Origin of the sequence: Hallerella porci, assembly GCF_003148885.1 — a bacterium.
GTDB classification, from domain to species: Bacteria; Fibrobacterota; Fibrobacteria; order Fibrobacterales; family Fibrobacteraceae; genus Hallerella; species Hallerella porci.
This window is the reverse complement of sequence record NZ_QGHD01000001.1, coordinates 230687-288357: the sequence shown is the minus strand read 5'-3', so window position 1 is coordinate 288357 and position 57671 is coordinate 230687. Positions and strand designations below refer to the sequence as shown.

The 57671-nt window shown below is 46.4% G+C and carries 48 protein-coding genes and 1 riboswitch (2 of these 49 running past the window's edge); of the genes, 12 read left to right on the top strand and 36 right to left on the bottom strand.

Annotation, left to right across the window (positions count from 1 at the left end; all coding sequences use genetic code 11):
• Positions 1-516, top strand: partial view of a tryptophan synthase subunit alpha gene (trpA, locus tag B0H50_RS01200; RefSeq protein ID WP_173315730.1) — the 3' portion only. 237 nt of this gene lie to the left of the window's left edge; the window shows 516 of its 753 coding nt (coding positions 238-753); its start codon lies beyond the left edge, outside the window; the stop codon is at positions 514-516.
• Positions 517-598: 82 nt separating this feature from the next.
• Here trpA and B0H50_RS01195 read toward each other — a convergent pair whose 3' ends face one another.
• Positions 599-2374 (bottom strand): AMP-dependent synthetase/ligase, encoded by a 1776-nt coding sequence (locus tag B0H50_RS01195; protein WP_106198077.1) that lies wholly within the window; start codon positions 2372-2374, stop codon positions 599-601.
• 277 nt (positions 2375-2651) lie between these two features.
• Here B0H50_RS01195 and gdhA point away from each other — a divergent pair, with 277 nt between their 5' ends.
• Positions 2652-4001 (top strand): NADP-specific glutamate dehydrogenase, encoded by a 1350-nt coding sequence (gene gdhA, locus B0H50_RS01190; protein WP_106198076.1) that lies wholly within the window; start codon positions 2652-2654, stop codon positions 3999-4001.
• Between the two features lie 296 nt (positions 4002-4297).
• On the top strand, positions 4298-6592 hold the full coding sequence (locus tag B0H50_RS01185; RefSeq protein WP_109587109.1) for an inorganic phosphate transporter: 2295 nt from the start codon (positions 4298-4300) through the stop codon (positions 6590-6592).
• A 66-nt stretch (positions 6593-6658) separates the two neighbouring features.
• On the opposite strand, the gene B0H50_RS01180 is transcribed toward B0H50_RS01185, so the two are convergent.
• The 3 genes from B0H50_RS01180 to B0H50_RS01170 form a co-directional block, all read right to left on the bottom strand.
• A complete protein-coding gene (locus tag B0H50_RS01180) occupies positions 6659-7096 on the bottom strand; it encodes a hypothetical protein (RefSeq protein WP_106198074.1) in 438 nt (145 codons plus the stop codon).
• 87 nt (positions 7097-7183) lie between these two features.
• Positions 7184-8560: a M23 family metallopeptidase gene (locus B0H50_RS01175; protein WP_109587108.1), complete on the bottom strand. Its 1377-nt coding sequence runs from the start codon at positions 8558-8560 to the stop codon at positions 7184-7186.
• A 13-nt stretch (positions 8561-8573) separates the two neighbouring features.
• A complete protein-coding gene (locus B0H50_RS01170) occupies positions 8574-9002 on the bottom strand; it encodes a hypothetical protein (protein ID WP_106198072.1) in 429 nt (142 codons plus the stop codon).
• A 427-nt stretch (positions 9003-9429) separates the two neighbouring features.
• Between B0H50_RS01170 and B0H50_RS01165 the strand changes: the two genes are divergently transcribed.
• Both B0H50_RS01165 and B0H50_RS01160 read left to right on the top strand, forming a co-directional pair.
• Positions 9430-16725, top strand: a complete 7296-nt coding sequence (locus tag B0H50_RS01165; RefSeq protein ID WP_109587107.1) for a tandem-95 repeat protein — start codon at positions 9430-9432, stop codon at positions 16723-16725.
• 82 nt (positions 16726-16807) lie between these two features.
• The gene (locus B0H50_RS01160; protein ID WP_106198070.1) at positions 16808-17344 is read left to right on the top strand and encodes a lipocalin-like domain-containing protein; all 537 of its coding nucleotides are present in this window, start codon (positions 16808-16810) and stop codon (positions 17342-17344) included.
• Between the two features lie 37 nt (positions 17345-17381).
• Here the strand turns inward: B0H50_RS01160 and B0H50_RS01155 are convergent, their stop codons facing one another.
• The 15 genes from B0H50_RS01155 to B0H50_RS01085 form a co-directional block, all read right to left on the bottom strand.
• Positions 17382-17801: a flavodoxin gene (locus tag B0H50_RS01155; protein ID WP_109587106.1), complete on the bottom strand. Its 420-nt coding sequence runs from the start codon at positions 17799-17801 to the stop codon at positions 17382-17384.
• Complete coding sequence (locus tag B0H50_RS01150; protein WP_109587105.1) at positions 17798-18382, bottom strand: DUF3793 family protein; 585 nt, start codon at positions 18380-18382, stop codon at positions 17798-17800. Before B0H50_RS01150 ends, B0H50_RS01155 begins: the two co-directional genes overlap by 4 nt.
• Before the next feature lie 148 nt (positions 18383-18530).
• Entirely contained in the window at positions 18531-19289 is a 759-nt protein-coding gene (locus tag B0H50_RS01145) for a hypothetical protein (protein WP_109587104.1), read from the bottom strand.
• Entirely contained in the window at positions 19282-20250 is a 969-nt protein-coding gene (locus tag B0H50_RS01140; RefSeq protein WP_109587103.1) for an adenosine kinase, read from the bottom strand. Before B0H50_RS01140 ends, B0H50_RS01145 begins: the two co-directional genes overlap by 8 nt.
• A gap of 10 nt (positions 20251-20260) precedes the next feature.
• Positions 20261-20995 (bottom strand): rhomboid family protein, encoded by a 735-nt coding sequence (locus B0H50_RS01135; RefSeq protein WP_158275866.1) that lies wholly within the window; start codon positions 20993-20995, stop codon positions 20261-20263.
• A 104-nt stretch (positions 20996-21099) separates the two neighbouring features.
• Positions 21100-21585 (bottom strand): pantetheine-phosphate adenylyltransferase, encoded by a 486-nt coding sequence (gene coaD / locus B0H50_RS01130; RefSeq protein WP_158256407.1) that lies wholly within the window; start codon positions 21583-21585, stop codon positions 21100-21102.
• A 10-nt stretch (positions 21586-21595) separates the two neighbouring features.
• Entirely contained in the window at positions 21596-22129 is a 534-nt protein-coding gene (gene rsmD, locus B0H50_RS01125; RefSeq protein WP_106197359.1) for a 16S rRNA (guanine(966)-N(2))-methyltransferase RsmD, read from the bottom strand.
• On the bottom strand, positions 22129-23157 hold the full coding sequence (locus B0H50_RS01120) for a hypothetical protein (RefSeq protein ID WP_106197360.1): 1029 nt from the start codon (positions 23155-23157) through the stop codon (positions 22129-22131). The genes rsmD and B0H50_RS01120 overlap by 1 nt, the downstream gene beginning before the upstream one ends.
• A complete protein-coding gene (locus B0H50_RS01115) occupies positions 23154-24059 on the bottom strand; it encodes a type IV pilus biogenesis protein PilM (protein WP_106197361.1) in 906 nt (301 codons plus the stop codon). Before B0H50_RS01115 ends, B0H50_RS01120 begins: the two co-directional genes overlap by 4 nt.
• A gap of 33 nt (positions 24060-24092) precedes the next feature.
• Positions 24093-24503, bottom strand: coding sequence for a ComEA family DNA-binding protein (locus B0H50_RS01110; RefSeq protein ID WP_158275865.1), 411 nt, complete (start codon positions 24501-24503; stop codon positions 24093-24095).
• A gap of 31 nt (positions 24504-24534) precedes the next feature.
• The gene (gene pyrG, locus B0H50_RS01105; protein ID WP_109587102.1) at positions 24535-26181 is read right to left on the bottom strand and encodes a glutamine hydrolyzing CTP synthase; all 1647 of its coding nucleotides are present in this window, start codon (positions 26179-26181) and stop codon (positions 24535-24537) included.
• Entirely contained in the window at positions 26178-26891 is a 714-nt protein-coding gene (locus tag B0H50_RS01100; RefSeq protein WP_106197364.1) for a 3-deoxy-manno-octulosonate cytidylyltransferase, read from the bottom strand. The genes pyrG and B0H50_RS01100 overlap by 4 nt, the downstream gene beginning before the upstream one ends.
• Positions 26892-26901: 10 nt before the next feature.
• Positions 26902-27186 carry an Asp-tRNA(Asn)/Glu-tRNA(Gln) amidotransferase subunit GatC gene (gatC, locus tag B0H50_RS01095; protein ID WP_106197365.1) on the bottom strand — a complete coding sequence of 95 codons (285 nt, stop codon included), beginning with the start codon at positions 27184-27186 and terminating at the stop codon, positions 26902-26904.
• Positions 27187-27262: 76 nt separating this feature from the next.
• Positions 27263-29749, bottom strand: a complete 2487-nt coding sequence (locus tag B0H50_RS01090) for an ATP-dependent helicase (RefSeq protein WP_109587101.1) — start codon at positions 29747-29749, stop codon at positions 27263-27265.
• An 11-nt stretch (positions 29750-29760) separates the two neighbouring features.
• Positions 29761-31665, bottom strand: coding sequence for a GspE/PulE family protein (locus B0H50_RS01085; RefSeq protein ID WP_233244452.1), 1905 nt, complete (start codon positions 31663-31665; stop codon positions 29761-29763).
• 191 nt (positions 31666-31856) lie between these two features.
• Positions 31857-31966: riboswitch (TPP riboswitch) on the top strand.
• On the opposite strand from B0H50_RS01085, the gene B0H50_RS01080 reads away from it, so the two are divergent.
• Together B0H50_RS01080 and thiE are read left to right on the top strand one after the other, a co-directional pair.
• The gene (locus tag B0H50_RS01080; RefSeq protein ID WP_106197367.1) at positions 31955-33538 is read left to right on the top strand and encodes a thiamine-phosphate synthase family protein; all 1584 of its coding nucleotides are present in this window, start codon (positions 31955-31957) and stop codon (positions 33536-33538) included. It overlaps the preceding riboswitch by 12 nt.
• 2 nt (positions 33539-33540) lie before the next feature.
• Positions 33541-34179 carry a thiamine phosphate synthase gene (gene thiE / locus B0H50_RS01075; protein ID WP_106197368.1) on the top strand — a complete coding sequence of 213 codons (639 nt, stop codon included), beginning with the start codon at positions 33541-33543 and terminating at the stop codon, positions 34177-34179.
• A gap of 197 nt (positions 34180-34376) precedes the next feature.
• Here the strand turns inward: thiE and B0H50_RS01070 are convergent, their stop codons facing one another.
• Together B0H50_RS01070 and B0H50_RS01065 are read right to left on the bottom strand one after the other, a co-directional pair.
• Positions 34377-36557 carry a rhamnogalacturonan lyase family protein gene (locus tag B0H50_RS01070; protein ID WP_106197369.1) on the bottom strand — a complete coding sequence of 727 codons (2181 nt, stop codon included), beginning with the start codon at positions 36555-36557 and terminating at the stop codon, positions 34377-34379.
• 8 nt (positions 36558-36565) lie between these two features.
• Positions 36566-38491 (bottom strand): family 43 glycosylhydrolase, encoded by a 1926-nt coding sequence (locus B0H50_RS01065; protein WP_109587100.1) that lies wholly within the window; start codon positions 38489-38491, stop codon positions 36566-36568.
• A 188-nt stretch (positions 38492-38679) separates the two neighbouring features.
• On the opposite strand from B0H50_RS01065, the gene B0H50_RS01060 reads away from it, so the two are divergent.
• Positions 38680-39522: a TIGR02147 family protein gene (locus B0H50_RS01060; RefSeq protein ID WP_109587099.1), complete on the top strand. Its 843-nt coding sequence runs from the start codon at positions 38680-38682 to the stop codon at positions 39520-39522.
• Between the two features lie 8 nt (positions 39523-39530).
• A complete protein-coding gene (locus B0H50_RS01055; protein ID WP_146129099.1) occupies positions 39531-40778 on the top strand; it encodes a LamG domain-containing protein in 1248 nt (415 codons plus the stop codon).
• Positions 40779-40910: 132 nt separating this feature from the next.
• On the opposite strand, the gene B0H50_RS01050 is transcribed toward B0H50_RS01055, so the two are convergent.
• The 10 genes from B0H50_RS01050 to B0H50_RS01005 all read right to left on the bottom strand — a co-directional run bounded on the left by B0H50_RS01050 (position 40911) and on the right by B0H50_RS01005 (position 50006).
• A complete protein-coding gene (locus tag B0H50_RS01050) occupies positions 40911-41384 on the bottom strand; it encodes a V-type ATP synthase subunit K (RefSeq protein WP_106197373.1) in 474 nt (157 codons plus the stop codon).
• Between the two features lie 19 nt (positions 41385-41403).
• A complete protein-coding gene (locus B0H50_RS01045; protein ID WP_106197374.1) occupies positions 41404-41859 on the bottom strand; it encodes a V-type ATP synthase subunit K in 456 nt (151 codons plus the stop codon).
• Positions 41860-41902: 43 nt separating this feature from the next.
• Entirely contained in the window at positions 41903-43819 is a 1917-nt protein-coding gene (locus B0H50_RS01040; protein ID WP_109587098.1) for a V-type ATP synthase subunit I, read from the bottom strand.
• Positions 43816-44436: a V-type ATP synthase subunit D gene (locus B0H50_RS01035; protein ID WP_106197376.1), complete on the bottom strand. Its 621-nt coding sequence runs from the start codon at positions 44434-44436 to the stop codon at positions 43816-43818. Before B0H50_RS01035 ends, B0H50_RS01040 begins: the two co-directional genes overlap by 4 nt.
• A 1-nt stretch (position 44437) precedes the next feature.
• Complete coding sequence (locus tag B0H50_RS01030) at positions 44438-45736, bottom strand: V-type ATP synthase subunit B (protein WP_106197377.1); 1299 nt, start codon at positions 45734-45736, stop codon at positions 44438-44440.
• On the bottom strand, positions 45729-47462 hold the full coding sequence (locus B0H50_RS01025; protein ID WP_106197378.1) for a V-type ATP synthase subunit A: 1734 nt from the start codon (positions 47460-47462) through the stop codon (positions 45729-45731). Before B0H50_RS01025 ends, B0H50_RS01030 begins: the two co-directional genes overlap by 8 nt.
• A gap of 6 nt (positions 47463-47468) precedes the next feature.
• Entirely contained in the window at positions 47469-48014 is a 546-nt protein-coding gene (locus tag B0H50_RS01020; protein ID WP_106197379.1) for a hypothetical protein, read from the bottom strand.
• 3 nt (positions 48015-48017) lie between these two features.
• Positions 48018-48623 (bottom strand): ATPase, encoded by a 606-nt coding sequence (locus B0H50_RS01015; protein WP_106197500.1) that lies wholly within the window; start codon positions 48621-48623, stop codon positions 48018-48020.
• A gap of 145 nt (positions 48624-48768) precedes the next feature.
• Complete coding sequence (locus tag B0H50_RS01010) at positions 48769-49146, bottom strand: c-type cytochrome (protein ID WP_106197380.1); 378 nt, start codon at positions 49144-49146, stop codon at positions 48769-48771.
• A gap of 65 nt (positions 49147-49211) precedes the next feature.
• Positions 49212-50006, bottom strand: coding sequence for an SDR family NAD(P)-dependent oxidoreductase (locus tag B0H50_RS01005; protein WP_106197381.1), 795 nt, complete (start codon positions 50004-50006; stop codon positions 49212-49214).
• 67 nt (positions 50007-50073) lie between these two features.
• On the opposite strand from B0H50_RS01005, the gene B0H50_RS01000 reads away from it, so the two are divergent.
• Positions 50074-50631, top strand: a complete 558-nt coding sequence (locus tag B0H50_RS01000) for a manganese efflux pump MntP (RefSeq protein WP_106197382.1) — start codon at positions 50074-50076, stop codon at positions 50629-50631.
• Between the two features lie 97 nt (positions 50632-50728).
• Positions 50729-51235 carry a flavin reductase gene (locus tag B0H50_RS00995; RefSeq protein ID WP_106197383.1) on the top strand — a complete coding sequence of 169 codons (507 nt, stop codon included), beginning with the start codon at positions 50729-50731 and terminating at the stop codon, positions 51233-51235.
• A 26-nt stretch (positions 51236-51261) separates the two neighbouring features.
• Here the strand turns inward: B0H50_RS00995 and B0H50_RS00990 are convergent, their stop codons facing one another.
• Both B0H50_RS00990 and B0H50_RS00985 read right to left on the bottom strand, forming a co-directional pair.
• The gene (locus B0H50_RS00990; protein WP_106197384.1) at positions 51262-51804 is read right to left on the bottom strand and encodes a DUF4416 family protein; all 543 of its coding nucleotides are present in this window, start codon (positions 51802-51804) and stop codon (positions 51262-51264) included.
• Positions 51805-51821: 17 nt separating this feature from the next.
• Positions 51822-53111 (bottom strand): zinc metalloprotease, encoded by a 1290-nt coding sequence (locus B0H50_RS00985; RefSeq protein WP_109587097.1) that lies wholly within the window; start codon positions 53109-53111, stop codon positions 51822-51824.
• Positions 53112-53176: 65 nt separating this feature from the next.
• Here B0H50_RS00985 and B0H50_RS00980 point away from each other — a divergent pair, with 65 nt between their 5' ends.
• Positions 53177-55534 (top strand): DNA internalization-related competence protein ComEC/Rec2, encoded by a 2358-nt coding sequence (locus tag B0H50_RS00980; protein WP_109587096.1) that lies wholly within the window; start codon positions 53177-53179, stop codon positions 55532-55534.
• A 5-nt stretch (positions 55535-55539) separates the two neighbouring features.
• Here the strand turns inward: B0H50_RS00980 and B0H50_RS00975 are convergent, their stop codons facing one another.
• From B0H50_RS00975 to ilvC, 3 genes are all read right to left on the bottom strand, one after another.
• Positions 55540-56337, bottom strand: a complete 798-nt coding sequence (locus B0H50_RS00975; protein WP_109587095.1) for an inositol monophosphatase family protein — start codon at positions 56335-56337, stop codon at positions 55540-55542.
• Positions 56319-57422 (bottom strand): histidinol-phosphate transaminase, encoded by a 1104-nt coding sequence (hisC, locus tag B0H50_RS00970; RefSeq protein WP_106197388.1) that lies wholly within the window; start codon positions 57420-57422, stop codon positions 56319-56321. Before hisC ends, B0H50_RS00975 begins: the two co-directional genes overlap by 19 nt.
• Positions 57423-57549: 127 nt before the next feature.
• Positions 57550-57671 carry the 3' portion of a ketol-acid reductoisomerase gene (gene ilvC / locus B0H50_RS00965; protein WP_106197389.1) on the bottom strand. It continues 1363 nt past the right edge of the window, so 122 of the gene's 1485 nt are visible here — the last part of the coding sequence; its start codon lies off the right edge, out of view; its stop codon occupies positions 57550-57552.

Sequence of the window (57671 nt, the reverse complement as noted above, 5' to 3'; positions counted from 1 at the left end):
CCGCAGACGACGATTTATTTGATGAGCTACGGCTCTCTCGTTTACACGCCTGGCGTCGAAGCTTTCTGCAAAATGGCGAGCGAAGCGGGAGTGAACGGTCTCATTATTCCCGATTTACCGTTTGATTGCGACGAAGGTTTAACCGCAGCCTGCAAAAAATACGGTATGGAAAATATTCCGGTAGCAAGTCCGAGCATGAGCGATGAACGCTTATCGAAAATGGCACACGCTGGATTCAAATACATCTACGGTTCTCTCCGCGTAGGCATTACCGGCACGCAGACAGACATCGATCAAGCGACTCTCACCTTCCTTTCGAAAGTCGGCGCGGGCGGTTCCAAAGTTTACGGTGGTTTCGGGATTTCTCGTGGCGAACAATCGAAAGCTATTGCGGACCACGTAGACGCTGTCATCGCGGGCTCTGTCTTTGTTCGTCTCATCAACGAATATGCAAAAGATCCGCAGGCGTTATCGCAGGCGATCGAAGCAAAAGCCAAAGAACTCAGTAATCAGTAAACGTAATGCGCGCCCGCAGGGCGCGCATTTTTCATTTCCGGCGGCTTCGCCGCCACATTCTCTCCAGATTTTCCCGAAAGCGTTAACGTTTTTCTTCGTACATTTTTTCAATTTCTCGCACAAATTCCGCTTCGACAATTTGCCGTCGCAATTTTAATGTCGGCGTTAACCTTCCCGATTCGACCGAAAGTTGCGAACTCACCAAAGTCCATTTTCGAATTTGTTCCCAATGATTGAGTTTGCGATTAACGGTATCGACGTGAGACTGCACCACCGCCAAAACCCGCGGATCTAAAATCGCTTCTTCCGGATGAAAATCGCGCCGCGATTTTTCCGTAATTCGCATCGCCGCATCATAACCCAAAAAGAGAATTGCCGAAACAAATTTGCGATTATTCGCAATGACAATTGCCCCATCGATAATCGGATGACGACTTAATTCCAATTCAATCGGAACGGGTGAAACATATTTTCCCGTGCTCGTCTTAAAAATTTCCTTAATGCGCCCGATTAAAAATAAGAATCCTTCGCTATCGATTAAGCCCTGATCGCCTGTGCGGAAAAATCCATCCGAAGTCCACGCAGCGCGATTCATCTCGGGCATATTGCGGTAACCGTGAAAAACGCTCGGACCTTTCACCAAAATTTCATTTTGCTCGCCTATTTTGACTTGCAAACTCGCAATCGGCTTCCCCACCGAGCCCGCTTTATTGGCATCGGGCATATTCGCGCTAATCACCGGCGAACATTCCGTTAAACCGTAGCCTTCGAAAACCGGAAAACCGACATTGATTAAAAAACGATAAACGGTTTTATTGAGAGCGCTGCTCCCCGAAATAATCCATTTGAATTTTCCGCCGAGCGCTTCGCGAATTTTTTGATAAACGAGTTTATCGTAAATTTTCCGACGAATTTTTCCGTTGCCCGGAATATTTTTCTTTGCAAAACGAATCGCTTGATGCATTAACAAGCGTTTTAGTCCGCTTAATTTATATTCGCGCTGCGAAACCGCATCCGCTAATTTTTCAAGAATCCGTGGGACAAAAGTCCCGATTGCCGGACGCACTTCGTGCGCAATCACGCCGACGTTTTGGGGCGAATCCGCAAAGTAAACTTTCAAATGTTTGCTCGCATAAAATGTAATCGCCATCCGTTCAAAAACATGCGCCACCGGCAAAATACTAATCGCCGAATCCGTTGCGACATCCGGATGAATCATCGGATCCAAAGCCGTAATCATCGCAATCATATTTTTATGCGAAAGTTCTGCGCCCTTCGGAAGTCCCGTCGAACCGCTCGTATAAATTACCGAAAATAAATCTTCTTCGCGGATTCCGTTTAAGCGATAACGAAACCAATCGACTGTACCTTCTTCTTTAGAAAGAATTTCGCCTTCGTCGAGTAAATTTTTCCAATAAATTCCGTTGAGCGGAAGCTTTGAATTTTCATCAAAGCAAATCACATAACGAAAACGCGCCAAATGTTTTTTAATTCCCGGGTCCAAATCATCAATGGAATCGACCGCCAAAAATCCGATTTCCGAATCGTCGCATTGAAATTCAAAATGTTCTTCGCTAATGTTTGGGAAAAGCGGAACCGTCGGCGCATGGCAAATTTCGCAAGCTAAATCGGCGACAATCCAATTCGGCGAAGTCGCAGCGATAATTCCCAAACTTTTTCCTTCGCCAACGCCGTATTTTGCAAAAGCAAGAGTCGCATAAAAAAGCATTTTTTGTAGGCGCAAGCCCGAATATTCTTCCCAAGATCCATTCACCCGCTTAAACCACCCGGGGAAATCCTTCGCCTGGCACATGTCTAAGAAGACTTCAGGAATCGAATTAAAATGTCTTTTTTCCATAAAATTCTTGCCTTTTCTCTATCAAAATAACCGAAAACGGGAAAAATGTCGCAGGATTGAAAAAATTTTTTATCGACGAATTACAAAAATGTCATTTTTTAGAAATTCCATTTTTTGCGGTTTTTTCCATTTTTTCGGCAAAAAACAAATTTGCAAAAACTCATTTCCAAAATCTACAAAATTGTAACATTTTATTTTAAAATGCCCAAATTTATTCAGTTTCGCCTTTATTATATTTCAATTTGCAAAAACAATTTTCTTTCATTGGAGAAACAACATGGCGATCAAAAACGCATACTTGCAGAAGGTCTACGACAAAGTTGTCGCACGTGACCCAGATCAGGCACTCTTCCATCAGGCTGTTCGTGAATTCCTCGAATCGCTCGATCCAGTCCTCGAAAAGGATAAATCTTACGAAACCAACGGCGTGATTGACCGCCTTGTAGAACCGGAACGCGTTGTGATGTTCCGCGTCCCTTGGGTGGATGACAAGGGCAATGTTCAAGTGAACCGCGGCTACCGCGTTCAATTCAACTCGGCTATCGGACCTTACAAGGGCGGTATCCGTCTCCGTAACGAAGTGACTCTTTCAATGCTCAAGTTCCTCGGCTTCGAACAGGTCTTTAAAAACAGCCTCACCACTCTTCCGATGGGCGGTGGCAAGGGCGGTTCGGACTTCGATCCGAAAGGCAAGAGCGACAACGAAGTGATGCGCTTCTGCCAGTCCTTTATGACTGAACTTTGCAAGCACATCGGTGCAGATACCGACGTTCCGGCTGGTGACCAAGGCACTGGCGCTCGCGAAATCGGTTATATGTTTGGTCAATACAAGCGTATCCGCAACGAATTTGTGGGCGTTCTCACCGGTAAAGGTCTCTCTTACGGTGGATCTCTCGCCCGTACAGAAGCAACCGGTTACGGTCTCTGCTACTTCACCCGCGAAATGCTCAAGGATCTCGCAAACGATTCCTTCCAAGGCAAGACGGTTGTGATTTCCGGTTCGGGTAACGTTGCCATTTATGCTTGCCAAAAGGCTCAATCCTTCGGTGCTAAGGTCGTGACTGTTTCTGACTCGAACGGTTACATCTATGACCCGAACGGCATTCAGCTCGATGTCGTCCGCGACATTAAGGAAGCTCACCGTGGCCGTATCAAGGAATACGCTGATCGCGTGAAGGGCGCAGAATACCACGAAGGTTCGAAGGGTGTTTGGACGGTTAAGTGCGACATCGCTCTTCCGTGCGCAACTCAGAACGAAATTGACCTCGAAAGCGCTCAAGCTTTGATCAAAAACGGCGTGAAGGCTGTCGCCGAAGGCGCAAACATGCCGTCTACTCCGGAAGCTATCGAAGCGTTCCAGAAGGCTGGCGTGATGTTTGGACCGGCTAAGGCTGCAAACGCTGGTGGCGTTGCTACCTCGGGCCTCGAAATGAGCCAGAACTCCGAACGTCTTTCTTGGACATTCGAAGAAGTCGATGCAAAGCTCGAAGGCATCATGAAGAGCATTTACAAGGCTGCTTCTTCTGCTGCTGTGGAATACGGTCAGAAGGGCAACCTCGTGATGGGCGCAAACATCGCAGGCTTCAAGAAAGTTGCTGACGCTATGAAGTGGCAAGGCGCTGTCTAATTTTTGCCTTTGCAAAAGAAAAACGCTTCCCAAAACGGGAAGCGTTTTTTTTTAATGAGAAATTAGGAATATTGAGACGCCTGCGGAGGGATGTTTTAAGAACTTAGAACGGAGAACTTAGAACTTAGAAATTAGAAATTCTAAGCTCTAAGCGCACATTCCCTTATTTGTAAAGCTCTTGTAAAGTCCTTGGAAAATCATTGAAAAACTTGATTTTCCCCCATTGCTCCGATTCTTTGCGGTAAATAACTTTGCTGTAGTTCAAAATCCAGAAAACCAAAACAAAGGATAACAGCATGGATTCAGTCTCAATCTACTACGTTCTCATCGCAATGCTTTTTGCGCTTGCGGTATTCGATCTCATCGTCGGCGTGAGTAACGATGCGGTGAACTTTCTCAATTCGGGAATCGGCGCGAAAGCGGTTTCCTTCAAAGTTCTTTTAACGATTGCGGGCGCGGGAGTTTTTATCGGAGCCGCCTTCTCAAACGGCATGATGGATGTCGCGCGACACGGCATTTTCCAACCGCAGTATTATTACTTCAGCGAAATTCTAACGATTCTCGTCGCGGTGATGCTAACCGATGTTATTCTTCTCGATATTTTTAATACTCTCGGGATGCCGACATCGACGACAGTTTCCATGGTCTTTGAACTCTTGGGCGCATCCGTTGCGATTTCCGTCTTGAAAATGGCGAATGATCCAACGGGCGCTTTGAACTTTGCAAATCTCATCAACACGAGCAAAGCTCTCGAAGTCATCCTCGGCATTTTCGTCTCCGTTGCGATTGCATTTACCGTCGGTGCGCTCGTGCAATACATCGCCCGCTTACTCTTTACCTTTGGCTACAAGAAAAATCTCAAATATTTCGTCGGTATTTTCAGCGCAATTTCTCTGACCTCGATTTTCTACTTCATCCTCATCAAAGGTTTAAAGAACGCTTCTTTCATTTCCAAAGATTTTCAATCGGCGTTGCACAGCAATGAAATGCTGATTCTTCTCGGCATGTTCGCGGGATTTTTCATTCTTTCTCATCTCTTGCATGCGATTGGCGTAAACATGCTCAAAGTCGTAATTGGCTGCGGCACCTTTGCGCTCGCCCTCGCCTTTGCCGGAAACGACTTGGTGAACTTTGTCGGCGTTCCTCTTACCGGACTTTCTTCGCTTCAACATTTAATCGCAGACGGCGGAAATCCCGACACGTATTTGATGAGCGCTCTCCTCGATAAAGAAGCAGGACAATGGTATCTGTTAATGATTGCGGGCGCAGTCATGGTGATTACTCTCGTCACTTCGAAAAAAGCACACCGCGTTGTCCAAACTTCTGTTTCGCTCTCTTCACAAGGGGAAACCGACGAAGTCTTCGGCACCAATCCCGTCGCCCGCGCACTCGTCCGCTTCAGCTATGGCGCAATTAAAAAGATAAATGCGATTTGCCCGCGCACGGTCAGCGCTTGGATTGCAAAGCGTTTCGATACGAATAAACTCACCCTCGAAGAAGATTCTGCAGCGTTCGATTTGATTCGTGCCGGCGTCAATTTAATGCTCGCGAGTTCTCTCATCGCGATTGGAACTTCCCTTAAACTTCCGCTTTCGACGACTTACGTCACCTTCATGGTCGCCATGGGAACTTCTCTCGCCGACCATGCGTGGAGCCGCGAAAGTGCGGTCTACCGCATCACCGGCGTCCTCTCGGTCATCGGCGGCTGGTTCATCACCGCATTCGCCGCGTTCAGCGCTTGCTTCATCGTCGCCATTCTTCTTCGCTTCGGCGGAATGCCCGCACGAATTATCCTCTTCGCCATCGTGATTTTCCTTCTCATCCGCTCCAATCTCAAATTCAAAAAAACAGAAAAATCCATCAAGAAATCCGAAGAAATTTTCTCGCACATTCTCAAAGCTTCGCCCGAAACCGACGTGCTTCCGCTCGTCCAAAAATTTAGCCAAGATGAATGGAGCTCGGTTCTCCGCATTACCGCCGAAAATTACGGTCAAATTATCGAAGAATTCATTAACGATAATTTAAGCGAACTGCGGACGAGTAAAAAGCGCATCAAAATTCTCAAGCGTTACATCGAACGGCTGCGTAGACAAGGAACTCTTTGCAGCAAGAAGATGAAGCAAGAAGATATTCTCGTGAAAAACTTCTTCCTTTACCAGGCAAATGATTTCTTGGGCGATGGCGTCTTTGACATCGAACAAATCTGCATCCCATGCGTGCAACACTTAGACAATAACTTCACCGAAGTAAACGAAAAGCAAAAAGAAAAACTCGAAATCATCGCCCATAAAATTTCGATGCTCACGAAAAAGAGCGCAGCGATGATCGAAAGCGGAGATTTTTCTGCCTACGATGCACTCGTCCGCAATTTACACGAAACGAGTGAAATGATTGTCGAAGAACGCAAAGCGAACATGGTCCACGAAAAAGTGAGCAGTTCTCTTATCCGCACCGAAATTCTCTACTTGACAATTCTCTACGAAACGCGTTCTTACTTAGACGCAGTCGCCAATTTGCTCAAAGCTTCCCGCAAATTCTTAACGGAAAAGCCCGAAGCCGACGAGCCCGCACTCGCGCCGAGCTTCGCTTAATTTCATCTCCCTCCACAAGAAAAACTCCCCCGAAATTTCGAGGGAGTTTTTTGATTGCAATTTTTTTTAATTCGTCGAAACGAATGCGTATTTTTCGCGGTAATAGCTCAACATATCGTCTGCATTGCGGAAAGTTCCTTCGCGGACAGCGCGACGCACTTCAGGATCTGTCCGCACCATTTTGCGGAGACGCGCATCGACATCGCGGAAGAAAAGTTCATTCGACGCTTGATCGATATTTTTCTGCGAATAATTCATGTGATAACGGCGTTCGAGCATTTGGAATAATTCCGTCTGGCATTGATTTTCGGGCGGATTTTTGTCCAAAATCGGCGCGTAGCACTGCGAAATGTAAGACTTTTTGAGGCTCACAATCATATTGTCGATTTGGGGAATATTGCGGGAACTGTCTTCGTGAGTTGCGAGTTCCGCTTTGGGGAGGGTCGCAGAACATGCGGCAAGAAATGTCGCAAATCCGACAGAAACTACCAAACGAGTAAACATACAAAAACTCCTCTAAAAGTCTATTTACCCAACCCGCCCCAAAGTTACCAAATTCCGCTCGATTTGTAAGGGTATTTTTATCATATTTCACTTACCAGAAAGGAACCACGTGACCGGATTCACAACGGTATAGCGAACATTACCTAAACGTTTTTCCCCATTTTTGCTCACGATTCCCGTGACCAAATGCACATGCGGTCCTGTCGTGTGTCCCGTCGTCCCCACAGTTGCCACCGGATCGCCTTGCATCACATTTTGTCCGTCTAAATACAAAAGCTGATTACAATGCATAAAAAGTATCACGCGTTCTTTGTCTGCGATACCGATAACGATTCCGCCGCGTTCATCCGAAAACGTCCACGCTTTCCCGCTGAAAGGGGCGAGAATTCTTGCGCCAGCGCGACTCGCCACATCCCACGCCGGATGCAAACGATTTTTTGCAGTTGCCTTCGGGTAATAAGTTTCCGTCACATACGCAATCGAATCGGCGATAAGCCCCGTGAAATAATTCCAGGCGGGAGCGATCAAATCGTATTCGGAATTGATTAATTTTTCAGGAAATTCAAAGCGAAGAGAAATTCCTTCTGGCGGGATATGCAACCGCTCCTTTTTCCAAGAATCTTTTGCAAATCCATTTTTTTCCAAAGTTTCTGCGACGTAATCGCCGAGAGTTTTTTCATTGGTCACGAGCGCAACAAAACGCCCCACCGCATAACGCCCGATGCGTTCGAGCGATTCTTTTCCATCGAAAGTGTAATCGAAATAAGGCGCTTCGGCGTAAATTTGCATTTCCGCTTTCATGTTCCGCGTCATCGACGGATTCGAGACAATTTTTGTCGGATAAAGAAACGGGCAAATCAAAGCGAGAAGACAAAACGGGATGAAAAATCGCCGAAATATCCGCGGCCAACCTTCCAAACCATTTTCTCCCAAAATTCGAATTTTCAAAAGATTGCGGAAAATTTCAGCCGCCTTTTCCGCTTGATTTTGTAGTGCTTCGACCGAATTAAATGGCTGAATCATCGCCCCTTTGACTGCGGGTGCTAGATGGCGGAATCGTTTTTTTAAAGGCTTCGGTGCGCACCACCAAAAAAAATCCCGCGGGAAATTAGAAAGCGCATCCAATTCAAAAAGCAGCTCGTCATCGAGAAAATTTCCCTTTTCTACGAGCACAATCGTCATCCGCATCGAGAAGAGAAGCTTTTTCGATTCTTCGTCCAATTCGCGATTAAAAATCACGAAGACATTTTTCGCTTCGCCCACTTCTTGCGCCTTCCGCCATTTTTTGAGAAATTCTTTTGCCGAAATTTCCCGCGAAGAATATTCTACAAAAGAAAAAGGCGCACTCCCCGACAGGGAATGCGCAAAATTTTGCAACGCTGCAGCGACATCAAGAGTTTTTGGTGCGATGATTCCGACGAAAGAACCGCGGGCAATCAACGAATCAAGAACTTTGCGCTGCATGAGCGAACGCGAATTAGCCCACTTTCTTGGTGAACATCTTGCAAGCACCACGCGGATACGAATGAATCTGCGGAGGAGCTGCGACGAACTTTTCGATTGCGGAGTAAAGTTCTTCGGAAGAAGCGTTCGGAGAAATAATCATTTCTTGTCCGCGAAGAGAGCTGCGACCCTTGAGCGGTTCAATGCGACGGTTACGGCTCACGATAGCAAGCGGAACGGTTTCGAGAATCGGAAGAAGTCCGAAATAGCGGAAAAGGCTAAAGTTCTTTTGCCAAGTGAAACGTTCAACGAGAAGTCCAAACGTATTCTCGGGGAAGCCTTGCGCTTGGAGGAACGCTTCACCCGACATCGTGACGAGTTCATGATTAGTCGGAAAGTTATTGACGAAAGCGGCCAAATCGCCCTTCAGGTAGATATCGTCGCAGAGGAGAACAAATTTCATAGAAAAGTCCCATTGTTGAACAAATTGCAAGCCAAAAATAGAAAAAAATAATGGTAAAGTGAAATTTCAAAAAAATTGACTCCATTTTAACGAATCATTCTCTTTTCCTAAAAATTATTTTGCATTTCAAATCCCGCGGAGGACATTTCCGTAACTGATTGATAGTCAATGACTTAGCACATAAAATTGCCGAATTTTTGCAAATTTTGCCACTTTTCGTTCCATTTTTTTGTAAACATTTTCTTAAAAAACTCAAAAAAATCACGCGCGGAAGGATTCAAAAACTTTATATTTGGTGATGTTCATCACCTTTGAGGTTTTGTGTCTTCAAAGCGATGAAAAACAGGATGAGATGTGGTTTTCACGGGTCAAACTGCGCAATGTGGTTCGACTTGCGAAAAACCATAAGGTCTATTGGAGATCGTAAATGATACGTAAGAAATCGATGTCGCTACTGCTTGCCGCAGGTCTTTTGTCCTCGGTCGCATTCGCACAAGATACAGCGCAGCCGCAAGAAGCAGAACAGCCGGCCGCAGCCGAAAACAATCCCCCATCGCTCAACGGCATTCCGGGTGAATCTATCCAAGAAGGCGGAAAATTTGCTCCGATTAAATTGGACGATTACGTCAGCGATCCCGAAGACGCGCCAGCAAAACTGCGCTGGACAATCACCGGCAACAAGCAGCTCCAGGTCAAGGAATCCAATCATGTGGTGACGATTGCGACTCCGGATGAATACTGGAACGGCTCCGAAGATTTGACATTTACTGTCACAGACCCGAAGGGCGCTTCGAGCTCGGAAACTGTGACCTTTACCGTCGAATCGGTGAACAATCCGCCGGTCGTTTCGAAAATTCCCGACCAGACAATTGACGAAGGCAAAAAATTTACGCCGATTAAACTCGACGACTATGTGAAAGATCCGGATCATCCGAAAGATCAAATCACATGGGAATACGAGATGACGCAGACCGCAAAAGATCAAGCGGAAGGCGAACTCACCGTTGAAATTTCCAAAGACCGCATCGCCAATGTCGTCGTTCCGGATGCTCATTGGTACGGCGCTTATAAGATTACATTCATCGCTACCGACGCCGAATACGCTTCGGATAAGACCTCTGCGAATTTCACCGTTCGCCCGGTCAACGATCCGCCTATCGTTCAGAAGGCTCCGGATCAGACGATTAACGAAAAAGAACAATTTGAACCGATTAACCTTTCCGATCTCGTAAGCGATGTCGATGACGACGTGGCCAAAATCAAGTGGTCTGTCTCCGGCGGCAAGGATTTGAAGGTTAAAATCGACAAGTACAATGTCGCAGAAATCGTCATTCCGAACGAATATTGGAATGGCCCGACCGAAACATTTACCTTTACCGCAACGGATCCGCACGGAGCAAGCGCAAGCTTTAAGACTTCGTTCACGGTCAAATCCGTCAACGATCCTCCTGAATTTGTGGATCAAATCCCCGATCAAAATATCATGGAAAAGGCGCAGTTCAAGGCGATTGAACTCGACAAGTACGTGAAAGATCCGGATCACAAGTTTGAACAACTCAAGTGGGAATTCTCGGGCAATAAGGATTTGAAAGTCCAGCTGAACGGCAAAGTGGCGAAGATTCTCATCCCGAACGCGTTCTGGAACGGCTCGGAAACGATTACCTTCAAGGTGACCGACCCCGAAGGCGCAAGCGCCGAAACGCAAGCTTCGTTCACCGTTGAATCTGTCAACGATGTGCCAAAATTTGTCAAGCAGATTCCGGCTCAAACCATCGACGAAAAGAAACAATTTGCGCCGATTAATCTCGATGAATTTGTCAAAGACGACGATAACAAAAACGCTGAACTTTCTTGGGAAGTCGAAGTCAAGAGCGTTGGCAAAGAACCGGAATCCGGTCCGCTGAATATTAACATCGACGAAAAGCATGTCGCCAAAGTGGAAATTCCGGATACTTATTGGAATGGTGCAGCGATTGCAACTTTCAAAGTCACCGACCCCGAAGGCGCAGAAGCCAAGCAAGAAGTGAAGTTTACCGTTCGATCGGTGAACGATCTTCCGGTCTTCAAGAAAATTCCGGATCAAACCATCGAAGAAAAAGCCGAATTTGATAGCTTCGTCTTGGACGATTATCTCTCGGATCCGGACCACGATATTTCTCAGTTGAAGATTACCGTTTCAGGGAATAAAGATTTGAAGGTGAACATCGACAACAACCGCAACGTCACCGTCAAACAGCCGACTTTGATTTGGAACGGCACCGAAAATATCACATTCACCGCAACCGATCCGGAAAACGGAAAGGCTTCGACGACTGTGAAATTTACTGTGACCTCGGTAAATGATCCTCCGGTCATGACCGATATTCCGAACCAAACCATTAAAGAAAAAGAACAATTTAAGCCGATTGAACTCGACAAGTATGTGTCGGATCTCGACCATCCGAAGGAAAAGCTTAAGTGGACGATTACGGGCAACAAGGATATCCAAGTTAAGCTCGATAATAACCGCAAGGCAACATTCACCCTTCCGAGCAAATATTGGAATGGTTCTGAAGCGATTACTTTCAAGGTCACCGACCCCGAAGGCGCTTCGGACGAACGCACCGTGCAGATGACCGTAGAATCGGTCAACGATGCTCCTGAATTTGTGAAGGATATTCCGGATCAAAAGATTAAGGAAAAAGGTCAATTTAAGCCGTTCAATTTGGGCGAAATCATCAAGGATCCAGATCACAAGCTGACCGATTTGACCTTGGATGTTTCCGTGAAGCCGGCTCCGGGCGCTCCGAAGGGTTCCGAGGCAGAACTTCAAGTAAATGTGGATGCGAAGATGCTCGCCTCTGTCGTCATCCCGAACAAATATTGGAACGGCTCGAATGTGATTACCTTTACCGTGACCGACCCAGAAGGTGCCAAGGCTTCGAAGTCTGCAACCTTTACCGTCGAATCGGTAAACGATGCGCCGACTCTCCAAGAAATCAAGTCGCAAACCATTATGGAAAAGGCGCAGTTCGCTCCGATTAACCTCGCCGAACTCACAAACGACCCGGATCATTCTTTCGATAAGCTCAAATGGACGATCACCGGCAATAAAGACTTGAAGGTGAACATTAGCAAAGCGGGCGAAGCGACAATCGTTATCCCGAATCAACTTTGGAATGGTTCTGAAAAGCTCACCTTTACCGTGACCGACCCGGAAGGCGCAAGCGCTCGCCAGACCGCAGTCTTTACGGTGACCTCGCTGAACGATCCTCCTGTTATGAAGGATATTCCGAGCCAGACCATCAAAGAAAAGCAAGAATTCAAGGCAATTGACCTCGACAACTTCGTCTCGGATTTGGATCACCCGAACGATAAGCTCAAATGGAATATCACGGGCAATAAGGATCTCAAGTTCAAGATTGATGCAAAGCGTCAATTCACAGTGATTATCCCGAACAAATACTGGCACGGTTCCGAAACTCTTAATTTCGAAGTCGTTGACCCCGAAGGTGCAAAGGATTCTCGTAAGGTGACCTTCACCGTCGAATCGGTGAACGATCCTCCTGAATTCACAAAGAAAATTAACAACCAGACCATCGACGAAAAGAAGCAATTCGCGCCGATTAAACTCTTTGAAATTGTGAAAGATCCGGATCACAAGACCTCGGAACTCACTTGGAAATTTGACGTGAACGCTGCTCCGGGTTCGCCGAAGGGTTACAAGCCAGGTCTCTCCGTGAACTTGGATCCGAAAACGGGCATTGCGAACGTCGTCGCTCCGGATCAATACTGGAACGGTGCCGATGAAATCACATTTACCGTGACCGACCCGGAAGGTGCAAAGGCTTCGCAGAAAGCTCTCTTCACCATTCGTTCGATTAACGATAAGCCAGTTCTCAAGAAGATTAACGATCAAATCATCGTCGAAAAGGAAGAGTTCAAGGATATCAATCTCGCCGAACTCGTCTCGGATCCGGATGATCCGTTCAAGAATCTCAAGTGGACCGTTACAGGCAACAAGGATTTGAAGATTGCGATTTCGAAGGAAGGAATTGCAACGATCAAGACTCCGAATAAGCTTTGGAACGGCACCGAAAAAGTCACATTTACCGTGACCGATCCGGAAGGCGCTTCGGACAAGCAGACCGTTCAATTTACCGCAAAGTCGGTGAACGATCCGCCGGTCATGAAGGATATTCCGAACCAGACCATCAAGGAAAAGCAAGAATTTAAGGTCGTCGAACTCGACAAGTATGTTTCGGATCTCGACCATCCGAATAGCAAACTCAAGTGGACGATTACCGGAAACAAATTCCTCAAGTTCAAGCTTTCTCAAGATCACAAGCTCACCGCCGAAGTTCCGAACAAGTATTGGAACGGAACCGAAACGATTACGCTTACGGTAACCGACCCCGAAGGCGCAAAGGATTCTCGCAATGTGACCTTTGAAGTCATCTCGGTAAACGACCCGCCGGTCTTTGTCCGCGAAATCAAGGATCAGACAATCGACGAAAAGAAGCAATTTGCGACAATTAAGCTCGACGACCTCGTCCAAGATCCGGATCACAAGAAGACAGATCTCCAGTGGAGCGTCTCGGTGAAGGATGCTTCAGCAAAGGCAGCTCCGGCTCCGAAGAAAGGCAAGAAGGGCAAAGCGACTCCGGCTGAAGAACCGAAGAAAGACGGTTTGACCGTTGAAATTGACAACAATCATGTCGCCCACATCGTCATTCCGAATACTTACTGGAATGGTGCAGCAAACATCACGTTTACCGTCACCGATCCGGAAGGCGCAAAGGCTTCTTCGACAGCACTCTTCACAGTGCGTTCGATCAACGATTTGCCGGTCATCGCAGCGAATGCGCCGAAGGGCGAAACCATCCGCGAAGGTGGCAAGTTTAAGACCATCGACCTTTCGACTCTCGCGACCGATGCAGACCATCCGTCCAAGCTTCTCAAGTGGAGCTTCAGCGGAAACCGTCAGTTGCAAGTCGTCTTGAACAAAGACAATACCGTCCAAATCAAGACCCCGAATTCGCAGTGGCACGGCAAAGAAACGATTACGTTTACCGTGACCGACCCCGAAGGCGGCAAGGCAAGCCACAAGATGGACTTCGTCGTCACCGAAGTGAACGATCCTCCTGTTCTCGCCAAGATTCCGAACCAAAAGATTAAAGAAAAAGAAGTCTTCAAGCCGGTTTCTTTGGATGATTACGTGAAAGATCCGGACAATAAACCGTCCGAAATGAAGTGGACTGTCACCGGAAACAAATTCCTCAAGGCAGAAGTCACCTCGGCAAGAAAGCTTGTGATTTCCGCTCCGAATAAATACTTCTGGTGCAAACCGGATACGATGACTCTCACGGTGAAGGACCCGCAAGGCGCTTCTGCATCGACGACTATCATCTACGAAATCACCTCGGTCAACGATGCTCCGGTGATGAAGGATATTCCGGGTCAAACCATCAAGGAAAAGGCTCAATTCAAGGATATTCCGCTGGATAATTACGTCCACGATCCGGACCACAGAAACAATCAGTTGAAGTGGACCGCTGTGGTGAAGGCTCCGGCTGCTGCCGCTGCACCTGCTCCGAAGAAAGCCGCGAAGAAGAAAGGCAAGAAGGGCAAAGCGCAGAAGGAAGAACCGAAAGTCGAAGAAAAGAAAGAGGACGACTTGACTGTCACAATCGACGACAAGCACGTGGCACACTTGAACATTCCAAACAAATATTGGAACGGCAAGCGCACCATCACCTTCACCGTCGAAGACCCCGAAGGTGCAAAGGATTCGAAGACGGTTGACTTTGAAGTCATCTCGGTCAACGATCCTCCTGTTCTCGCCAAGATTCCGAACCAAAAGATCAAAGAAAAGGAACGTTTTGCGCCGATCGATCTGCTTCCGCTCGTCAAGGATCCGGATCATCCGACCGCAGCCCTTACCTTTGAAGTTTCGCAACCGCGTAGCCTCAAGGCTTCGATCAATGCGAAGAAGCAGTTAATCGTCGCCACTCCGGACAAGTACTGGAACGGTTCCGAAAAGATTACTCTCACAGTGACTGACCCCGAAGGCGGACGTGCTTCGCAGCAAATCCTCTTCGAAGTGACTCCGGTGAACGATCCGCCGGTTGTAAAAGCGATTCCGAACCAAAAGATCAAGGAAAAAGAACGCTTTGAACCGATTGATCTCTCGAAATTCGTGACCGATCCGGATAACCGTCCGAACGAAATCAAGTGGACTGTTTCTGGAAACAAGGATTTGCAGGTGAAGATGAACGGCGCACGCGTCCAACTCTTAACCCCGAACGAATTCTGGAACGGTTCCGAAAAGCTCACCTTTACCGCAACCGATCCGGCTAATGCAGCAGCAAGTGTTTCGGCAACCTTTACCGCAACTCCGGTAAACGATCCGCCGCACTTTGACAAGATTCCGGCTCAGACCATCAACGAAAAGCAAGACTTTAAACCGATTGACCTCACCAAGTTTGTGAAGGATCCGGACAACAAGGCTAGCGAAATGCGCTGGACTTTGGACGACGGCGAACCGGCTCAAAAGGATAAACGCGGCCGTATGGGCAAAGCAAAACGCCCGACAGTCAAACACCCGCTTTCGTATGATCTTTCGGACGCAGGCGTTCTCACCGTGAACACCCCGAACGAATTCTGGAACGGCAAGGATAAGATTAAGGTGAATGTCTATGATCCGGCTGGCGAAAAAGCTTCGATGGACATCGACTTCATCGTGAAACCGGTGAACGATCCGCCTGTTCTTTCAAAGATTCCGGATATGGTAACGAATGAAGGCACAAAGTTCAAGCCGATTAAACTCGACAACTTTGTGAAGGATCCGGACAACAAACCGCACGAACTCCGTTGGAGCGTCTCGGGCAACCGTCACTTGGAAGTGATGATTACCGGTGGCCGCGAAGCGATTGTGCGTCCGAATCGCGCCGATTGGTATGGTAAAGAAGCGATTACCTTCATCGTAAAGGATCCGGCTGGTGCATCTGCCAAGACGACCGTCAACTTTGAAGTCAAACACGTGAATGCGGTTCCGGAAATCCGTCCGATTCGCGATGTGACGATGAAAGAAGACGCAAACAATGGCGTTCTCGCCACCCTTAAGTTGGATCAATATGTCCGCGACCGCGACAATAGCTTCAACGAACTCAAGTGGGAAATCACGGGCAACAAGAAGCTTGTGGTCGAACACGACAAGGCTCGTAACATTGTCACGATTAAGCAACCGTATGAAAACTGGAACGGTCCGACCGAAACGATTACGTTTAAGGTTACCGACCCTGAAGGCGCAAGCGCTAAGACCTCGGCAAAGTTCACGGTCACTCCGGTGAACGATCCGCCGGTTGCGCTCTCGAAGTCTTACCAGACGAAGGAAGGCGAAAAGCTGACCGTCAGCGCGAAGGAAGGCCTCTTGAACGGTGCATACGATCCGGATGGAAAACTCGATGCAACGGTTTCTCTCGTTCGCCGTCCGCAGAACGGTAAAGTGGAAATCAACGCCAAGGATGGTTCCTTCACTTATACGCCGAATAAAGGCTTCTACGGCCTCGACGAATTCGGCTTCAAGCTCACCGACCGCGAAGGCGCCTCTTCGAAGGTAGAAACCGCGGAAATCAATGTGAACTTTAAGATGAAAGACATCCGCGGCGGAGAACCGGCTGCAGAATCCAAACCAGCTCCGGCTGAAGAGAAAAAGAAGAATAACAAGCGTCGTCGCCGTTAATTCTTAAAAAAAATTCACAAAGGCTCCCGAATTTGGGAGCCTTTTTTGTATATATTTCAGTCTAACAAGTGAGGAAAATCAAATGAAAAAATCTTTTGTAGTCGTTGGTCTATTGGCTTCCGCTTTAGCATTTACCGCATGCTCTTCGAGCAGTAGCAGTAGCAGCAAATCTCTCGCGGACGCTTGTGCTGCAGGCATTTCAGAAGAATGCTTAACCAGTGGCGTTTGGAATATGAATGCGTTCTATACGCAAAATGAAGCGGGCGCATACGAAGCCGCCGTTTCGTTATCTAGCCCGACAAAACTCGTCTTCAGCGATACGGGAACATTCGAACTTACTTATTCAACCGACCCGGATATTCAGAGCGAAGGAACCGAACTTCTCGGCGCATCGGAAAGCGGAACTTGGACTCTCGTCGGCAATGTTTTGACTATGAATGTCGTTTTCGGGACAGATACCTTTGACAAACCGATTGTCGCCAATGCCACTGTGACAGCAACCGCATTGGGCGGCTTCCAGCTGAATCTCGGAGGCGTCGTCATCCACAAAGGTGCTTTCCCGGCAAAAAAAACTGCAGGCATCTTTGAAATCTTCGATGGAGTCGATTTGGCGGAATAAAAAATGCGGCCAAAGCCGCATTTTTTATCTAACTCGTTTAAGTTAACTTTTTGCCGAGCGCCTCGCACTCGGCAATTCCATTTTCATCAGGAGCATTTTCAATCGCTAATGTTCCGATGATTTTTAAGCCGCTCGCTTCGGCGTCCGCTTTCCACGCATTCAACCATTCCCCACCGCCCCAACCGTAAGAACCGAAAAGGGCGACAGCTTTGCCTGCGAGCTTTTCTTTAATCGCATTATAGAACGGCAAAAATTCGGAATCTTCTAATTCTTCGGAACCCATCGCAGGGCAACCGAGCGCAAAGCTAGAAAACGCATCGATTTTATCTTCCGAAAAATCGGAAACCGAAAAGAGCTGCGCCGTGTTCCCAGCACTTTGCACGCCTGCGGCGATAGCATTCGCCATGCGTTCTGTATTTCCTGTTCCGCTCCAAAAGATAACGGCGATTTGACTCATAAATAACTCCTAAGTTGAGGTGAAAAATGACTTTGAACAGTCAACGATGAAAGAGAAAATCCGTTTTTCAAAAGTTCAAAAAAGAGCGCTGAACATTTTTGAATAGCGACAAATAAACGATTCGCTTCGGCTTCATTGTGATAAACTATCCAGCAGCCAATTTGCTTGCAGCCCTTCCCCGCTTTGGCGATAAATTCGCGGACATCTTCGAGCGGATAGCCGAGGAAAATTCCAATTTCATGCGGAAATTCTGCACTCATTTGCACGCGCTGTTCTAAAAAACGCAACGCATTTTCCGCCCGAAAATTTTCATATCCAAACGCCGAAAGAAATTTCGCAATTTCTTTTTGCACAAGTAATCTTTCAAGCAAATCTCGCCGATAAACGTAAACGAGAAAGCCGGAATGACGTCGCATCTTTTTTGCAAAAACTCCTTTGGAATTCATCGCATGATTCCAAAGCAAAAGATGTTCTTCTAATGATTCTTCTTCGCTTGCATCACAACAAAATAAACTGCCGGCTTTTAATCCAGCTAAAGTCGGCGCACTTTGCCGCACCAATCGAGAATCTAAATCATCCATGCGTCCCACTTTGCTTAGTCTAAATTTATTAGCTTATACTAACAATAATATAGAAAAACAATGTTAGTTTAGACTAATTTATTTGAAAATTTTCCACAAAAAAACGCACCCGTTTTATGGATGCGTAAAATTTTTATTTTTTTGACGCTTACATCGTTCGCACTAAAATATCGATAATCGTCGCTCCGAGCGCAATCGCCGCCAAGACCATTTCGATAAACGAAAAAATGCGCAATTTTTTTGAAAAGACGAAAATTTTTTCGCCATTCGGCAAACGCTTTTTGCGATAAGTCCAATTTAATCCTGCGATAAACGCTAAGCACGAAACGATAAACGCGGCGACTAAAAGATAGAGATAATTCGTATTTTCTAAGTAACGATAATTGATCACGGCGACGGCGATTACAGCAAAACTAGCGACAAGAGAAAGAATTCCGCTCGCCTTTTTCACCGGAATCGGTTGACGCAAACTTTCAATGCGTTCTTCAAAAAAATTCTGCAATTCCGCATCGGTAAAATTTTTTCCATGCGACGCTAAAAGCTTCCGCGCTAACGCTACATTTTCCGGATTCCATTCGTCAGGCTTTTTTAAAACCTCTAACAAATCTTCGTCCGAAAAAGATTGGAACATTTCAAGACTTGCGTCATCGGCATCGGTTGCAGCCGCTTGCATTCCCGCTTCGAGAATGCGGCGCGCTTTTTCAATTTCGCCCGCGTGCACGCGCACGATAACAGAAGACGCTCCGCGATTTTGAAAATCCAATCCGAGCGGATCGCCGCCTAAATTCGCATCGCTTACGACATTCGCTTCAATCGCATTTTCTTGAAGAAGTGCGACAAGAGCGTCAGCTTCTTCATTCGACGCGAAAGTTTCGAGAGTCATCCATTCGAATTGTTCGTCAGACATTTTTCATTTCCTCGTGAATGCGAGCCCAGCCCGCTTCCGGAATTTGAGCGCCCACCACTTGAACCACTTCATTGGAAACGATACTGCCGAGTTTACCGGCTCGAGCCATTGACCAATCCGAAAGAATCCCGTAAAGAAATCCCGAAGCCCACAAATCGCCCGCGCCCGTTGTATCAATCGCTTTTGCGCTTCCCGATTCCACACGAGTTACTTCCCCATCTTTGGCGATGAGTGCGCCGCGTTTGCCGAGTTTAACGACGGCAATTTTTGCGAACTGGGCAATTTTTTGAAGCGCAGCTTCTTCGGATTCGCCCGTATAATCTTTGGCTTCTTCTTCGTTTGCGATGACGATATCGATTTCACGCCCCGCAAAAAGTTTGTTAAATAACGGACGACAATCGTTCACCACGCCGAAACTTCCAAAATCTAATGCGGTCATGACGCCGCGACGGCGCGCTTCGAAAATCGCTTTTACGAAACATTCTTCGGAATAAGCGCGGTAACCTTCCAAATAGAGAATGCCTACGCCATCAAAAAGTTCCGGAGTCATCTCTTTCGCAGTCACTTCATTGGATGCGCCGAGGAAAGTAAACATCGTGCGTTCTGCATCGGGAGTCACCGCCGAAAGAACGGTTCCCGTCGCTGTCGAAGAACTGAGCATCCGATTTTCCACGCCCGCTTTTTTCAAATGTTCTGCGAAAAGTGCGCCGAGTTCATCACGACCCACTTTGGAAATAAACGAAGCTTTTGCACCGAGTTTTGCAACGCCGACCATCGTATTACACGCAGAACCGCCCGGAACCGTTTGCTTTTCGCCGACTAAACTCAGCACTTTTTGAAGCTGCGGATAATTCACCGGATTCATGCCGCCCTTCGGCACTTTCAAATTAGCAATCCACGCATCGTCCACGTTTACCAACAAATCGACTAATGCAGCGCCAAAGCCTAAAACTTTTTTCATAAAAATTCCTTTAATTTCTGAAGCCGCCGAAACGCCCTCCGCGGCGTTTGCTTTCGCGGATTAAAAATGATTTTTCCGATTCTGTGAGAGAATTGACTCCGGTTGCGCTCACCTTTTTTAAGATGGCGTCCAACTGTTTCTGCGAATCCAAAAAACTCACTTCACCTTCGAGAGGATCATCGGGAGAACCGGTCGGTTTATGCTTCCGCTTTTCTTGAAATTCTCCGCGAAGCTTTTCCCAAATCGAATTGTCAAAAAAATACATGCAAAGAAATCCCGAAATCACGCCGCCCAAATGCGTAAAGTGCGCAATCGTATCGCCCGAGCCCGCCATCAAAATATCGAGAGCGATGAAAATCCAAATCGCATGTTTAATGCGCATCGGAAAAATGAAGAAAATGAGAATCATGCGTTCGGGGAAAAGTTTTGCGTAGGCGACGAAAATTCCCATCAGAGCGCCCGAAGCGCCGATGATACAAGCCATCGGAGACATTGCGCCGAACAAATAAAATGGAATGCTGAAAACGCCCGCAAAGACCGCGCAAACAAGATAAAGAATCCAAAACTTTTTATAGCCAATCGCAAGTGCGACATCATCGCCAAACATCCAAAGCGCAAACATGTTAAACGCAAAATGCCACGGGCTCACATGAATAAATGCGTAAGTCAAATAACGCCAAACTTGTTCGTAGGCAACCGGAATCAACGCTCCGTATGAAAGAACTTGAAAATACAATTCATTCAATTTGAAAAATTGCATTAAAAAGCAAAGACCAAAAACAAACGCATTTGAAATAAGAAGAATGCGAATAGGCTTTGCGAGATAGCGAAAGGGTTTTAGCCCAAACATTAAAATTTCTCCGTTGCGTTAAGAATGTCACCGAGAATACTCGGCGGAACCATCGACGAAATATCGCCGCCGAATTTTAAAATTTCGCGGACAGCAGAACTTGAGACCGCTGCATTTTCTGCTTCGATTTGCAAATAAACCGTTTCAATTTCGGGATATAAGCGCGCATTATTCCACGCGAGATTGCGTTCGATATCAAATTCATTCGGTGAACGAATTCCGCGAAGTAAAAATTTTGCGCCATTTTCTGTCGCAAAATTTCCCGTTAAACCCGCATACGATTTCACGCAAACATTTTCCAAATTTGCGGTCGCTTTTTGAATGAGCTTTACCCGTAACTCTGTGGAAAAGAGCGGATGCTTTTGCACATTTTCCCCGACCGCGATGATGACGCGATCAAACAAAGCGGATGCTCGTTTCGCAAGAGAAAAATGCGCGACCGTAAACGGATCAAATGAACCAGCAAAAAGTGCGATGCGTTCCATTGGTTTCAATTTACAAAGTTGCCGAAAAGAAGACGAGAGAACTTTCCCCATAGCGGCGAATTCGCCCGCGATTCGTCCACTCCGGAGGATTCCGCGAAGGTATTTCAAAGACAGCTATTCCCGAAGGAGAAAGCAATTCTAAAAATGGCTGCAAATCGGGATACGCTTCTGTAAACGGTGGATCCGCATAAATGAGATCAAAGCGTTCACCTTGTGCAATTGCCCGCGATAAAAAATTCTGCGCATCGGTTACACACAAATGAAGTTTTGAATCAATCCCGAGTAATTTATAAGAATTTGAAAGCGAGCGCGCTTGCGCGCCATTCTTTTCTACCGCAGTCACTTCTTTTGCACCGCGGCTGAGCGCTTCAATTCCCACCGAACCCGATCCCGCAAAAAGATCGAGTACCCGAAAATCAGAAACATCTTGCAAAATGTTGAAGAGCGCTTCGCGCGCCATCGCTGCAGTCGGCCGCGTTTTTGAAGTCAGCGGAGACGCAATTTGTCGTCCGCGAAATTCACCACCGGTAATGCGAATCGGCATTAGTTCGATGTGTAGATGACGAGAGTCATCGCTGTAGAAATTCCGCTCTTTCCCGAAGCAATCATCTTGACGCGTTCTACGCCAACGCGCACAGGGCTCTTCGACAAAGCTTCTAAGAATTTCAACACCAACTGGAAGTCGGCTTTCGTCGTCACATTATAGGTGTAACTTTTGTAAACGCCAAAGTCCGCGACTTTCGGATTTTTAAGACCCGAGAAATGCATTTTTCCGTTCGCATCGAGTCCGCGGAGCGCTTCCATTTCTTTGGATACTTCAGCGTCTTTGACAAACGGTGCATTGGCATTTGCCATTTCCGGCTTTGAATTGAGAATTCCGTAAGCGGTTACCGCTGTAGCCGGAGCATTTTCCGGAAGTTCTGGCGTTTTAAATTCCGAACTTCCCATCTTTAAACGATCCAAATAATTCCGCAAAACAACAGGAGTTTCAGCGACTCCATGAACCGAATAATAATTCGGCGCAACAAAGGTGAGTTCTGCAAAGCTGATGCCATCCGGAGTCACTGCATTGATGAATGCAAAAATCTGCGAAGCCATCGACTTTTGATAAGCGACCTTTGCCATCGGGAACATCGAAGCGTAATCGCTACGCTTTTCGCCTTGGAACATTCCCGGTTGAATCGCCTGCACCACGCGTTCCGGCGAATTAGCTTGCGCTTGGCGAAGTGCTGCCGCTTGTTCTTCGGCTTTGCGTCGTTCAATACCACCGCCTGCAGTCGTCATCTGCGTTGTGCGGCGCACATTCATTTCGGGACCGCTGCGACTCGGATCGACAATGCCCATCACATCGAGAACCGGCGTCGGCAGAACGCCTTCGAACATTTGCGGAAGACCTGCGACTTTGAAGAACACAAGCGAACCCACGATTAAAACGAGAACAGCTGCGACGGCGATAAAAATCCGAGACAGTTTCAATGAGCTTTTTTCTTTGGCCGGAGCTGTAAATGTCTGCGTTGAAAAAACCTGAGGCACCGACTGCGATGCGGCTTCAATTAAATTCAATTCAATCATTTGACACTCCTCATAGCAACGCCGATTGCCCCAATGCAAGAAAGCACATGACGAGAATCTTCTTCATCAGTCGGCAGACGGAGGTTTTCAAAAGAATCCATCAAAGAAAGGGTCTTTCCTTCTAATGCTTGCTGCAATTTTTGCACGAACAATTCATCGGTCGCAATTGCCCCGCAAAGCGAACAACGATCGACTGAAACATTCAACACTTCTTCGGTTTGATGAATTTGTTCTGCCAATTTTTTGGAAAGAATCGCATAAGCGTCTTCGCGACTTTTTCCAATCAAGTCGAATGTCGGACAATAGGAAACATTGCGAACATCATTTTGTGAAGCCCAAAGTATCATCACGCCATTTTCGTCCGCTTTGATGACGCATTGTAATTTGCCGTCTAACGAGCCCGCGACTTCCATCAAATTCATCACCGAAAGCACATCGACTTCGAGAATTTTCGGGGCGATTTGCTTATTGCGGAAACCTTTGCGGATGGAATCCACCCAAATTTTCCGCATCGCAATCATTAAAACGGTACGTCCTAATTCCGCAGAGCCGCCAAGTTCGACGAAATCCAAAATGTAATCCGAGGCACCGGTATTGACGATCGTTCCCAAATACCATTCCAAGTATTCGCGAATATTTTTCGCTTCAGGCGACACAAAAATCTGCTGCACGATAGCGCGGTACGAAGGCACCGTTAACGAAACCGTGTCAATATTCACATTTTCGTTTTCGGCAAGCCAAGACTGGAGAATCGCTTCAAAAGAAGGAACATCATCTAGAAGATTCGATTCCGTGTTGAGAACAGCCGTTTTGACGACTTTCTTTTCGGCTGGGTTATAAAGCGCAACCTTGAGAAGGACATCGCCCGCTTCAATTCCTAAGTGTAACTTTGTATCGTCCATAGTACCAACAAATTACGTTCGTTTCTCCTAAAATTAGTCAAAAATAACAAAGGAGAGAATATTTTCCGCCTTTTTCTTGCCAATTCCGGACACTTTTTTCAAATCGCCTGGACCTTGGAAGCCTCCGTGCGCATCGCGATATGCGATGATTTTTTCGGCGAGTTTCGGACCAACGCCTTTGATTGCGCAAAGTTCATCAACGGTCGCCCGATTGATGGCGAGCGGGAAATGCACCGCCGGCTTTGCCTTTTTCGCTTTTTTAGGCTTTTTCTTTTCCGGAGCTTCTGCAGATTCTGTCGCAGTGGAATCCGAAATTTTTGACGCATGCCATGTAAGCGCATTCTGTTCTCTGAAAACTTCCCGCGATTCTTCTTCGTAAGAGAATGTTTCAATCCGCGGAAGAGGATCCCACGGGGAAAGTTTTACAAGAACCCCCAATCCCAAAAGAAGAACAGCTAATATAAAGACCTTTTTCTCAGGCCCGTTCATCTGCTGCCTTCAAAAGCCCGAGGAAAAGCGGCGCCGGTTTTAAAAGCGAACTTTTGAGTTCGGGGTGGAATTGACAAGCCATAAAGAACGGATGATCCGGCAATTCCATGATTTGCATAATGTCTTCGTTTTTCGCCTTGCCCGAGAAGAGAATGCCGCCCTTTTCGAGTTGTTCGACATACTTCGGGTTGACTTCGTAGCGATGACGGAAACGTTCGCGAATTTCGGTTGCACCGTAAACTTTTTCGGCAAGAGAATCTTTAGTAATCAGCACATCATGACCGCCGAGGCGCATCGATGCTCCCATTTCCTTGATTTTATCTTGACCGGGCAAGTAAGCGATGACCGGATCTTTCACATGATGAGTCGGCGATTCCGTTTCCATCGTGCCCGCATCTTTCATGCCACAGACGTGACGAGCAAATTCCACGACAGCGAGCTGCATGCCGTAGCAAATGCCGAGGAAAGGAATTTTGTGTTCGCGGACATATTGAATCAGAACGATTTTTCCTTCAATTCCGCGAGTGCCAAATCCACCCGGAATAATGACCGCATCTACGCCCTGCAAATCTTTTTCTACTTCTTCCGGATTCTGTTCCAATTTTTCCGTATCAATCCAGCGAATGTCCACGTGCACATCCAAATGCGCCGAAACGTGATTCAGCGATTCGACAATGCTCGCGTACGAATCTTCGAGACGCGTATATTTTCCGCCGATTGCAACGGTTAAAACCTTCCGCGGATTTGTATCGTTCCGATTCATCGTGTCGACGAGACTGCTCCAACGATCCAATTTGGGCGGCGCATAAATGCGGAGCTTTTTGAGAAGAATTTCGGGAATGCCTTCTTTATCGTAAACGAGCGGGCATTCGTAAACATGCTTCACGTCCACGCCCGAAATCACATGCGATGCCGGCAAATTGCAGAAAAGTCCAATTTTTTCTTTGATGTGCGGTTTCAAGAATTCTTCGCAACGTGCGATGATAATGTCCGGATAAATGCCACGTTCATTGAGTTCGCGGACAGACATTTGCGTCGGCTTGGACTTTTGTTCTTTCACTCCCGAAGGAATTGGCACATAAGTCAAATGCACGAACATGCAATTTTCGCTGCCGACATCGTGCGAAAGCTGACGCGCCGCTTCGATGAAGAATTGATTTTCCAAGTCGCCGACTGTTCCGCCGATTTCAATTAAAAGAACATCTGCATTTTCGCTATTCGCAACTTCGTAAAAATGTTCCTTAATCACATTCGTCACATGCGGAATAAACTGCACCGTGTGCCCGAGGAAATCGCCACGACGTTCTTTTTCCAAAATCAATTTGAAAACTTTTCCCATCGTCAAGCTCCAATCGGAGCGGGCGACGACGTTCAAAAAGCGTTCGTAATGGCCGAAGTCCATATCGACTTCACCGCCGTCATCGAGAACATAAACTTCGCCATGTTCCGTCGGATTCATCGTGCCCGGATCGGTATTCAAATAACCATCGCATTTCACAGGAATCACTTTGAGCCGATTCGAAAGAAGTGCGCCGATACTTGCTGCGGCAACTCCTTTACCAAGTCCCGAAATCACGCCGCCGGTGACGACGATAAATTTCGTTTTGCCGTTGTATGTATATTCCGTTTTCATAATTTTCCCATTTGCTGAAAGATGGATTCGACCTTTTGCACATCGGACGGTAAATCGACCGATGCCGAAAGGGATGTACTACGAATTACTTTAATCGGGCGTTTGCCCAAAATACGAAGCTGTTCCAAAGAACGTTCTTTTTCTAACGCCGATTGAGGAAGGCTTGCAAATTCTTCGCGGGCTTCTTTTGAATATGCATAAACTCCCACATGACGCCGCCACTCGCCCGAGTTTTCGGGCAATTTTCGGATAAAATCCGTCGCATAATTTTGAGAGTTCACTTGAACTTTGACAATCGAAAGTTCCCCGCGATCTTTTTCGGAAAGCGGAGCGGAAACCGTGACCCAAGAAGTCGGTTCTTCGGCGAGAGCCTTTGCTACATCGCGGAGCATTTGCAAATCCGCAACCGGTTCATCACCTTGCAAATTCACGACCAAATCAAGCCCGAGCTTTTTGGCTGCTTCGCTCACACGGTCCGAGCCCGTCGCTGCCGGCCCCGTTAGAACTGCAGAAAATCCCGCCTCTTCGACTGTTTTTAAAATACGAATGTCGTCTGTAGCACAGACGACACTCTTAAAACACCCTGCGGCGACAGCTCTATCTAAAGTGCGGAGAATCATAGGCCGTCCACAAATCGGGACGAGAGGTTTACCCGGAAACCGGGTAGAAGAAAACCGTGCGGGAACGACGCAATAAACTTCGGGTGTCATAACGCTTCGATTAGCCCATCACCTTCGAGATGACGAAATGATCGTTTTCGACTTCGGGAGCGTTCGCAAAAGCCTGTTCGTGAGTGAGAGAAGGCTGCGGAATGTCTTCGCGGAGAACAGTCGGTGCGTCTTCAACGCCGGCCATCGGTTCTACATTCGAAAGATCCAACGCTTTCAAGTCTTCCATATAATGCAGAAGTTCGTCCAAGCGACCCGAAAACGATGCGATTTCATCGTCCGAAATCTTCAGGCGCGAAAGCTTTGCAATCTTCAACACTTCTTCTTTACTCAGCATAAAAAACCTTTTTCAAAATGAATTTGAAACAAAAACTCTTCTATCGGTTTAAAGATAAAAAAGTTCTCGTGAGATGCTAGTCCAAAATTTGCAGACCCGCGTATTTTAAAATCAATTTTCTGACATTTCCGTCGGAAAAGCGGACTTCGACACGCGCATTTTCGCCTGCACCCGAAATTCCGATGACAACACCGCGACCGAATTTCAAATGTTGCACGCGAACGCCCTTGTGGAGCGGATTGTCGCAGTTTTCGTCGTAAACCAAACGCGGTCCTTTTTCGACTTTTTCCACAACCTGCGGATTTTTGTAAACGATGCGTTCGGTTTTATGGAGTCCAGTTGCCCGTTCGGGATTTCTTCCGTAAGAGCCTCGTGAAATCGAAGATGAGCCCGAAGAACTCGGTCCGCGATACGCACCGTATTGCGGGCGAAGACGATTTCCAAATCCGGGGCGTTGTCTTCCACCAAAGCCGCTGAAGCCTTGATTCCACGGTTCTCCGGTAAAACTTTGTTCGCTATCGTCATCGCATTTTCCTTCGACAGAAACTGTCATCGGGTCAATTTCTTCGAGGAATCGAGACGGCGGAAATCGACGAAGTGAACCTTGCCAGAAACGTCTTCCGGCGTGATACAAATAAAGTTTGCGCTTGGCTCGTGTACAACCTACATAGAAAAGTCTGCGTTCTTCTTCGGCTTGTTTTTTGCGTTCGTCCGGAGTTTCCGTCATGCTAGATTCGCGGATAAGCGGGAAAATTCCTTCGTCGCAGCCCGCGATGTGCACCGTTTCAAATTCCAAGCCTTTCGCCATGTGAATCGTCATGAGAGTCACACGGGTTTCTGCGCTTTCCACTTTTTTATCGGCGTCGGTTAAGAGCGAAATTTCTTGTAAAAATTCGTCAAGACCCTTATCCGGATTTTCTTCCTCGAATTCACGGAAGGCGTTCACCATTTCATCCAAGTTGCGTTCGCGTTCTTCCGCAGTCGATTCGTCTTCTTTTTTCAAAAATTCTTTGTAAAAAGAATCGCGGATAACATGTTCGGCAATAATCGGAAGCGCTTCTTTATTTTGAAGCATTGCAAGCCAAAGTTCGACGACGTTTTTGAAATTTTCAAGTCCTTTCGCCGAGCGTCCGCCTTTCTCAATTTCCGTTGGAATCGCTTCCCAAAGCGAAGAATTATTCGCTTCGGCCGAAAGCCTTAACGCATCGAGAGTGCCGTTTCCGATGCCGCGTGGCGGCGTGTTCACAATCCGGAGAAATGCTGCGTCATCTTTTGGGTTTGCGAGAAGGCGCATGTAAGCGAGAATGTCACGAATTTCTTTTCTGTCCCAGAATCGCGTGCCGCCGAAAATGACACAAGGAATGCGCAAATCGTTTAACGCTTTTTCAATCGCACGCGACTGCGCGTTTGTGCGATAAAAAATGGCGGTCTTCGCATACTGTTCTTTGCCGGCTTCAAAAATTCTCTTCGCGATTTGTTCCGATTCAAAAGTATCGGCGAGGACGTTGACAACGTGAATAGGATCGCCTGCGGGCTCTGCAGAATAGACATTTTTTTTCATTTCTTCGGGGCGCTCATTATGCGCTATCACCGAGCCCGCGCCCTTCACAATATTTGCCGAAGAGCGATAATTGCGTTCCAATTTGAAAAATGTAACGTGGTCAAAATCCCGCGAGAAATTGCGGATGATATCAATATTTGCGCCGCGCCAACCGTAAATACTTTGATCGTCATCGCCGACGACGGTAACATTTTGCTTCGTCCGATCGATGAGAAGTTTCAAAAGTTCATATTGCACATCGTTCGTGTCTTGATATTCATCGACGACGACATACAAAAAACGATTCGCAAATTGCGCAGCGACCTGCGGCAATTTTTGCAATAATTCCACCGTATTGAGAAGCAAATCGTCGAAGTCCATCGCATTGGCTTCAGCAAGTTTTGCTTGATAATCGCGGTAAACTCCCGCCATTTTTTCTTGATCGGGAAAGGCTGCGTGTTCAAGCGCAACCGTCGGCGTTTGAAGCACAATGCGGTAACCGCCCGCGGGAAGCGGCTCTTTTACAACGCTGTTTTTATATTTCGAAATAATAGAACGCGCTTGCTTTAACGCCTTCGCATCTAAATCATCGCCGAAAATCGGTTTCATGATTTCTTTCAGCATTTTTCGCTGATCGTCATCATCGTAAATCGAAAAATTTTTGTTGATTTTCCAACCGAGGACTTGTAAAATGCGATCGTTGGCAAGGCAAAGACGCAGAATGCGCACGCAGATAGAATGGAATGTTCCCATCCATTCGAGGTTCACGCGACCTTCGAGAATTTGCTGAATACGCGTTTTCATTTCGCGGGCAGCTTTATTGGTAAAAGTCACCGCTAAAATCCGACGCGGATCCACGTTTTTCGCAGAAATTAAGTGAGCGATTTTGTAAGTAATCGTCCGCGTTTTTCCCGAGCCTGCCCCCGCGAGAATCAGAGCTGGACCTTCGGTTTTTGCCGCTGCAGCGACTTGTTCTTGATTCAGTTCACGCTGTAAGCGCGCCAGATCCACTACACTTGCCATGAGTTTTGCCGTTAGTCGTCTGGGTTCGATGCGCCGAGAACTTGTTCCAAAGTCGTTAAGCCGTCAAGAGCTTTCTGCATACCGTCCATGCGAAGCGTAATCATACCGCATTCTTTCATCGCGATTTGCTTAATCACTTCGCCTGAAGCGCGTTTCACAATTGCATTACGAACGGCTTCATTCGGCACGAGGAATTCGTAAATACCGCAACGTCCTTTATAACCCGAGCCGTCGCAGTGTTCGCAGCCGCGTCCGTGATAGAATTGCATATCGGGAGAAAGATGTAATTCTTCGCGCAATTCCGGAGAAATATCCACCGGTTCTTTGCAATGTTTGCAGATTCGGCGCACAAGACGCTGTGCCAAAATTCCTTTCATCACCGTTGCGACAAGGAAGGGTTCCAGTCCCATTTCGAGCAAACGCGGGAACGAACCTGCGGAGTCGTTCGTGTGGAGCGTACTGAACACCAAGTGACCCGTCAAAGCCGCTTCGATAGCCATCGAAGAAGTTTCCTTATCACGCATTTCACCGATCATGATCACGTCCGGGTCCTGACGAAGCAGTGCACGAATACCCGCAGCAAAGGTAAAGCCCGCAGCCACGTTGATCTGTCCCTGGTTCACGCCGTCAATGTTCAATTCGACCGGGTCTTCCATCGTCGAAATGTTGATCGTCGGATCGAGAATTTCGCGGATCGAAGCATAAAGAGTCGTCGACTTACCGGAACCCGTAGGACCCGTCACAAGCACAATTCCGTTCGGGGAGTTAATCGCATCCTTGAACTGCTTGAACATGACAGGCGCAAAGCCCATGTCCTTCAACGGGAACTGACCCGAATTCGGGTCCAAAATACGCATCACTATTTTTTCGCAAATGCCGCGCTTACGCAAAGAAACCGGGAAGGAGCTCACACGCAAGTCGACTTCGCTTCCGCGGAAACGCACGGTAAAACGACCATCGAGCGGCTTACGCTTTTCAGCGATATCCATCTTCGCAAGGAGCTTGATTCTCGAAAGGATCTGGTTCATCAAACGGGCAGGAATCGGAGCCTGAACCTGAAGGTCACCATCGATACGGTAACGGAGTTTCAGGAAGGTTTCCTGCGGTTCCAAGTGAATATCGGATGCGTGGCGGGAAATCGCTTCCTGAATGAGCGACGTCACGATCTTCACGACCTGCTGGCCTTCTTCATCGGTGAGCGCGGTTTCTTGCTGCGCTTCGGCTTCGCGGTCCACCGTTTCTAGTTCGTCTTTCCCGTCGGCCTTGGCCTGATTCAAAAGCGTTTCCAAAGAATCGCCTTGAACTGCGGATGCATAAATGCGGTCAATTGCCGACATCACATCCTTTTCGTTCGCCATGACCACATCGACATCCATCTGCGACTTGAACTTGACAATGTCAATCACATGCGCATTCGTCGGGTCGGTCATCGCAATCGTTAACGTTTTATCGGTAACAAAAAGCGGGACGATTTTATAGGTGCGGCAAACGTCTTCGGAAATTAAATTGTGGACTTCGGGGTCGATATTAAAATTGGAGAGCTTGACATACGGGACTTCAAATTGCGCCGAAAGAATTTCCACCAAGCGTTCTTCGGACATAAAGCCGAGAGCGACTAAAGTGCGTCCTAAACGTTGCCCCGTTTTCTTTTGTTCTTCAAGTGCTTTATTTAACTGCGCCTCGGTGATGAAGCCGTGGCTTAAAAGCATTTCGCCAATACGCATGCGCGTCGTATTGCGCAGCTGAACGCCCAAAATGTTCGTCAAAACTTCTTCGCTTACCATTCCCAAACGGATGAGAATTTTCGGCAGCGGAAGTTTTGTGCGTTCATTTTCACTGAGCGCATGCTTCAGCTGGTCTTCATCGATTACGCCTTGACGAAGTAAGAGTTCACCAATTTTTTTTCCAGAGCCCATAACTAGTCCAATCTAAATCCTTTTTCGGTTATTTCCTTTAAAAATTTAGTTTCAAAAATATCCCACTTTCGAAGCGATTTTTAAAATAACCATACGAAATATAAGTAGAAATGCGAATTTCGTTTTCGCGCGGGAATGTTTCTGCTCTTTGCAAGCGGAAAATTTTTCAAACATCAATTCTTGCTAAATTTTCGTGCACAACGGGGAGCTGGATTTAATCCGGCTGAGAGGAAGGTAGCCTCCTTCGACCCGCACACCTGATCTGGGTAATGCCAGCGTAGGAGTTTTTATGATTGGAAAAGTCAACGACGATTTCTTCACACAGTCTATTCTTTCTAAAACGGGAGCCAAAAATTCGAAGGTCAAAATTGGGCCGGCGATGGGTGTCGATTCCGCAATTCTCAAAGTGCCCGAAGGCTATATGGCGATTGCCGAAGACCCGATATTTCCCTCGGTCCGGATGACGCCCAAAGATTTTGCATACGTCACCGTGCACATCGGTGCAAGCGATGTCGCTGTCATGGGAATTAAGCCGCAATTTATGACTTATTCGCTTTTGCTTCCTCCCGAAACGAAGCAAGAATATATCGCAGAACTCATCGATGAAATCAGCGCAGAAGCCGCGCGCCTTGGCATTTCTATCGTCGGCGGTCACACAGGATATTACGGCGCAGTCGTCTGCCCTACAATCGGCGGCATCACCGTTTGGGGAACGGGGAAAAAATTCGTTTCTCCGCGAGGCGCCAAAGCGGGCGACGATCTCGTCATCACAAAAAGCATTGCAATCGAAGCCGCAGCCCTTCTCGGCTTTGAACTCGGCGAAGCATTAAAAGGAAAACTCGCCCCGAAAGATATCAAGCGCGCAGCAAAACGGATGCAAGAAATTTCCGTCGTCAAAGATGCGGAAATCGCTGCAAAATTTGCAGGCGTTCACGCGATGCACGATGCGACCGAAGGCGGCATAAAACGCGGCATTTGGGAAGTCGCCGAAGCGTCAAAACTCGGCATCGAAATTCACACAGACGATTATAAAATTCCCGCAGACATTCAAAAAATCTGCGCCATTTTCGGGCTCAATCCTTGGGAAATTATCAGCGAAGGCACACTCGTTATCGCTGTCGATCCAAAAGAAACGAAAAAGCTCCAGAACGCCTTCTCAAAAGAAGGAATCCCAAGTGCTGTTCTCGGCAAATTCACCCAAAAATCCGCAGGCAGAAAATGGATTCAAAATGGCGAAAGCCTTGATTTTACGCCGCCGGTGAAAGATTTCTTCTGGGATGTTTTCTTTAACGCAAAAAATATTCTCGCCGAAGGAAATGTCGAAGAAGGTCTTTCGGAAAACGATAAACTTTGCCGCGATTTAAAATCCGCTGTTGAATATTTAAAAGCCGCAAATATTTACCGCATGCTTCCAGAAATCGGAATGAATATCGGCTACACCGTAAACGGAAAAACTGCTGCCGATGTTTGCGCAGTTCCCGGACGCATTTTCCGAGTGAATCAAGAAACCTGTTCTGTCCGCGATCCCGAAATGGGAATCAGCGTTTACATGGCAGGTACACTTCTCGAAATCCGCAAAAAATTTCCGCAAGCAGAATGCGTTGCCAATTTCCGCAGCAATGACAAAATTCTTTCTGCAGTCAAAAAACTCGGATTAAAATCTCTTGCGATGCCAACGCCAAAAGATTATTGGCAACTCGGTAATGATTACGACCGCGACCTTGAAAAAGTTATCGCCGGCGCAGAAACTTTGCCCGATGTTATCTCCATTCCCGACCGCATCAATTTGGAAAAATTGATTCTCGTCATCGGCACATCTCTCGACGATTTTCAGAAAAAAGTCCTCGCGATTAACACCGAAATTCAGGAGTAAAAATGAAAAAAAATTATTTGAATCTTTACTTGGTGACCGATTCCGATTTGGCGCTCGGGCGCCCCGTCGAAGATGTGGTGCAAGCCGCCGTTCGCGGTGGCACAACGATTGTGCAGCTTCGTGAAAAAACTGCATCGACGCGGGATTTTTATCACATCGCTCTCCGCGTAAAAGAAATTCTCCAGGGCACAGGCGTTCCGTTAATTATCAACGATCGTTTGGATATTGCGCAAGCTGTCGATGTCGAAGGACTTCACATCGGGCAAAGCGATATGCCCTACGAAATTGCCCGCCGCATTTTAGGTCCGAATAAAATCATCGGCGTTTCTTGCGATAATGATGAGCAACTTTTAGAAATGAACCGCTACGACGATGTCAATTATGTCGCCGTGCAAGCTTATGGCACCCAAACAAAAGCCGAAGCCGATCATCCGCTCGGCCCCGCGGGAGTTTTGCGTTCAAAGAAACTCACCCGCCATCCGCTCGTCGCCATCGGAGGCATTCATCTTTCTAACGCTGCAGAAATCAGCGAAGCCGAAGCTGACGGCATCGCTGTCGTTTCCGAAATCATGAGCGCAAAAGACCCCGAAGACGCAGCGAAAAAACTCTATCTTCAATTAGGAGTGAAAAATGAGAAATGAGTTTCCCTTTTGCATTCGCAAAAGTTTCTACTAAATTTCTAGCGTGTAAAACTATTCTCGAAGGAAATCCTAGCAATTCTACAACGCCAACATTTCCAAAAGAAATTTTTGCCGCGCGATTTGCCTTGAATCCGTTTACATGAGTGATTTTCAGTGAGTTTCTTTCTAAAAAACAGAGAACGTCAACTCCGATAAGCTTATTTTACACTCCCTTTGATTTTTAAAACCTCTCTTTGATTCTTGCTTTGCACAATTAGCAAGCTCATCGATTGCCGTGTGGGAATTTCAAGCATTTCATGTGCCGAAACATTTTTTTGCAAGAGTAATTTCCCGTTCAGATCAAAAAGTCTCGCTGTAACATTTTCGCTTCCAGCAATCAACGAAACAGAATTTTCGTTGCGGTAAATATTCCAGGTTCTGTAATTTTTTAATTGTGAAATCGCAGTCGTGCTATCTTGCTTTGCACTAGAAGAAAATTCCACGCTAGACGATGAAACGCTTGATGATGAAATGCTCGAAGAGCTTAAATCAAAATTTGAAGAACTCGAATTTTTCATTTCAGAGGAACTTGAAATTTTTTGATTTCCAAACTCAGCTTCGCGATTTCCGCCGATGATTTGAATATTTGGCGTTTTGGGCGCATCCATATTCCAGCCTAAAAAATAATCGAGCATACTTGCCTGCACATAACCTTTCGCCGTCATGCCATTTCGATAACACGGATTTTGTGCAAGGCTATAAATGCGGTGTTCTGTTTCAATGTCTGTTGTAAAAATCACGAGTTCATTTTTCGTGTAATTGACGAGAATCGATTCTTCGCGCCAGTCGCCCAAAATGTCGCCATGGAACATTGCAACGCCGCGCTCGCTTCCCGACGATTCGTAAACCTTCCAAGTCGAAAGCAAGCGATTGACAGCCTTGTTCTTGTAATCCCACTTTTCGATTTTTCCTTCGTTGTAACTTTCAGAACCTAAGTCTCCGTCCCACCAATAACGTTGTACGGGATACATATAATTGTCTGCAATTTTTTTGCCCGTGGGTCCGTTGTAGGTTCCTTGAAAGCTCCAAACTTCAAAGCCATCGTAATTGGGGTCGATGTCTCCAACGGCTCCGCGGCCGACATCTACCGTATTTTCGGGCGCCACAGAATGTTTCCAAATGATTTTCCCGGTCGATGCGTTGTAGTAATATTCCAAAAGTCCGTTCGGATTTTTTTGCTGGATGCCGTAGCCCATCATCACTTTATCGTTTTTGCTAAACGCACCCACATACCAGCGGTCTCCATGAACGACTTTATCGATACTGTAACGAAGCGTGCCGTCACCATTTAACGCATAACCCATGTGCAGCACTTCATCTTTTCCGTCAAAATCAACATCGGCAATTCGGATTTGATGCGCTTCGGCAAATCCATTTTTATTGTCAAATTTCCAAAGCTGTTTGAATTTTCCATTTTGATAACCGTAAGCAACCATTAAACTGTTAAATGATTTGTTGGCATTTCGATTTTTAAACCAACAAACGACACTCGGATTTTTCCCGTCCAAGTATCCGATTTCCATCATCGTCGCCATCGGACCAATTTTGATGTAATCTTTGGGAACGTCAGCGGTCGCTTTCAATTTTCCGGTGCGCCCGTCGATGATTGCAATCGCTTGTGCGTTCGCCACTGCATTTTGATAAACGTTTCCGTCGCCAAATTTTACGCCGTCAGCGATGCGCAAAATCAGTTCTGCATAACCGTCGCTATCGATATCATAAACCGTTGCGCCGTCCCACATTCCCACGTCAATCGTCGATGCGCCCGGGCTGATGTTGTTCTTGTTTTCGCTGTTTGCGCCTAAATCAATTTCCCACAAGAATTTCCCCTTGCTCGAATACGCCTCTAGTTTTTGATGGTTATCGCTATAGCGGTCGAGTACGTAATCGTAAGCGCCATCGCCGTCTAAATCGCCTACCCACACAAAGTGAATTTTGCTTCCCGCCTTAATCGGAACTGTGATGTAGGGCCCGACGCCTTTATTTTTAGGCATCGTGTAAGAGCCCTTTGTTTTAAGCTCGACTCCATTTAAAATCTTGGTGACAAAATAAGTGTTCTCTTTTGAAAAGTCCACTTTTTTATCGACGACATTTGTGCCCTTTGTCAAAGGAGATGCATTCACCTTGACCGTGTCTTTTCCTGTGACGCGGTAAACATTAAACGCCAAATTCTTGTCGTCGTCAAACAAGCTCCTAAAAGAAACCAGCGCCGATGTGTTATTCTGCCTCACCGCCACAACGCCTCTGTCAAGGTATTCAAAATTTCGCGCCGCATGCGCTAAAGAAATTGACGCAAGTGTGAATGTCAAACCAACGCAAACTTTCTGAATTTGTTTCATAAAACCTCCTAATTCAAAACCTTAATTTTTTGAACTTTTGATTTAAACCCATTCGCCGAAATTTTTACATAATAAATTCCGCTACGCACTGTGTTGGGAAGCGCGTATGTTTCTGCCGAATTTCCACGTTGCAAAGCCGTTTCAAATACAACTTTTCCTTTGATATTCAACAGTTGCAATTTTCCATTTGCCGGAGCATTTTCAACTTGGAGTGTTCTGCTGCAATTATCAAAATGAACTTGGAAACTATTTTGATTGAATGTTCCAAATGAAATGGCGGTTTTATTTTCGGTCGTATCTTTCTTTGTCGAATCGGCTTTTAATGTATCTGTTTTTGCGGTATCAATTTTTACGGTATCTCTTTTCATCGTATCCACAATCGCAGTATCTGCTTTTGCGGTAGCTTTTTTAACCGTATCGATTTTAGGTGCAGCCTTTTTAATCAGTTCAATGTCATCAATCGAAATCCATTGTCCACTTGCACCTTCATTTACAAAACCAATGGTGATTTTTCCTGCAGTTACATTGATATCCGAAACGGTTTTCTTTTCCCAATTCGAAGCTTTTGAAATTCCCACATTCTTTTCATTATTTCCAAAATCTTTGGCGAACATTTTTGCGGATTTTTGTCCGCCACTACTTTGTGTAAAAGACGAAAGCGTGTAAGTTCCATTGGGGACATTTAAAGTCTGCGAAATTGTTTTATTTCCATCTAAATAAAGTCCAAATCTTCCTGTGCGTTTTTTCGAAGTGGAGTTAATGTTATTGGCATCTGCGCCTTTTAAATTCCAGCCCGTAAGCGTTGTTTGCGAAACACGGTCTGCTTCAAAAGAAGGATTCAAGCAATAATTATTTCCATCGCCTACTTCCCATAAACCTTCTTTTGCATTTATTTTCCACTGGCTCACCGAATGAAATTTTGGCTTGCCTGTTTCAAAAGTAATCGGCATCCATTGATTAAATCCAAGTCCATTTCCAGCAAAGTCACTCCAACGGTCACCAGCATAAATTACAAACGAACCTTTTGATCCTTTCACACTTACAAAAAATCCTGTTTGCGTCACATGGCTAAAATCATTTTGTGAGCCATCAAGTACAAATTCTTGACTGTATGGGCCTAAAATATTTGTCGCCGACATGCAATAAGTTTGCGATGTATTCCAGCCGTGCAAATCCGAAGAGCAGAAATAATATTTTCCGTCGTACTTAAACATGGCATTTCCTTCGCGGCCGCCCACACGGCTTTTGTGAATATTCACCGTTTTAGAACCATCAATTTCTAAAAAATCTGAATCGCGAAGCGGTGCAACATACAAATTTGTGCGCCCTTTTACATTCGAACAAATCACGTATGCTTTTCCATCGTCATCTTGAAAAAGCGTTTGGTCACCCGTTCCATTATTCACAAAAAATGTCATTTGACTTTCGGTTTGAACGCGAGCAAATTTAAACGGTCCCGTCGGAGAACTGCTCGTTGCAAAGTATTCGCCAAATTCCCATTTGGGGCTTCCGCCTTGTCCTGCAAGCACATATTTTTTTGTCTTTTTATTGTAGACAACACCAATGCGTCCAAACCATCCGCCCGCGGCTTGATCTGGTTTTAAAACAATTCCTTCGTCTTTCCAATTGACTAAATCTTTTGAAGAATAACAAGTGACTCCTAAAAATCCTGTATCGCTATTTTTCTTTGTCGGATTTTTTGCATAAGTTTCAGCACCTGCATATTTTACGCCATACCAATAATAAGTATCGCCCACTTGCAAAACGCCACCGCCTTGCGAATAAATATTTTTTCCATCAACCGTTTTCCAAAACACATCGTTTTGAATCGTTTGTGCATTCACAAAAGCGCTTGCGATAAAAACGAATGCAATGCCAAAGAAAAGCGCTTTGCACAAGAATTCTAAAACGCCTAATTCTTTCCAGTTTTTCATAACACACTCCTTTTGGGCAGTTTTCAATGTACTATACATTGTACTACAATCCTAAATATAATTCATTTTACTACAATGTGTACTATAATTTTGTAAAATTCCAGAAAAAACTTCCTTTTTTATAAAATTCTATATTCTACTATAAATTGTACTATGTTTTTTAATTCAATTTGACTATATTTAATAGCATGAATGAATTTGCAAATATTTTTGAATTTACGAAATTCCGAAAATTTTTAGCGCATTACCAAGCGCAAAGGCAATTAAAAGAGCCTCATTTTTCGCGTACCGAATTTTGCAATCTTTTAGGACTTCCGAATACTCGTAGTTATTTTAACGATGTAGTGCAAGGCAAACGCGTCACCGACACGATGATAGAACGCTTTGAAAATGTCATTGGATTAAAAGGAACCGAAGCGAAATATTTCGAAGCGATGATTCTTTTTGACCAAGGAAAATCCGCCGAAGTCAAAGATAAAGCTTTCGAAACCATGATGAAACTCAACAAAAACTCGCAAGCGATTTTAAACCCCGATAGTTACGCATTTTTTTCTAATTGGTACAATAGCACGCTTTATGCGATTTTAGAAGTTTTAAATGTCAATGAAGATTTAACAGAGATTTCACAAAAAATATTTCCGCCCGTTTCCGAAAAAAATTTGCAAGAAAGCTTGGCGTTGATGCAAAAAATGAATCTAATTTGCAAAAATGAAAAAGGCTTTTGGAAACCCACAAAAGAAAGCTTAGCAACAGTGCAACAATGTAAAAGTCAGATGGTTTTGCAATATCAAAAGCAATGCTTAGAACTTTCAAAGCAAGCTCTTGAATCCAAAGATAATTCGCGCGACATGACAACTTTTACTTTTGCCGTTTCAAAAAATGCCCAAAAGAAAATTGAAAACGCTGTCGAAAAATTTAAAGATGCTGTTCGAAAAATTGTGAGTTCTGATTTAGAAAAGCCCGAAGTCGTTGAACACATTAACCTGCATTTTTTCAGCAACTTGACAATTGAAAATTCGAGTAAAAAATAGGAGTGTTTATGCAATTCACAAAATTCATTTTTGCCAGTGCTGCTATTTTATTTTTGGAAAGTTGTTCCACAAACTCAACGGATTCTGCAGGCATTTTAATCGAAACAAACACAGGCAATAAAACCGCACGCATTCTTGTTTCCTCAAAAAATTTAGGTATCAATGCCGGCGACACTTTAGTTTTAAATCAAACGCACGCAGATACTTTAGGCGATACCATTTTCGTTTCAAAAATCAATTACACTCGCATCGCCGATTCTTTAGAATGCAATTCTGGCATCATGGTTTTAGACAGTTTTCCTGTAGGAAAATTTGATTCGGTAAAAATCAATTCCGCAAACGGAAATTCTAAAAGCGTTTTTGTTTCGTGGAATGTTGTAGAAGATTCTCTCAATTTCGATTCTTCGCTGGATGCAGAATTTAAAGGCGCTGTAACGCTTGCTCTCCCTAGTGATTTCAAGGATTTAGAAAATGCAAATGAGCTTTACGAAAATATGCCTTTTGCGCTCCAACTTTCGCAAATGAAAAATCCTTGCATTTTAGATGTCGATGGAAATTTAATTCGTTTAACCAAAACAGATTCGAATTTATATCGCGGAATCATGCCCCAAGTCATTTTCAAAACGAAAAATCAAATTCAATTTGACCTTGTCAATCAGTGTCAAGAAAGCGATTCTTTGAATTTGAAATTTGCCAATCACGCTGAATTTTTCGATGAATTGAAAAACGACAATTCAAGCATTTTGGGGCACGCACGCTGGAGCGATTCCACCGATAACTGGTATTACATCGACAATGTGAAAATTTTCAGCGATGACAATTACGGCGGCATTTCGATTTGGTTTAATGCCGATTCATTAGACTTAAAAGACTACGCCCAAATTATTGCAGCGAAAAATGACTCCACCGGATTCAAACTTCAAAAGCGCGGAAATTCGGGCGCAGTCAATTTACGCATCGATACAAAAGGCGGCGTTTATAACGCAGTCTTTGGACGCGCAAACGGAGTTCTTGACGGCAAATGGCATCAATACACATTCAAAATTCACCAAGATACCGTCACCACTTTTATCGATGGAAATTTAATCGGCGAAACGCAATTTAATATCGGGCAAGGTTTATCTTCTGCAATCAATCCTGGAATTGGCTACGGTGGATTCACGGGCGGCGTCGATGAACTTTACTTTTTAACAGGCCGCGAATCCAACAACTGGATTAAACTTTTCTACGCCCTTCAAAAAAGTTCACAAGAATAAACTCAAAATTGAATTGATAAAAATTCTCTCCCCACATAAAACCCCGAGCAGACTTTGCGCGGGGTTTCTTTCTCAAAACATAAAAGAACTCCCTAGAAAATCTAGGGAGTTCTTTTTTCTCAATTTTATTTCTTACGAAACCAAAAGCATTGAGAACACCATGACGAACAAGGCTACGGTTTCGCCCACGCCAAGCACCATCAAGTAGTTCACAAGACCTTTGCCCGTTTCACCGAGAGCGTTGCAAGCATTTGCAGCCGATTTACCGACATACCAAGCCGAAGCCAGCATACCGATTCCGCCGAAAATACCGACGCCTAAGTAAGCAGCCCACATCGCTCCAGTGGGATCCGCTCCGCCTTCTGGGTTGATTTTACCCAAAATGAAGAGCATCAAGAGCATCCCATAAATTGTCTGCGCAATCGGAGCGCCAACAAAGATGAGCAATGTGAAAAGTGCGTTTTTCCCTTTGAGATAGGCCTTTTTCCAGGCGCCGATCGCCGCCATGCCAGCGGTGCCGCAGCCCAAAGCCGAACCCACTGCAGCGAGACCTAAAGTCGCCACTGCACCGAGTTTCGTCAAAGTAAGTGCCATTTGTGTATCCATAGGTTTTTCTCCTTATGGATTAAAGAACAAACATCGAGAACACGAGCACGAACAGAGCGACGGTTTCGACAATACCGAGAACCATCAAGTAGTTGACCATGCCCTTGCCCGTTTCACCGAGAGCATCGCAAGCGACCGCCGAAGACTTACCTTGGTACCAAGCCGAAGCCATCATACCGAGACCGCCGAAGATACCTGCACCAAGGCATCCGCCCCAGTTGGTAAATCCGCTTGCTTCTGCAGCGCTCAAGATGAAGTTCATCAAAAGCATACCATAAATCGTCTGCGAAATCGGAGCACCGACGAACACGAGCAGTGTAAAGAGAGCGCCTTTACCCTGTGCGTAAGCTTTTTTCCAGACGGAAATTGCCGCCATGCCAGCCGTACCGCAACCAAGGGCAGAACCCATAGCCCCGATGCCGAGAGCTGCTGCTGCACCCATCTTAGCGAGAGTCACCATCGTTTGTTGATCCATTTTGTTATCCTCTTTTTATTGGTAACGGGAATTGATCCCTTGGTTAATTTTTACTCTTGGAGAAGGGAGCGAAAGCATAACCGCTCCATTGCAAATCCAAGCCGTTTGAAAATTCGAGAGTATTAAGACGCACAGCGTGAACGGCAACCCCCATCACTGCGAGGGCGATATTCAAACCGTGGACAAAAAGGAGAATCAGAGCTGCTCCTGCAATGCCAATCGCTGAACCGAACAGCGGAGAAAGCATTCCATTAAATGCTTCTGCAATTGCTGCGCCACTCATGCCCACCGCAAAAAGACGGATGTAGCTAATGACGTCAGTAAAGCTGTTCACAATGTTCAACGCGAGCATCGGAATTGAAATCCAATCCTGTTTGAGTCTTTTCGGCGGAACCGAGAAGAGCACGAGCAGAACGACAGCAGTGATAAACATAGGCATCATGAATCCCGGCATCGTCATTCCGAGAACCATGTTGTTCGCAAGACAGAACATGCACCAGCAGCAAAGCAGCCAGCCGACCTGCGCCATAAAGGTGGAATCTTTCCGTTTAATGCGAACGGCGATATTCCAAATATGCGCAATCGAAAGATGCACAACCGCAATGCAGAAGCAGAAGAACTGAATATGCTGCATCTGAGACTCGCCCGCTTCCATCGGCGTAAATGCTTCGGGGAAGAAGGTAAGAGTCTTGAGCCAATCATGATAAGCTGCAAACTTGGCCGGATCTGCTGGCGCAGAAGTACGAATCCAAAGCATCGCATTCCGAATCGGTTCCGGAAGCCAGTTGAAATTCGTCAAATCCAAGTAAGCGGTCCATGGCGCCATTTCGGGCGAAAGCCCGAGGAAGCTTGCATTGATTAGCCCCCAGAAAATTGTCATTCCACTCATCAAATAAATGAAATGAAATCCTGCGGGATTTGCCTTCGGCTTTTTGCTGCGGACAAAGAGAGCGATAGCGAGGAAGAGAATTCCATACGCCGAATCACCGACGATCATCGCAAAGAAAATGCTGAAGAAGCAGAGGAAAACGCTCGAAACATCCACTTCATGATATCCCGGAGCAATGCCGATAATATCATAAAGGAACTGCATCGGACGCGAAAGCTTGTTGTACGAAAGAAGAGTCGGCACATTATCTTCGTCCGACGGTTCTTCGACGCGAAGCCCCCAGCCGAGAGATTTTGCGGCAGCCGAAAGTTCTGCAACTCGCGGAGTGGGGCAAAAGCCCTGAATCGCCGAAAGAATTTTCGACGAAAGCATCCCAGCCGATGTTTCTTCGAATTTATAAGCATCCGAAGCATCGTCCAAGCACTTTGCCACTTTACTCTTTGCCGAAGAAAGTTCTTTGAAGCGGCTTTCTACCTGCGAAAGTTTTGCAGTGGCATCTTCTTTTTCTTGGCGGTAAAATGCCAAAGAATGCGTTGGAAGCGCAAGAGGAGTTGCGGGAGAAGTGATCTTCGCCGGTTCCGAACCGAAATTCAAAACCGCATAGCAAGAACCTTCGGAATTATCCGCAAAAGCTTCGATGACGGCATTGCCTTCGGCTTCGAGTTGCTGCCCATGAGGCGCCACATAAAGCCGCACAAAAATGCCGCGTTCTTCTAATGCTTTTACCGTTTCGGGATCGAGATTGCCAAAAATTCCATAACGCGAAAGCGCAGAATCGGCTTCGGCGTGGCGATCTTCAGCATCTTTACGCGATTCCAAAAGTTTTTGCACTTCGGCGATCACGCTTTCTCCCGAGACTTCGGAAGTGGCTACGGATTTCTTCGCATCAGGAATGGAATCCAAAGCTTTTTGCACACGCTGCAAATCATTTTTTGCGGCGTTTAATGCATTTCCTGTCGGATTTTTTAGCGGCGTCACATGGAGAATTCCCATTTCGCGGAGTTTTTCCAAAGACGCTTGCTTATCAGAATCCAAGCAGAGAATCGTCACCTTTTTCATCGGAGTAATCATGCTGCAGCTCCTTCCTGGGCGAGAGTGCGGGCGTTAGCCTTTCCCTTTGCCAGCTTGGAACGGGCGACACCAGAAATTTGCTGATCCGAAAGGAAGATATTGATCGTGCGAATATTTTCCTTCGCTTCTGGAATTTTCACCTTTTCAAACAGATTCACTCGCTGACTCGTCGAACGGAGTTCTGCCGAAAGCAATTCGTATTGCTTTTCGAGAACGCGACGTTCCAACCGCAGAGAAATGAGTCCCTGCAACGAACGAATACCTTCGTCGAGCCACGCAGGCGTCGTAAAGAAGTCCGGAATCGAAACCTTAAAATCGACACCGTTGAAAATAGGGATTTCCACACCGGCAATGTTGCCTTCGTCTTCGCGCACTTCTTTCACAGAAATGTACTTATCCCATTCAATCGGTTCCGCATAAAGCCCGATCCAACCCGCAATCGATTTCCGAAGCGAGTCTTCTTCTTCGCGCTTTGTCATCACCTTGGCCTGGAGCGTGCGCATTTCTAACTGCAACTGTTGCTTTTTCAAAAGCAACGTCGGCAGATAGCGCTGATAGCGCTTAAGCGCATCGCGTTCGACCTTCAGTGCGTTTTTTGTTAACTTGACCTTCGCCATATTACCCCTTCTTGGGCCAATACTGGTTGATCATCTTGGACGGAATACCGGTTTCTTCGGGGGTAAAGCAGTCGGCAAGAATTTCCCAGCCGAGGTCCAAAGCCTTTTCCAGCGGAATGTTCACGGAAAGATCCATCATTTCCTTTTCGAAACGTTCGCCATACTTCAAAAGCTTATTGTCCCAGTTACTCATGCGGAAGCCCATCGACTGCTTTTCAAGAGTTTCTTTGTAGCTCGCGTAAAGCTGAATCATCGTATTCATAATCGTACGATGGTCGCTGCGGGTCTTTCCGTTCACTTGCTGCTTCAAACGAGAGAGCGAACCGAACGGTTCAATGCGACCGCGCTTGAGGTAGAACTGACCTTCGGTAATGTAACCGGTGTTATCCGGAACAGGGTGAGTCACATCGTCACCCGGCATCGTCGTCACCGCCAAAATCGTGATGGAGCCCGAACCTTCGAAGTCCACCGCCTTTTCGTAACGGCTAGCAAGCTGAGAGTAAAGGTCGCCAGGATAACCGCGGTTCGACGGAATCTGTTCCTGCGTAATCGCGATTTCCTTCATCGCATCCGCAAAGTTCGTCATATCCGTGAGGAGGACGAGCACATTCTTTCCGCGAGTTGCAAATTGTTCAGCAACAGCAAGAGATGCATCCGGAACAAGCAAGCATTCCACAATCGGGTCGCTCGCCGTGTGCACAAACATCACCGTACGAGAAAGTGCACCGTTTTGTTCCAAGTAATCTTTCAAATACAGATAGTCATCGTGCTTCAAGCCCATACCGCCGAGGACGATCACATCCACTTCTGCTTGCAATGCGATACGCGCCAAAAGTTGGTTATACGGTTCGCCTGCGACAGAGAAAATCGGGAGCTTTTGCGAAACGACGAGGGTATTGAACACGTCGATCATCGGAATACCCGTACGCACCATCGTCTTCGGAATGATACGCTTTGCGGGGTTCACCGAAGGACCGCCGATAGGAACTGGGTTTTCTTCGATGGCGGGACCTTTATCACGAGGAACGCCTGCACCGGTGAAAACGCGTCCGAGAAGAGCGTCGCTAAACGGAATTTCCATCGGCTTTCCGAGGAAACGAACCTGCGAATCCGTTGAAATACCGCGAGCACCTGCGAACACCTGCAAGTCCACCATGTCTTTGTCAATGCGGATCACGCGTGCAAGAGAAGTTCCCTGAGCACTCGTCACCTGAGCCAATTCTTGGTTTGCAACGCCATCGGCCTTAACGGTGATAACGCTACCCGCAATACGTTCAATACGATGATAAACCTTATACATTCTTCGTGACCTCCGCAACGGAGCTTGAAATCTGATTTTCGAGAGACTTGAATTCGTCGGAGCCAAACGCGACTCGGTTCCAGTCCTTAGTCATCTGCGTAAGCTTCAAGAAGAAGCCACGAGCGGAATCCTTATCGGCAAAAGACATCGGCGTTTTGAGAATGTTGTAAACGCGTTCAAAGACATACTTCTGACGATCTGCCGAGCAAGCGGCATCGATTTCGTGATAAGCATCTTGCTGCAAATAAACCGCATCCAGATATTCGGACTTGAGGTAAAGAATAAAGTCTTCGATAGAAGTGCCTTCTTCGCCCACGACCTTCATCATCTGGTTCACATCGTTACCGCTAGCGAGGATGTGGCGAGCTTCTTCCACTTTCTTCGAATCGATAATGCCTTCGTACTTCGACCAAGAATCGAGCGGGTGAATTGCCGGGAAACGACGTTGGTCAGAACGTTCACGCGAAAGGCCGAGGAATGCGCCCACCACCTTCAAGGTAGCCTGCGTCACCGGTTCTTCGAAGTTACCGCCAGCCGGTGAAACAGAACCGCCGATCGTCACAGAACCTGTAGAACCATCTTTCAAACGGACAACGCCACCGCGTTCGTAGAACGAAGCGATCACCGATTCCAAGTAAGCCGGGAAAGCTTCTTCGCCCGGAATTTCTTCCAAACGACCGCTCATTTCACGGAGAGCCTGTGCCCAACGCGAAGTCGAGTCTGCAAGGAGCAAGACGTTCAAACCCATTTGACGATAATATTCTGCCAAGGTCACGCCGGTATAAACCGAAGCTTCACGAGCCGCCACCGGCATCGAAGAAGTATTACAAATGATCAAGGTACGTTCCATCAAACTCTTGCCCGTTCTCGGGTCAATGAGTTCTGGGAATTCGCGGAGGGTTTCCACCACTTCACCAGCACGTTCACCGCAAGCAGTCAAAATCACAATGTCCACGTCTGCGTAACGGCTCATCAACTGTTGCAGAACGGTTTTGCCAGCGCCGAAAGGACCCGGCGTGCAGAATGTACCGCCTTGCATCACCGGGAAGAATGTATCGATAATTCTCTGCTGCATCGTGAGCGGCTTCGATGGACGCAAACGTTCTTCGTAATTCTTAATCGGAATCTTGACCGGCCAAGTCTGATACATCTTGACTTCGATATTTTTGCCATTTTCGTCTTTCAAAACAGCGATAACATCTTCCACGACATGCTCGCCAGCCGGAACAACACTTTCGACAGTCAAAACATCGCGGAACTTGAACGGCACCATAATGCGGTGCTTGAAAATGCCTTCGGGAACTGTACCGAGAGTATCGCCGCCGGTAACTTTATCGCCCGGCTTTGCCACCGGAGTAAAAGCCCACTTGAGATCGCGCGGAAGCGCTGGCAGATATTTACCGCGTTGCAAGAAAAATCCGCATTCTTCTGCGAGTTTTGGCAGCGGATTCTGCAAACCATCAAACACTTGAGTCAAAAGACCCGGACCGAGTTCTACAGAGAGCAATTCGCCTGTAAAGCTCACTTCGTCGCCCGCTTTGAGGCCTGTCGTATCTTCAAAAACCTGAAGTTCTGCGTAATCGCCACGAATACGAATCACTTCGCTTTTTAATTCCACGCCCGAAGAAAGTTTCGCAAAACCCACTTCGTTTTGTGCGACTGCACCTTCGAATGCGACACGGATAAGGTTTCCGTTCACACCGACAATTTTACCGATTGTAGCCATTGAAAGTTAGACCTCCGGTCTTTCCTGCTTATACGCAGGATCGTTATCATTAATCACTTTTAGGACGGCAGCATTCCCCGCTTCTGCGGAAATCCGAGACCACCGTTCACAGATTTTCAGTTTGATGGCAAATGCGTAGACCGCAGCCATCGAATCTTCTCCGCGGGCAAGTTCATCGACCAGCCAAAAACGAGCGCGGTCCAAATCCTGTTCACGGTCTAACGGATTCGGTTTTGCAAATGCATCCGAAACCATCTTGGCAAATGTGACATCGTAGCCGGGGAATTGGCGTTCTGTAAAACGCACTTCGGGTCCCCAAGCTGCAGCACGTGCGTGCCCCACCACATTTTTCAGTTGAATCTCATGAGCCATATAAGCCGAAACAAAAGGATCGTCGCATTCTTCCCCGTTCACCAGGGCGTCGAACGTAGCGAGTTCTTCTTCGGTCATGACCGCCGAGCAACGATTGCGAAGATCCGCAATCGAGAACGGAGGAGTATCTCCGAACTTCAAAAACGGAAGCGACGCGGTAATGTAAACGGCATTGCTCATGGATTATTTTCCCTGTGCCACGTCAGAAACGACCTTTGCGATTTCTGGGCGAACGAGTGCCGAGAGAGCTGCAGCGATCGACTGGGAAGTAAATTCGTGAGAAACTTTGCCACCGTCCAATTTCAGACGGAAACCAAACTTGACTCCGGAATCGCTGGAAACCTGAACGCCTGCCCCGAGAGCCTTTGCAAATTCACCTGTAGCAAAAGAAGTGAGTTTTGCTTTATCTGCATCCGAGAAGACGACTTCGGTTTCGGAAGAAGCATAATTCTTTGCGAGAGCGAGAAGCATTTCTTTCACGGTTGCGTCGGAAAGATTCTTTTCGACCTGAAGGGAAAGGATTCCGTTTACCATCGATTCTAAGCTGCGGCCCACCGAAATGAGAACATCGCGAGCAGCTTGCTCCAAAGCTTTTTTGCTGCGTTCTGCATAAACTTCGGCATCCTTGTCGGCTTTTTCCAAATTTGCCTTCGCTTGTGCTTCGGCATCTTTGACAATGCTTGCGGCCTTTGCTTGAGCCTTTGCAATAATTTCTGCGGACTGAGCGTCTGCCTTTGCAACAGCTTCGTTTTGAATGCGATCAATCAGGTTTTGTAAATCTTCTGCCATAAAATCTCCGATTTCAATAGCGCTTTGTTTGCGTCGTTTTTTAATATACAAGAAAAAACGCAAATGCGCCCGCAAAAAATCGTAAAATTTCGACAAAATTGCGATGAATTTAGACGAAATGCATCCTTTTGGGATATTTTGCGGGTTATTTTGGGCGGTCTATCGCCGTCGAATCTTGAAGTAAAGAAAAGAGCCACGCGACCATTAAAGCGGCTTCGGCATCGGAAAGTTTTCGAATTTCCATGGGACGATATTTGTCCGGATGGATGGGCTGCGGGTCTTTTAAATAGGCGATGAGAGAATCGGGTTTTCCAAAGTAACGGGCGATATTCCCTTTCATTTCGGGGCCTGCGAAGTTTCTTGTCCACCGATGACACGCATAACATTCTTCGTCGTAAATCTCGGCAGCCTTTGCGCGATTTTCAGGAGTTAGCTTCGGAAGTGAAATCAAATCCGCGGCAAAAAGCATTGAAACAAACGCGAAGAAAAGAACGATTCCGATTTTCCATTTTTTATTCTGCATTTTTTTTCATACAAAATTTTGATAGTTTCCAAAATAATTCGTGATCATTTATATAGTCTGCGAATTTATTCGTCGCGCGGTTTTAAAAGTTTTCCCGTTAATGCGATGACAAGTCGGCGTGGCAAAATGCGTTCGGCAAAGACAATCGCTTTGTTCGCAAATCCCGGAATAATGACATCCGGAAATCCGAGAAGAATCGCACGAACCGATTCCCAAGCGACTTGCTCGGGGGAAGAACTCCAGAACTTGCGCAAAAATCCGCGTTTTGATCCCGCGAGAAAATGGAACGCTGTATCGACAGAACCCGGACAGAGTGTGAGAACGCGGACATGGTAAGGCTTCGCTTCTTCGGCGAGCGCTTGACTATAAGAAAGGACAAACGCTTTACTCGCAAAATATGCCGCCATATACGGTCCCGGTTGAAATCCGCCGAGACTTGCGACATTTAAGATGACGCCTTTGCGACGCGCATTCATCGTTTTGAGCGCAAGCTTGGAAAGCACCATTAAACTTTCGATGTTGAGAGTTACCATTTTGCATTCGGCAGCCGCAGAAATTTCCGCTGCATTTCCGCAGAAGCCCGCACCGGCATCGTTGACCAAAATATCAGGCGGGCGTCCGGTGAGTTCAATCGTCTTTTCGAAAACTTTTTCGGCGTCCCCGCTTTCAGAAAGGTCGGCGCTTAACGCATAAGCTTGAACGCCAAAACGCACAGAAAGATCGGACGCAAGCGCTTCTAACTTGTCGGTTCTACGGGCGACGAGAACGACTTGTTCTGCTTGGGGAGCTAGAGCGTAGGCTATTGCTTTGCCGATGCCGGAACTTGCACCTGTAATCAAAAGAGACTGATAACGTTTCATAGGCACTCAACATTTCTATTATTGTGACACTTTCAAATTAACTTTTTTTATAGGATAACGCAAACCGATGGATTTGATCAGCGTTTTTTTGATCGCCTGCGCCCTCGCAATTGACTGTTTAGCGGTTTCTCTTTCCATCGGACTTTGCCGCAAAGAAACTTCTCAAGCTGAAATTTTCAAAATCGGACTCTTTTTTGGAATTTTCCAAGCGGGAATGACCTTAGCTGGAGCTTTTTGCGGGAAATTTTTAGCGGAACTTATCGGCGCCATCGACCATTGGATTGCTTTTGGGCTTTTGTGTTTTCTCGGTGTGCGGATGATTTGGGAAGCTGCCCGCGGAGGCGAAGAGCAGACTTTTACAAAAAAATTGAATTTGAAAACGGTAACGGCGTTAGCGGTTGCAACGAGTTTAGACGCCCTCGCCGTCGGACTTTCTTTTGGACTCATCGGACACGAAATTGCGTGGACGTCAGCCGTCATCGGAATCGTCGCTTTTCTCGCTTCGGAAATCGGCGTCAATTTTGGAAAAAAAGTCGGGAAAAATTTATCGGCAAAATGGGCGGAAATCGCCGGCGGAATTGTGCTCCTCACAATCGGCTGCAAAATTTTAGCGGAACATTTATAATCTTTTCGCCCGCAGAATTTTTTCCATTTCCATTTTATTTTTTAGTTTTAAGAATGCGGTAATTCGCCGTAAACATTCACTTTAACAAAAAATTCTTATGGCTATATTTCACGAAATTTCTCCCGAAGAACTCCGCGATAATCCGTTTCATCTGTTTGATAAAGAATGGACTTTAATCACTGCGGAACACGCTGGAAAAGTCAATATGATGACCGCATCTTGGGGCGGTCTCGGCATTATGTGGCACAAGCCCGTCGCCTATATCGCCATCCGTCCGCAACGTTTTACAAAAACTCTCGTCGATGCCGAAGAGCATCTTTCGCTTTGCTTCTTTGACGAAAGCTACCGCAAAGAACTCGCTTTCTGCGGGCGCAATTCGGGGAAGGACGTAGACAAAATCGCTGAATGTCATTTTACCGTTGCGCACGAAAATCAAGTTCCCTATTTTGATGAAGCGCGGATGGTTCTCGTTTGCCGCAAACTTTTTGCGCAGCCATACGACAAAGAAAGTTTCCTCGACAAATCTATTTTAACAAAGGATTACGCCGCCGAAGATTACCACACATTTTACATTGTGGAAATCGAAAAAATTTTGGTGAAGTAATTGAATTCTTTACGAAAAGAAGCAGGTTAAACGCCTGCTTTTTTGTTTGCACTTTTCTTGAATTTTTCGCGGATTAAAAGCAAATCGTGTTCATACGGATTCCGTTTGAAATCGTCAAACGCCCACGCAGTCGGGAGAAATTTTCCTTTCGCATAATGCAAAATCATATCGAGCCAAAGACCGTTCCCCGCATAAAGTTTGAAGGGGCCGCGTTTATACGAAGGCAAAACGACTTTGTCCAAATCCATGTAGCCAATGTCGATGTTGATTTTTCGATGTTCGAGAGAAGCCGCTAATTTTAATTCGAGCGCGTTGGATTTTTCTTTTTCGACGCCGATATTTTGCGGTTCAACCGTATTTTCGAACGAAAGAACGCCGCGGAAAAGTCCGCTTCCCATTTCGGGAGTGTAATAGTCGGTTTTATCAAACGGGAAAAGCTTTCCTAAGTGGCGAATGTTTCCAAAAACGGAAGTGAGTTTGCTCAAAATTTCTGCGGGCCATTCGGGACTCGGCAAAAGGACAAATGCGATTAAAGCTGCGTTTTCAGAAAATTGATGCGGAAGTGCCATAAAGAAATGCCACCATTTTAATGCGGATAAAGGGAAAGCATGCGGGCAATGTAAGCGAGCTGTCCCGGAGTAAATGAAGAAATCGTTTCGAGAGTTTCTGCGGGAAACATCGGATTATTTTCGTCGGGGCAATGGGCGACTTCTTTGAAGAAAAGGCGCGGCCTTGCCCAAGTTGAAATTTCATAATCCGTCGTCGTTTCTAACGAATCTTGAGCGGCGCGTTTCATGTTGAGAATATTTCCGCAGAAAGGCGTGTCGTCAATTCCGTCCTCGCAATTCGACATATCTTCTTCGGAAATAATATCCGATGTCGTCGCCGTCGTATGGCGAAGTCCCAAAAAGTGCGCGCTTTCGTGAATCGCTGTGTTGACGATATCTTCGGAAGTCTGCATTTTTTCAGTCCGCGAATCCACGCGGTAATGCGTTCCTACGACGACTGTACTTCCCGAGCCGCCGCCGAAATTTCCGCTGAAAAGCATGGAATAGCCGAGGACTGCGGTTTTCTCAATGCGATGCACTAGCACAATGTCTAAGGCATTATAAATTTCTGGTTCCGCGGAAGAATTTGGCCAACCGCCGAGTTCGGTTACGAAAAAATCTTCACTCGACTTCCCGGCAAGCCACGGTTCATTGTCCGGATACGCAGTCGCTAAATCGATGCGTTCGGATGCGCGATGCAAATAAACGGTATCGATGAAAATTTGCCCGGGCGAAAAATTCTTGCGAAATTCTCGCTGTAAAAGCTTTGCCAAAGAATCTGCAGATACCGAATCTGCGGTGCCGCCGTACTCGCCCGCGACAATTAAATTCACGCTAAAATGATTGCTGTAATTGCCCGCGCCTTCGAAAAGGACATTTTGGACTTGTCCGCGAAAATAATCGCCATTTCTTTCGAGAGTTGTCACCCAATACATCGGTTCATTTTCTTCGCAGACGAATTCGTAAATCCAGCGGCCATTTTCTTCTTTTGGCGTAATGCTTCGCGTTAAATTGCGAACGTGACTATCGACGACGCGGAATAAATTAAGTTGCGGCGCTTTTTGCAAAGAATCGATATCAAACGAAAGCCGATAAAATGCATTCGGATAAACCCGCAAAAGAGTTCCCGAAACGAGATGCGCTTTGGCAGAATCATTATTTGCCAAATCATTCGCCGAAAGTTGAAATCGCACATCAAATGGAGGCAATTTGGAGGGCGAATCTGTCGAAGAACCAAAATTTTCACAGCCGACGACGCCGAAGGGCAAAATGAGCCAAACGAGCCAAAAAAGTGTGAAAAATGAGCTTTTTTTCCTTTTTTCCGACATTCGAGCGTTTAAAGAATAAGAGGACACTTTGTCTTTGCAATTTAATCTTTTTTTAGGAGAAAATTATGCGATTCGATGAATTTCGAAAATTTTTAAGCCCGCTCTCAGAAAGACCCGCTCTCGCAGCCTTTTTTGCGGCGACATTGCTTCTCACTTCCGCAGAATTTCCGCTCTACGGCATCGCGTTTATGCCAATTCTTGTGCTTGCGCTGTGGGCGTTCCCCGCTTTTTCGCGGCGAATTTCGCTTGCGGTGCTGCTCTTTTTTGTGATTCGACTGTGGATTTCGTCATTTTTTAGCGCAAACGAGCCCGCTTTTCCCAAAAATCTTCCGCAGGAAGGTTCTGGTTTCGTCGAATCGGTCATCGATCGCCCCGAAGGCGTCGCCGTAATCGTAGAAAGCGAAAACGGAAAATTCCGCTTATCCAAAAAGCAAGCGCCCTTTCCTATGCCCGGAGATTCGATTCAATTTACTGCGAAATGGTTTCCGATTGAGCCGCCGACACTTCCCGGGGGATTTGATTCGCCCAAATGGTTAAAAAGTCAAGGACTTGCGGGCTTTGGAAAATTGGAATCCTTTCAAGTGATTTCGCATCGCTTCGTCTTGGAAAAAGCATTTTCAGCATTCCGCAGGCATTTAAAAAATTACTTTGGTAAGTATCTTTCGCCCGCAGAATCGGGACTTTTAATCGGGCTTTTGGCCGGCGACCGTTCGAATATTCCCGATGCGCTCCAAAGCGGATTTCGCCGCGCAGGAATTGTCCACGTTCTCGCCATCAGCGGATTCCATGTGGTTTTACTTTCGGGAATGATTTTATTGCTTTTAAAAGCGACGCGGATGCCGCACCGAGCAGCAAGTCTTTGCGCCATTTTTTTGATGCTCATTTACGCGCCCGCAGCCGGCGGCTCGCCCGCTGTTCTTCGTGCGGTCTTTATGTTTTCGGTCGTGCAATGCGGACTTCTTTTCGAACGCAAAGCGGACTCGCTCAATTCTTTAGGCGTTGCGCTTTTGATTTTAACCGCCGTTCATCCCGATGTCATTTGGAATGTCGGATTCCAACTTTCGGCGTCCGCCACCGCAGGGATTATCGCTTACGGAAAACGAAATCCGTTGACGACAAAAAATGAATTTTTGCGGAAAAATAAAATTTGGAATTTTTTAGAAAATTATGTTTTCGCAGCCGTTTGGATTACTTTGGTTGCGACCGCTTCGACTGCGCCATTTCTCATTTGGTCGTTTCATTCGCTTTCACCGATTTCAATCGTCGGAAATATTTTCGTGGTACCGCTCGTAAGTCTCGGCATGCAAGCGGGAGTTTTTGCGTTACTACTTCCGATTCCTGTTTGCGCCGAAGCGTTTTGCGCTGCCGCGGGATTTCTCTTTCGGCTTTCGGCATTTCTCGTCGGGAAAATTTCTGCGGTTACATTAGCGTCGGTCACGGCGGGGCCTTTCCCCATTTGGATTCTTCTTTTAATTGGGCTTGTGGTGCTTTCGCTCGGTAAATTCCGCGAAAATTTTTGGGTCCGAAGAATCGTTCTCATTTCGCTTTGCCTTTTTGGAGGCTATTTCCTTTACACCGCACTTTCGCCCAAAATTTCTCCGTCTTGGGAAGTGACCGTTTTGGATATCGGACAAGGCGATTGCATTTTAGTCAAAAGCCCAAAAGGAAATGCCTATTTGGTCGATGCCGGCGTCAATTCGGGCAAACGCAATGTCGCAAACGATAAAATTATTCCGTATTTGCAAAACGAAGGAATTTGGAAACTCAAAGGCATTATTATTACGCATCCCGATTTGGATCATTTTAGTGGCGCCGAAGTTTTGCTCCGCGAATTTCCCGTAGAAAATCTTTGGATTCAAGAATGCGCCCGCTTTACCGAAAAGCCAGAATGGATGCGCGTCCTTTCGACAGCGACTATTCGCAATGTCGCCATTCAAGATTTGCGGCGCGGGATGATTTTCCGCGAAGAATTTTATGCCAATCCAGAAGAAAAAATTCCGTGGGAAATGCGCGTTTTGCATCCCGACCCTACGCAATGCGGAGAAACCAATTCCGAAAGCATTACCCTTCGCATCGAAGGCGTCGGCGGTTCGATGCTTTTAACGGGCGACCTCACCAAAGAAGGCGAAGCGGAAATTTTGCAAACCGATATTGCGCTTAAAACCGACATATTAAAACTCGGGCATCACGGTTCAAAGACTTCGAGTTCGCGGGAATTTTTAGAAGCGGTTCAACCCGAAATAGCGATTGCATCCAATGGAAAACACAACCGTTTTCGTCATCCGCACAAAGTCGTCGTCGAACGTTTGGACAGTTTGAAAATTCCGCTGCTCAATACATCCAAAGTCGGCACTGTTTTTGTGCATTTTAATGAAAGCGGGCATCAAATTTACAGCACCGCGAATTCGGATTTTTCGGAATGAAAATTTTAGCGAGCGAAAACGGATTCGATTTTTCCGTTTGTCGCTTTGGCGTTATAACCTTCGTGAATGGGACGCGTCGGTTTTCCGTTTGCATCGAAGAGCGCAGTCGTTCCATCCAAAAGCGAGAAACTTCCACCAGCTTCAGCAAAAATTGCAGGAAACGCAGCGATGTCCCACAGCGAAACGACGGGATCAACCATTGCTTCGGCGCGACCCGTGGCGACTAAGAAGTAACCGTAGCAATCGCCCCAACCGCGGTAAAGTTTTGCGGATTTGCGATACGCTTCAAATTCTTTGCCGAGATGCATTTCGTCAAAAGTATTGACCGTTCCCGAAAGCACAAGCGCATCGCTCAGGTGTTCGACTTTTGACGTATAAACGCGACGTTCTCCGACAAAAGCGCCACAGCCTTTTGCCGCATGCAACATTTTTCGTTGCGCCGGAAGATTGATAATGCCGACGAGCGGTTCGCCCCGATGATAAAGCCCGATAAGAGTTCCAAAAAGAGGAACGCCGCGGATAAAAGATTTTGTGCCATCAATCGGATCGAAAACCCATTTATATTCGGCTTCGGGATTTTCAATGCCAAATTCTTCGCCGATGACGCCGAAGTGCGGCGTTTCTTGGGCAAAGACTTTTCGCAAAGCTTCTTCGGCACCTTTATCTACGATTGTTACCGGCGTATTGTCCGGTTTCCATTCCACCGCTAAATCGGAATCAAAATGCGAAAGAATCACTTTTTCCGCAGCCGATGCAGCGCGCATCGCGATTTGTTCTAATTCTTTTACTTCGCAAGTTGACATTCTTCTTTCCACTTTTGAACGAGATCGATCAGCAGTTGATTTTCTTCGGGCTTTCCAATCGTTACGCGGATAGATTCGGGGAGGCCGAAACTTTTTAAGTAGCGCACGATCATGCCGTTTCGTTCCAAAAATTCCGTCAACTGTTTGCAATTTTCGCCGATATGCACGCAGATGAAATTCGCCTGCGTCGGGAGAACGGAAAAGCCGAGCTTGGCAAAATTTTCCGTCAAAAATTGCGCACCAGAAACCGTCAAAGCAATCGATTGTTGAATGTGATTTTCATCGGAAAGCGCAGCCGTTGCCGCCGCTTGCGCAGGTAAATTCACATCGAAAGGCGGTTTCACTTTCCAAATCGCCGCGATGATTTCGGGACTAGAAAACGCATAACCGATGCGCAGTCCCGCGAGTCCGTAAATTTTACTGAATGTGCGATTCAAAAGCAAATTCGGAAATTCTGCGAGTTTCGAAATGAGCTTCGGATAATCTGGCGCCGTCGCAAATTCCGAATACGCTTCGTCCAAGAAAACGAGAACATTCTGCGGCACTTTTTGAAGAAAGTCGAGAAGTTCTTTTTCGCTGTAATAAAATCCGGTGGGATTATTCGGATTGCAAATGAAAATGGCGCGCGTCTTCGGCGTTAACGCTTGAAGATAAAGATCTAACGCAGGACGTTCTTCGCCCGCGGCGACCGAAATAAATTTTGCCCCGTATAAATCTGCGGTTGCGCTGTAAACAGAGAAAGTCGTTCGGATGCCGATGCATTCATCGCCTGGCTGCAAGAAAGCTTTCCCCACCATATCGATGATTTCGTCGGAGCCATTGCCGAGGACGATTTGATTTGTGTTCACGCCGAATTTTTTTGCAATCGCCGAAATTAAATGCGGCGCATTTCCGCGCGGATAAAGATGCAACTGCGAAGCCATTTCGCAAAATGCCTTTTGCGCTTTCGGTGACGGTCCGAGCGGATTTTCGTTGGACGCAAGTTTCACTGCACTTTTTAATCCGTATTGTTCGCAGATTTCTTCAATGGATTTTCCGGGAACGTAATCGGAGATATTTTTTAATTCTGGACGTGTTTCAATCATACGCTAAATGTAAAAAATTGCCGTTTTATTGGCTTTGTGTTCTTTTTTAAGTTTTTCGTTTCCTTTTCTTCGCACAAAAAAGCCTCGGTTTTACCCGAGGCTTTTTCGTAAAAATCCGAAAGGAAAATTACTTGGTTGCCACGGCAATTTCTGCCATGCCAGTCATGTGTTCGCGGAGCCATGCACCGATGATTTCGGTCGGATGCTGACGAATGCCCTTGTTCACTGCGATGAGTTTCACGTTATCGA

What these genes read in the sequence shown, in the direction of transcription:
- hisC (WP_106197388.1), bottom strand. Translation starts at nt 57,422, where the DNA reads ATGATTGAAACACGTCCAGAATTAAAAAATATCTCCGATTACGTTCCC.
- B0H50_RS00980 (WP_109587096.1), top strand. Translation starts at nt 53,177, where the DNA reads ATGCGATTCGATGAATTTCGAAAATTTTTAAGCCCGCTCTCAGAAAGA.
- coaD (WP_158256407.1), bottom strand. Translation starts at nt 21,585, where the DNA reads ATGGAACGCATCGCACTTTTTGCTGGTTCATTTGATCCGTTTACGGTC.
- pyrG (WP_109587102.1), bottom strand. Translation starts at nt 26,181, where the DNA reads ATGAAAACGGAATATACATACAACGGCAAAACGAAATTTATCGTCGTC.
- B0H50_RS01015 (WP_106197500.1), bottom strand. Translation starts at nt 48,623, where the DNA reads ATGGCAGAAGATTTACAAAACCTGATTGATCGCATTCAAAACGAAGCT.
- B0H50_RS01145 (WP_109587104.1), bottom strand. Translation starts at nt 19,289, where the DNA reads ATGTCTGACGAACAATTCGAATGGATGACTCTCGAAACTTTCGCGTCG.
- B0H50_RS01120 (WP_106197360.1), bottom strand. Translation starts at nt 23,157, where the DNA reads ATGATTGAATTGAATTTAATTGAAGCCGCATCGCAGTCGGTGCCTCAG.
- B0H50_RS01165 (WP_109587107.1), top strand. Translation starts at nt 9,430, where the DNA reads ATGATACGTAAGAAATCGATGTCGCTACTGCTTGCCGCAGGTCTTTTG.
- B0H50_RS01070 (WP_106197369.1), bottom strand. Translation starts at nt 36,557, where the DNA reads ATGAAACAAATTCAGAAAGTTTGCGTTGGTTTGACATTCACACTTGCG.
- B0H50_RS01170 (WP_106198072.1), bottom strand. Translation starts at nt 9,002, where the DNA reads ATGAAATTTGTTCTCCTCTGCGACGATATCTACCTGAAGGGCGATTTG.
- gatC (WP_106197365.1), bottom strand. Translation starts at nt 27,186, where the DNA reads ATGCTGAGTAAAGAAGAAGTGTTGAAGATTGCAAAGCTTTCGCGCCTG.
- B0H50_RS00975 (WP_109587095.1), bottom strand. Translation starts at nt 56,337, where the DNA reads ATGTCAACTTGCGAAGTAAAAGAATTAGAACAAATCGCGATGCGCGCT.
- B0H50_RS01065 (WP_109587100.1), bottom strand. Translation starts at nt 38,491, where the DNA reads ATGAAAAACTGGAAAGAATTAGGCGTTTTAGAATTCTTGTGCAAAGCG.
- B0H50_RS01030 (WP_106197377.1), bottom strand. Translation starts at nt 45,736, where the DNA reads ATGTATAAGGTTTATCATCGTATTGAACGTATTGCGGGTAGCGTTATC.
- B0H50_RS01155 (WP_109587106.1), bottom strand. Translation starts at nt 17,801, where the DNA reads ATGAGTCAAATCGCCGTTATCTTTTGGAGCGGAACAGGAAATACAGAA.
- B0H50_RS01090 (WP_109587101.1), bottom strand. Translation starts at nt 29,749, where the DNA reads ATGGCAAGTGTAGTGGATCTGGCGCGCTTACAGCGTGAACTGAATCAA.
- B0H50_RS01005 (WP_106197381.1), bottom strand. Translation starts at nt 50,006, where the DNA reads ATGAAACGTTATCAGTCTCTTTTGATTACAGGTGCAAGTTCCGGCATC.
- B0H50_RS01020 (WP_106197379.1), bottom strand. Translation starts at nt 48,014, where the DNA reads ATGAGCAATGCCGTTTACATTACCGCGTCGCTTCCGTTTTTGAAGTTC.
- B0H50_RS01035 (WP_106197376.1), bottom strand. Translation starts at nt 44,436, where the DNA reads ATGGCGAAGGTCAAGTTAACAAAAAACGCACTGAAGGTCGAACGCGAT.
- B0H50_RS01025 (WP_106197378.1), bottom strand. Translation starts at nt 47,462, where the DNA reads ATGGCTACAATCGGTAAAATTGTCGGTGTGAACGGAAACCTTATCCGT.
- B0H50_RS01055 (WP_146129099.1), top strand. Translation starts at nt 39,531, where the DNA reads ATGCAATTCACAAAATTCATTTTTGCCAGTGCTGCTATTTTATTTTTG.
- B0H50_RS00985 (WP_109587097.1), bottom strand. Translation starts at nt 53,111, where the DNA reads ATGTCGGAAAAAAGGAAAAAAAGCTCATTTTTCACACTTTTTTGGCTC.
- B0H50_RS01010 (WP_106197380.1), bottom strand. Translation starts at nt 49,146, where the DNA reads ATGCAGAATAAAAAATGGAAAATCGGAATCGTTCTTTTCTTCGCGTTT.
- B0H50_RS01085 (WP_233244452.1), bottom strand. Translation starts at nt 31,665, where the DNA reads ATGGGCTCTGGAAAAAAAATTGGTGAACTCTTACTTCGTCAAGGCGTA.
- B0H50_RS01195 (WP_106198077.1), bottom strand. Translation starts at nt 2,374, where the DNA reads ATGGAAAAAAGACATTTTAATTCGATTCCTGAAGTCTTCTTAGACATG.
- B0H50_RS01175 (WP_109587108.1), bottom strand. Translation starts at nt 8,560, where the DNA reads ATGCAGCGCAAAGTTCTTGATTCGTTGATTGCCCGCGGTTCTTTCGTC.
- B0H50_RS01000 (WP_106197382.1), top strand. Translation starts at nt 50,074, where the DNA reads ATGGATTTGATCAGCGTTTTTTTGATCGCCTGCGCCCTCGCAATTGAC.
- thiE (WP_106197368.1), top strand. Translation starts at nt 33,541, where the DNA reads ATGAAAAAAAATTATTTGAATCTTTACTTGGTGACCGATTCCGATTTG.
- B0H50_RS01180 (WP_106198074.1), bottom strand. Translation starts at nt 7,096, where the DNA reads ATGTTTACTCGTTTGGTAGTTTCTGTCGGATTTGCGACATTTCTTGCC.
- B0H50_RS01185 (WP_109587109.1), top strand. Translation starts at nt 4,298, where the DNA reads ATGGATTCAGTCTCAATCTACTACGTTCTCATCGCAATGCTTTTTGCG.
- rsmD (WP_106197359.1), bottom strand. Translation starts at nt 22,129, where the DNA reads ATGCCGATTCGCATTACCGGTGGTGAATTTCGCGGACGACAAATTGCG.
- B0H50_RS01080 (WP_106197367.1), top strand. Translation starts at nt 31,955, where the DNA reads ATGATTGGAAAAGTCAACGACGATTTCTTCACACAGTCTATTCTTTCT.
- gdhA (WP_106198076.1), top strand. Translation starts at nt 2,652, where the DNA reads ATGGCGATCAAAAACGCATACTTGCAGAAGGTCTACGACAAAGTTGTC.
- B0H50_RS00990 (WP_106197384.1), bottom strand. Translation starts at nt 51,804, where the DNA reads ATGGCACTTCCGCATCAATTTTCTGAAAACGCAGCTTTAATCGCATTT.
- B0H50_RS01050 (WP_106197373.1), bottom strand. Translation starts at nt 41,384, where the DNA reads ATGGATACACAAATGGCACTTACTTTGACGAAACTCGGTGCAGTGGCG.
- B0H50_RS01150 (WP_109587105.1), bottom strand. Translation starts at nt 18,382, where the DNA reads ATGGATGATTTAGATTCTCGATTGGTGCGGCAAAGTGCGCCGACTTTA.
- B0H50_RS00995 (WP_106197383.1), top strand. Translation starts at nt 50,729, where the DNA reads ATGGCTATATTTCACGAAATTTCTCCCGAAGAACTCCGCGATAATCCG.
- B0H50_RS01140 (WP_109587103.1), bottom strand. Translation starts at nt 20,250, where the DNA reads ATGAAAAAAGTTTTAGGCTTTGGCGCTGCATTAGTCGATTTGTTGGTA.
- B0H50_RS01160 (WP_106198070.1), top strand. Translation starts at nt 16,808, where the DNA reads ATGAAAAAATCTTTTGTAGTCGTTGGTCTATTGGCTTCCGCTTTAGCA.
- B0H50_RS01115 (WP_106197361.1), bottom strand. Translation starts at nt 24,059, where the DNA reads ATGGACGATACAAAGTTACACTTAGGAATTGAAGCGGGCGATGTCCTT.
- B0H50_RS01060 (WP_109587099.1), top strand. Translation starts at nt 38,680, where the DNA reads ATGAATGAATTTGCAAATATTTTTGAATTTACGAAATTCCGAAAATTT.
- B0H50_RS01040 (WP_109587098.1), bottom strand. Translation starts at nt 43,819, where the DNA reads ATGATTACTCCGATGAAAAAGGTGACGATTCTCTGCTTGGATTCTGAT.
- B0H50_RS01100 (WP_106197364.1), bottom strand. Translation starts at nt 26,891, where the DNA reads ATGACACCCGAAGTTTATTGCGTCGTTCCCGCACGGTTTTCTTCTACC.
- B0H50_RS01045 (WP_106197374.1), bottom strand. Translation starts at nt 41,859, where the DNA reads ATGGATCAACAAACGATGGTGACTCTCGCTAAGATGGGTGCAGCAGCA.